Origin of the sequence: Oceanobacillus bengalensis, from assembly GCF_003628445.1 — a bacterium.
Lineage (GTDB): Bacteria > Bacillota > Bacilli > Bacillales > Amphibacillaceae > Oceanobacillus > Oceanobacillus bengalensis.
In genome coordinates this window covers 1-40,445 of the sequence record NZ_RBZO01000035.1, presented here as the reverse complement: position 1 = coordinate 40,445, position 40,445 = coordinate 1, and the positions used below count along the sequence as shown (strand labels likewise).

The window sequence follows — 40,445 nt, the reverse complement described above, 5'->3', positions numbered from 1 at the left end:
TTCTCACTCAATATAATCACTCCTGATGTTTCCCCCTAACATGTCATTAGGGTTATTTTCTATCAAAAGTGGCTCAGTTTTCAATTGCTATGGTGGCTCACTTTTAAGTTACCATATACACGAGCAGGTAATATCCGCAAGTTGTACCTTCTTTCACTTAAAACTTCTAATTATCTTCTTAAGGAGTCTTCGCTTCATAGGAGATTTCAAGCCTTATTGCTCCTGTCCCCTGTTTCTCAGTAAAGTAGCACTAGCCACATTCGAATTCTCTAGAAGGAAGCTCAGCCTAGCTATCTAATTTCCCCTATATAAACTTCCTTTAATCAAAGCATGCAATACTTAATATTACCTTTTAATTTGTGCGAGATAAATCATTATTCTTATTCTATTTCCTATCAAGGCCATGGTCCCGAACAATGCATAGTTCAAAAAGAAGATAATTAATATAATCCCTATAAAAATAACCTTCATCGTAGAAATTAACAGTAGTACTTTTAATACAAGTAGTAACAATATCAGTACTCCCCATAAACTAGCTGCATACCAGAAAGGAAATAATAGTTTTTGTAATGTTCTATTTTCAAGTAAATGATTATAAATATTTCCTGTGGATAGAGCAACAATTATAGCTAATCCAGCAATAATTATGCCTAATAAAGTTGCTGAGACAGAGGGCAAAACATTAGTCATATAATCAGCAAGTTTCCTAATTAAATCATTAGATAGATTCCTACAATAGTAGTAGAAAATAATCGTAAGAATCAAACCTAAATAAAAGCCAAGATTTTTGACTGTTAGAGAGCTAATCTTATTAATCCTAAGCATTCCAAGAAAAGAGGTATTCTGATAATTAACTCTTTCATCTCTTTTCAATAGCCTCACACCCTTCCTAGAGGATGATATTCCTCATGTCATATGCAAATTTTTTCAACAAGGAAAGTAAGTCATCATTTTTATTATAGTGCCTCATATGTACTAAATCTTTCGAATTAAAGCTTGTATGATTTTTTTAGTTCTGTACCTTTTACTTCTACTTGGTACATTATTATATCCATATGCCTTTACATCTCCATAAGCATTAGATACCTTTTCAACACCTTCTTTTATTAGCAAGCCATTTTTGTTTAATCCATCTTGATTTTCAACGGAGGTTTTCATTCTAGTAGCATTGCTTTCTTGGATTATATCATCCAACGATTTAAATGTATCCTTTCCATGAAAGTTAGGTGGAATTAAGTCGAATTCGACTTTTGTTAGAACATCCATTTCAGTAATTCTTTCATAAATCTTATCCTTTATCGGAATTAATTTTATAATAACTTCTCCAATCTCAATATTAGCTTTATAAATGAGTTCTTCAAACCTCACTAAAAATTCGTCTCTATGTATATTTCCTACTTCCTCGAAAATCAAAACTTCACTAATCGGGTCATAAAAAAAACGGCTTACATTAGCTACTGGCTTCGGTATTCTGTATTTTTCAATTTTATCCTCATCAACTACTGTAACTGCTTCATATCAAGATTTTACTAAATGCCCGAAAACAAACTTTGTATCCTTTTCATCAATCTCTGTAGTCTCAGTGACTTTCTAAGACCACGTATTCTTTTTCATGGATGGTTTTTAACAATATTGCATAAGGAATCATACTAACTAACCGTCCTTTATCATGGCTAAATATATTTCTGTTTACATTTATTTTTGCTGCAATAAACCTTGATCTTACATTTCGTGCCATCGTCTTCTCTCCCTAATCTAAAAATAACTACCTTCATTTTATCTAAGTGGAGGAATATTACAATAGACCTAATGTATTTTATAATATCCAACTTCCTACTACCAATTTAATGAATGAAAAAGGACACAAAAGTTTGTAATCTACTTCAAATACATCCTCCAGATTTTTTCTACTTTTCCTTTTAGCACAAGGACTGCCCATAGCCTATATCCTTTTGTACTAAATCATTGTCCAAATACATATTTATAAAGCAGGAGGGGATATTAATGGGAAAATATTTACATGAAATTACACTAAATAGGAACAATATTCCCAAAAAAACTGCATTACTAGAGGAACTCCTGTTATTAATCAAGAAAGATAGGGAATTGGACATTGAAGTCTTGAAAGAATTTCCTCCTAAGAATTTAATGGGTTCTAACGACATCTGGGTTGAAGGTAGTAAACTATTGATTCAATCCTTTTTGGAAATTGATAATGAGAAATTAGATATTGTAGACAAACTAGCTAATATTGAAATAAAGGGAATAAATCCCAAAGGGCAATTTTCCCTAATGCTTTTACAAGATGATATTTATGCAGAAGGCATCTATAGATTTACACATGAATTTTTGGAAATGTTATTTCAAATGGGGAAGTTTTCTAACTATTGTATTGAAAAACAATGGGATAATATACTGCTTGATACAGTACATAAACTATTTAATCAAACTCCCGATAAGAGTCTGCAACTACGATTAATTCAAGATGGAGAAAAATGGTTAATAAGAGGAGTTATCTCAACAAGATATCGTAATTACGATAATCACCTGGCCCTATACTTAACCCTGTATACTTTACATCAAAACGCAAAATTAACTGGACAGTGGTTCATGCTAGAGAAGGCGTATCTTAGTGATTCTGAAATCGTGGTAATATTTGACCAAGTTACACCTGTACATATAGTAGACATTGGTAAACTATACTTTGGGATAGTTTTAATAAATAATGAAATCAAAGAAAAATCTTTTACCTTGGAATGGAGATTCCAATTAGAAGACGATGAGGGAAATAAGTTTGGTGCGATACCACCTGAAGGAAAAGCAACTATCTTCAATATAAGACATAGCAGCAGCATAAATCATGTGAATAAAAGCCTATTAGAACTTCATGAACTTCAGTACTTTAAGGAGAGAATCACTAATTTTATCATGTCATTGTCAGCAGGTCCCTATTTGTCCGAAGATAGGATTTATTCAATATTCAATCGAATTTTAAATACGCGCAACAAATTCTCAAAGGAAACAAAAGATTCATTTAAAAAATTACATAAAACAGAGATTATATCTAATAGTATGCATATTATTAAAGCTTTTCATAGACTAAATGAATTGGTTACAGATGTAGAAGAAAAAATCCATTTAGAGCGGATATTATATGAAGTTTGTTTAGATTTAAGTGGTCGAAAAGCAAAGATATAATTAAAAAGAGGAATCTAACCGAAGCCACTGACAAAGTCCAAACCAGTAACCCCTACCTGTCCCTATTGTCCCACTTATTCACTCAACAACATCCAAAAAAGCAACACTTGCTACCGCTACAATCATAGCAATAGCAAGTGCTGCTAAAGTCATACATACTAACCCCTTCTCAGAAGGAAGCATGAGAACCGTCCCCACGCTTCAACCAATAAATTCCCTTAATAGCTGGTTAAACTTTTCACGTTCTTCCCAGAAAGGACCATGTCCGCTGTAATGAAAAGGGACAAGCTGTGAATTTTTTATTTGTTGATTTAGTTCTTGGGCTTGTGCAAATGGAATCACTTTGTCGTGAACACCATGAACGATTAAGGTAGGAACATGTACTTTTTTCAAATCTGCATAAAGCTGCTCATCTCTTAGCGTAATGATGATCGCTGACGTTGACCAACCTGCTGCCTGTAAGCCCAATTGAAAAAACCACTCAGAGAATGAACTTGTTATATATTGAAAGAAGAAGTTATCTGTCACTTCTTGCATCATTTTAGGACGGTCATTCAACGCTTGATTAAGGAATCTAGCTGCAGTTTCTGCAGAAAAGCCTATAGGAGCTGCAGCGTCTATTAGAACAAGGTTAGAAACACCATAACTATTATGCCGGGACATATAACGAATCGCGATTGCTCCACCTGTAGAGTGACCTACAAGAGTAAAATTATCTAATTGAAGTTCATCAACTACTGCGCGTATATCATCCGCCAATCGGTCAAACGTGTATCCACTCACTGGCTTATCTGACTTTCCAAATCCTCTCCAGTCAATACCGATACAGCGGTAACCCATAAAGGGAAGAACATCAAATTGATATTCAAACTGTTTATGGCTTAACGGCCAACCATGTAAAAACACGATAGTCTTGGTTCCTTCAGGATTTAAATCTTCTACATTTAATTTTACACCCGATTCTACAGTAACAAAATATCCCACACCGATTCCCCCTTAAAATGGCTTTACCAATAAGATATTCATTTAGGAAAATATAGGTGAATACCTATTGCTTATTCGCATACAGAGGCATTGTGATAATTGAAGGTGTATTGTATATGCTCCCATAGCACAATAGGTTCTATTTTATTACTGATTACTTATACTTCTTTGAATAAATAAATTCTGTAATTGGAACCGTAACAAATGTAAGACCTACCACTATAACCAATGGATAATTATCAATCATATTAAAATTGCCTGTTCCTTCAGAAATAAATAATATTAAACCAGATAGAATCATTAGTACATAATAACCTATTTTGGCACTTTGAGTTTCAATATGTCTATCTAACTCATCTTTCTTACCACGGCCTTCATGATGTCCCCAATTAAGTAAATTAAAAAAATAGGCTAAAGCAAGAAAACTAAAAAATATAGAACCTGCATCAATCGTTTCAAATCTTATCCATTTGTATAAGGTAAATCCTGCAATTAATAAGAAAACAATAAAGGCTAAAACTGCGGTAATTTTCTTTGTTTTATCCATTCCTTTTTCCTCCATTCTTTGATATAAATAAATCTTCCATAAAGACTCCTAGAGTTCTAGAGATATCAAATGCTAACTGAAGGCTGGGGTCGTATTTGTTATTCTCAATAGCGTTGATAGTTTGCCTACTCACATTACATATCTCTGCTAATTTCCCTTGGGAAAGACTCTTTTTTTCCCTGTATTCCTTAATTTTATTTTCCATTTACTAAGCCACCTTCAGATTTTGTAAGGTGTAAAAGATATTTTACACCCCGATTATAAAATAAGATAAATGAGGTGTCAAACATATTTTACATATCATTTATTTTATCAGTTCTTGCTATCTATTGTACTAACTAGTGCTTATCTACAGTTTTTACTCCAAAAACTTGATAGAATGTACCTTTTATCCTGGCATATATGTATTCTTAGTGGTAATAAAAAATCACTTCGACCAAAGGAAATCTTATATACTATTTGGCACAATTATTGGATTATCACTACATGAAAAAACTAACATTATAACTTTTTTGTCCCGCATGCCTTCATTATTGTACATTTGTTTAATTCACTTTGAATGACTCACCTTATCAGAGAAACATTTAATATCACTGTCTACTACATGATGTAACTTTACATTATTGGCTAAATGTTTATTTAAAAAATCGTAGGGAAGATATATTAATACAACCTATACTTAGAAAGGGGTATAAGATGAAAAAGAATATTGCAATCTCCGCCTTGGGTATAGCTGGAGTTGTTGGAGTTACCGCTACAAGTTATTTAATAAGTGATAAAAAAGGAAAAGTAAAACAGAAAAAGATAACGAATAAAACATTTGAAAATGCCGGTGTACCCGATCAATCTAGTAATAATGATATGGCGCAGTTAGAAAACGCCCAAATGGTCTCGGAAGGATCCCAATTCGGTATACATTATTACAATGAAAAGAAAGAAGATAATACGCTAGATAATCAGCAAAATTACTAATATAGAGAGGTTTACATTTTTGCAGATGTAAACCTCTCTTTTCATTCAATTTCTTCAGTGATTTGATGGTTCGGCTTTAGGAAATTGATTTCTAAACCCATATAATATAGAATCATCTAGTTAACTCTAAACATTGCTTCAATAGATTCACTAAATTAATTTTATATATCTTATTTACGGTAATGACTCACATGCTAAGCCATCATTATCGTTACCATCTAATCGATGAGGATCAGATGGTCCAGATGCTTCCATAAATGCTTGCGCTTCAGCTTGTGTAGAGAAATCACCACAGTCTCGATCAGCTCCTGAAGTGTCTATTCCACCTGAGTTTGATTTAGATACTGCCTCCGCTTCTCTTTTAGCTTCCTCTTCTGCTTTAGCTTGTTCCTCTGCTTTTCTCTTAGCTTCCTCTTCTGCTTTAGCGTCTATTTCTATATCCTCTTTCTCTTTTAAATCAGGGATTTCCCTCTCATTTAGAATCGGTGCCTGTCACTGTTCGCTTTTCGACATATTTTGACAAGTGCCTGTCACCAATACCAAGGAAAGGAAAGAAAAGGAAAGAAAAATACAGCGGAACTAGGCAATATTGCTTATATCTATTCTTTTATATTATAATAATATAGTATATTCTTTTTAGCTTATTTTAAGATTAATTAAATTATCAGAAGTATATCAACAAAGAAGGCATTTAGTAAAAATACATCATATGAAAAGGCAGGGATATTATGAAAGTAGGGATAGATTTAGGTACCACAAATTCCGCGGTTGCATACATTAACGCAAACGGTAGACCAGAAATCATACCAAATAACGAAGGTGAAAGAACTACTCCTTCTGTTATTTTAATAGAAAATGGTAAAGCTATTGTCGGATCAGTGGCAAAAGAAGCTGCAACTTCACAGATTGAAGATACAATACAGTTTGTCAAAAGACAGATCGGAAATAAAAGCTTTAAATTTCCAATCTCAGGTTCAGACCATTTTATAGACGCAGTAGAAGCATCTGCAATTATTTTAAAAAAAGTTGTTAAAGATGCAGAAGAAGCATTAGGTGAGAAAATAACAGATGTAGTAATAACAGTACCAGCATATTTTGATGATGCTAAACGAAATGCTACAAAAGAAGCAGGGGAAATGATTGGAGTTAATGTCCTCAAGGTTATAAATGAGCCTACAGCCGCAGCGTTAGCTTATTATGATATAGAAAAAGCGAATGTAGAGCAAAACATTGCTATTTATGACCTCGGTGGTGGTACCTTTGATGTGACAATTGTTAATATACATAACGAAGAAATAAAAGTCTTAGCTACAGATGGCGACTCAAATTTAGGTGGTTTTGATTTTGACAACGCTATTTTCAATTATGTAGCAGATAATTTTGAAAAAGAGACTGGGTTAGATATTTATGATGATGAAAATGGTTTACAAGAATTAAGAGAGAATGCGGAAAAATGCAAGAAGTCACTAACAAAGAGAAATAAATATAACGTCCCACTTACCTCGCAAGGACAAACTGTTCACACAGAAATTACTAGAGAGTTATTTAACCAATTAATAGAATCATATATAAAAAGAACCCAACAAATAATGAAAGAAACGATTAATGAAGCAGGTTTGACTTGGAATGATATACATAAAGTTTTATTGGTCGGCGGGTCAACTAGAACACCTATTATTTCAAGTATGATCAATAACTTCACTGGTATCGTACCATCTAAGGAATTAAATCCAGATGAGGTTGTTGCATTAGGGGCAGCTGTCCAAGCAGCATTTATCAAAACGGATAACGATACTAGTAACTCAGAAAATATAATTGTTCGAGATGTTAATTCGCATAGTTTAGGTGTTATTTCAAATCATGGAAGAGATACTATGATGAATTCTATTATATTGAAAAGAAACTCAGAAATTCCATGTGAAATGTCTAGAGAGTTTTACACGATGCATGAAAACCAGAAAGAGATTATGCTCGAAATAACCGAAGGAGAGGATGAAGATCCTAATTATGTAACAATAATTGGTAACACAACGATTTCATTGCCAGAAAAACTACCAATAGATTCGCCTATTGAAATCAAAATTTCCTATGACCAGAATGGGATTGTTCATGTTAAGGCTAAGGATTCATATCATCATGTTGAACTTGGAGAATTTACAATTGAGCGACAATCTAATTTAACAAAACAAGAGTTTCAACAAAAACAACAAGAATTACTATCATTGGAGGTAGAATAATATGGATAATTACTATGACCTGCTCGAATTAAATGTGGATGCTTCTGAATCAGAAATCAAGGAAAAAATTAAAGCAGAATTAAGCAAATGGAGAAAGCGTGTCAATGCACCAGATCCGCAGCGTCAAAGAATAGCTTTAGAAAGAATGGAATTACTTCAAAAAGCAGAGGAGATTTTACTCGATCCAGCTAATAAAGAAGAATATAATCGTGCTTTACAGCAATCTATCAATCAAGCAGATCATGAAGAAAATATTAATCAGCAGCTTAGCTTGGCGGATCAGTTGATTGGGGAGGCACATCAATTAATTGAACAAAATAATATTGCAGATGCCATTGTATTAGCTAAAAAAGCTACTGAAACCGACGGCAACCATCCATATACCTGGTCCAGTCTGGCAAGAGCCCACTTTCTTTGGGGAGAAATACAAGATGCCACTTATGAGATCAAACGTGCTATAAGCCTATTGCCAAATGAACCTCATTTTTACTATGTTTTGTACCGTTGTCATATGGAACGTCAAGATTTACAATTTCATGAGAAATTAAATTTAGCTGAAGAAGCTATAAGTAAAGCTTTAAATATAGCTCCGGACAATCCTGATTATATAATTGAAACTGCTAGCATCGCACGTCAAAGAGGCCAGATTGATCATGGTATTAATCTATTAAAACAGCTAGAAGGCCGACATGGTTTAGCACCGAATGCCCAGAACATTCTTGCAGAGTTATATTATGATAAAGGACTAAGTATGACCCAAAAAGTAAACTATAATAATGGAGAATCACTTTATTACTTTATTGACAAACAAGCTACTTTACAAGGGAAAGACCATTTTATCGAAGCATCAAAATACGTTCATGATAACCATCTTAGACAAGAAATCCAGAAGTGGATTGGTTTAGCAAACTCAGCCTTAAAAACAAAAAACAATTTTAAGGTATTAGCTCTATTCATTATCATCATACCTATTTTCTTATCAGCGTTAGAGGACTTTAATGTCATTATGATGTTATTCATGGCCGGAGCGGGTTATTTGGCATGGAAAAAAGGCCGTGTTCCACAATATGAACTTAATCGAAAATATATTAACACCCTATCATAATGATTAAACTTAAAGATAGTCAAAAAGGATGATACAAATGGACCTTCTATTAGAATATAAAGCGCACGGAATCGATGGATTGAAGAAACAAATTAATACCCAATCGAAGGATCATTTTGAAAAAGAAAGTTTAATAAAAGCTCTTATTGCGTTGTCAAAGGAAAGCAAAGTAAAACACGATATGGATGCCCAAAAGATAATTCTTAACCAATTATATCAATTAGGGGCTTACCAAGATGCATATCAATTGTGTAGGAAAATTTTAATTAGAAAACCAAATGATACAGAGTCTAGGAATCTACTTCCCGAAATTAAGCAACGACTAAATACGCTAAAATCAACATCATCCGAACAAATCGATAGTACAGTTAGCTTACTAGAAAAAAACAAACAGATTTTTCAACAAATTGAACAGGAAGTAAATAAAGAAATAATTGGACAAGAAAAATTAATACAATTTTTATCAAAGTTAGTGCAAAAATCATTATTAAACCCTGGAAATATTCACACATATAAAGATTCCATGATCATTTCCAGTCCAAAAAGCCAAGGTGTTTACACCACTATTAATACCTTTTTTAAATATGTTTATAGCTTTAATCAAATAAGTGGAGAACAAATTCAAACGATTGATCTATCACAATATGATGCACACGATAATGCGGTGGAAATGTTTTATGTAGATATTTACAATGCTTTTATGGGAAGTAGTCGTGTTACGATTTTTAAAAATGTCGATCAATGTCCATTAGATTTAATCAATCTTCTAAATAGTATTGTATGCAACGGTTATATACCACTTGATGGTCGATATACGTATCAAGATGGAATACTAGTAAAAGTGAACCAAATGTTAGTTGAGGGAAGCTTCAATACAATTGAAGCAAGGGATCAATATTTATTATTTCATACAAATGAACAACTGGAAAAAGCACTGAATATATTTACTGCGTCTAGTCAATCCAATTTCACATATAAAGTGTCACTAGACGCTTTGGATAATGAAAATATGCAACTATTATTTAAAAACATGCTAAACAATTATATTGAAAAAGCGAGAACAAATTTAGGTATTAACTTACTTTATCATATTCAAAACTTATCACCCTTAGTTACACATTACTTTAATTATGGAGGTGCAGCAAACCTAAATAATCTAGCTAATAAAATTTATGAAAAGGTTAGCGAGATTCTCCTTGAGAATAATAATGTAGGTTTTACTAACTCCTGGGAAATTGCACAGGAAAATAATGAGATTACATTAAAAGATGCAGAAAATTCGTATCACGTGTTAGATGTTTATCAAACGCATGCAAATCTATCTTCTATCAAGGAAAGAATTGAGCAATTAATTGGATTAGATGAAGTAAAAGATTCTTTAAAGGAATTAAAAATATTCCTAGAGAAAAGAGAGAGAAAATTATCCAAAGGTTATCAATCAGAAAAGCCAGCTTTACACTTTGTTTTCACAGGAAACCCTGGGACTGGTAAAACAACAGTTGCCAGATTAATAGCTGAATATCTAAAGACAATCGGCTACTTAAGTGAAGGTCATTTAATAGAAGTAGACCGCTCTGATTTAGTTGGAAAATACGTAGGACATACTGCAGCTCAAACGATGAATCGAATTAAAGCAGCCATTGGTGGTGTACTTTTTATTGATGAAGCTTATTCATTGGCCAGAGGCGGTGAAAATGACTTTGGTCGTGAAGCAATTGATACAATTGTTAAGGCAATGGAGGACTACAAAAATCAACTTGTTGTCATATTCGCAGGTTACCCCAAAGAAATTGATGATTTGCTTGAGCTAAACCCTGGTTTGCGGTCTAGAATTTCACAAACATTTTTATTCAATGATTATACTACAGAAGAGCTCTTAGAAATATCGCATAAACTTGCTAAAGAACGTGGTTTTCAGATCGAGGAAGCAGCTCAGAAACAACTAATAAAATATTATCAAAAGCATCAAATAAAAGGTAAAACCGATAGTGGAAATGGGCGCTTAGCACGTCAAACGATTGAAAATGCTATTAAAAAGCAAGCTGTTCGTACTGCCACAGAAGATATAAATTCAAAAATAGATATACTCAACTTAGAAGACTTTGGGTTAAAAGAAGAGAAGGTATTTGATTTAGATAGTAATTTAAATGACATCATTGGATTAAATCATATTAAGGAATTAATTAAAACGTTACAAAAACAAGAATTGATTAATAAAAGAAGAAAAGAATTTAATAGTAATTTTATAAGCAACCAGTCATTAAATTTTATATTTACAGGAAATCCAGGAACAGGAAAGACTACCATTTCTAGAACAATTACTGAACTTTTTAAAAGCATCGATATCCTAAAAAAGGGACATTTAGTAGAAGTTGCTCGAACTGAATTAGTTGCATCTTATGTTGGCCAAACAGCTTTAAAGACCGAAAAAGTATTCAAAAGTGCACTTGGTGGAGTATTATTCATCGATGAAGCATACACATTGGCTAATGACCAATTTGGTGAAGAAGCGATTAACACGCTTATTAAATTAATGGAAGACCATAAAGAAGATATTGTTGTCATTTTGGCTGGATACGAAGAGCATATGAACAAATTATTACAAACAAATCCTGGGATAAAATCTCGTTTTTCAAACATATTCCATTTTCCCGATTACTCATGTGACGAACTGTATGCCATAGCGATTCATTTATTCAGTAATAAAGGCTTTATACTTGGTGCAGAAGCTAAAACAGCATTACAAACAGTTATTCAACAAACCTATCAAGATGCAGATGGAAATGGGCGTTATGTCCGTAACATTGTCGAAAGAGTTATCCGACTGCAATCTATACGTTTATTTGAAATAAGTGCTACAAATTACGATATTCTAATGGAGATTTTGCCTGAAGATATTCGTTCTTTGTCATGAGTAAATGAGTAATTATTAGAGGATTTTTATTCTAATAATTGAGTTTCACCTTTGCAAAAATTGTTAGGTTACAGATCGTACGTTCTATATTTTTTGTAAAAAAACAGACTGAGTGTCGCCAACACACTCAGTCTAGCTTTCAAAAGAATGAAGAAGAGGTACCTGTCACCCTTACTGCAACGTAAAGCTATTCATCATTTCAGGTATGTCTTCATTAACCATTTTTAGGAATTCGCCTTCCAAATGGGATAGTTCTCCATCTTCATAAAACGCTAAGGGAAGTTCCATAACGGTATTGTACGTATACAAATAATCATTTCCTTCAGCAACAATCGTTTCCATACCTGGGCTGACATCTGTATCTTTATCATAAATATTTATACTAAAGATATTGGATACCTTTTCTCCTTCATTTACAAATTGAAAATCAATACTAGAAATGGCAGTTGGATGCCAATTTCCCTTTTCGGTAATATATTTTCCTTCCCATGACTCAGGTATTTCTAATAAAAATTTGTACTCTTCGTTTACATATTTGCCTTCTGAATCAAGAGATTGAGAGGACTCATGTGACGTATCCTTTACACTCTCTAACTTATCCCAATCAACTTTTACACCAACAATACCTTCTGAATTTGGAAGGATACTAAAATAGGTTTTAAAAAATGTAATTCCATCCTCATCTAACGTAAATGATTGAAAATTTTCACTTGAGGGTGCTGTTTCTTCTTTTACTAGTTGGATATAATTATCTGATACTGGATCATCTCGAAACTCTCCAAACCTCTCATCGTTTATAATTTCATCTGCAACCTGTTCGGAGATTACTAGCAAATTAGTCTGATGCTCCTTAAGTATTTCTTCTAATGTAATGAGTTCATCTTCATCGAGGTCATAGTTAAATGAGTAATCTACAGGATGACCTGTAGGAGCTCCCATAGAAATTCTCCCGTCAAAATGAATGGATACATAATCTTTGGTTATATTCGGTTCATCAAAACGTAAATTATAAAAATGGAAACTTCCGAATCCATCCTCATCCCCACTCTCGATTAAGTCATCCGCTATACGCTTTTGATTTTCAAAATCAGATTCCATTTCACTTTCTATAAGCCTATCTATGGGTTCATAATTAAAATGTGGGTATTCTATTGTAATTTCTCTTTGGTCCGTTATCTCTTCTAATCGAATCGTTTCATAGTTTGTAAGATTTGGGATAACCGCTTTCTCTTCTTCTACATCCCGGTCCGCTACAACTTGTTTCGTTGGTACTTCCGCTTCCATTTCATTTGCTGCTGTTTCCTTATTTTCATCACAGCCAAACATGAATAAGAAAGGAATTATGATGAATAGGAATGCTGTTGTTTTTCTCATGGTGTTCCTCCATTATTGATTTTATATAGGACTATCATAACACATACAATAGTACGATATAATCATACAAATTGTCAGCGGAATGTCAACTTCTTTGTTGGCGGATGCCTGTTACCCTATTCACTCACACACCACTCAAATAACCCGCCAACCGCGCCTCAGCCTCTTCTCAACAGCTTCACGCGTTGTTGCGACTTTGCTACCCAATTCATCCATCATCGGCGGTTCGGAATTTGCTCCACTCGGTTGTTCCATGCTATATTCCTTTGGTGTATCCGAAAAATCACTATTACCAAATCTTCGTATGGAATAGATTGGAGCTAGGTTATTTGAACGGGATCTTCAAATAATATAGCCCTTATCAGCTAGCTCCTTCCTTGCCCGTTTGAATGTACTATCGGTTAAACCATGCAGCGGTTTTAATGATACGGCTGGAACAGTAAACATGTCATTCCACCTTGCATCATTGTTTATCTGCATTAATACATGCCATAAAGTGATGGCAGAACCTGATAATGGAACTTGCCGTACATACTTGTAAAACTCACTGATTTCTTTCATGTAATTTACCATCATATGTATCCCTTACTATTATTCTGTTGACAGGCACTTCCATAAGATAACTTATGACTTCCTCATAGCTACTCATAAACCTTGTATCAGACAAAGTGCCCGTCATACTATTCAAAATGAAGCAAGAGAACCGTCCCCACGCTTCACCGGAGCTGTTGGTGGTGCTGCTATTGGTGGCGTTGGTGCAGGACCAGGTGCTGGAGTAGGTGCGATTGGTGGTGTCGCAGCCGGTGGAGTTGATTACTTTGCTACTTGCTGGTGGTAATAAAAAAAGGTGGTTTATTAGATGAGTAATACTAAAAAGAATGATAAAAATATCACTATGACTAAAGGTAAATTTTATTTATTTTTTGGCTCAATTATTGGATTAACAATAGTTATTTATGGAATAGTAGATCAAGCAATTGAAAGATTATTTTAAACCAATCTAAAGACTAAAAGGTTATTGAAGAAAACTCCATTTAAGTGCAACATTCACAAAGTCAAATTTGATTATCACTACATAATAAGCAAAATTTATAATATAGAGAGGTTTACATCTTGACAGGTGTAAACCTCTCTTTTCATTCAATTTCTTCAGTGATTCGGTTGTTCGGCTTCAAAATCCTCATTTTCCTATTAAAAATGATATCTTCACCACGGACAATATAAACCTCTAAGCAAATACTGTGTTGAGAGGAAGCAGGAGAACCGTCCCCACACTTCATGTATATTCCAAGAAACTGTGGTGAAACCTATAAGCGAAAGAAACCAAAGTCAAAGAAGGTGGACATTTCATGACTTACCAGGAAGGATTAAATCAAATAGATAAAGCGACACAAAAGATTACTGAAGCAACTCAATTAACGATTGAATCGGTTATGAACGCTTTCTTATTTACTTGGCAATGGTGGATAGCATTAGCTATGATGATAGTTCCTTGGGTTATTTGGCTCATATTACGTGACCGTAAAAATTCAGCTCGTATATTTTCTGCTGGTTTACTGATAATGATTATGTCTGAAATTTTTGATGCGATTGGCGTTAGTTTCGGAAAATGGTCATATCCAGTAAAAGTTATACCCATATCGACTGTAAGCTTTTCATTCAGGCTTTCCGTTATACCTGTATTTGCAATGCTGTTGTTACAATATAAACCTCATTTCAATCCATATATAAAAGCAATTGTTTTCGGTGGTCTTGGTGCATATGTAGGTCTTCCATTGTTGGATTTGATTGATTTACATAAAACAATCGATTGGTCTTTAACATATTCTTTTTTTGTTTTAACTTTAATGTATTTAATTGCTCACTGGTTTAGCCGAAGGAATTCCTTTGAAGAAATAAAAAATAACGAAGATAGGCACTAGTTATGTATTTTGCTACAAACTAGCCAATTGTTGAAGATCATAATTTATGAACTATGTTAGAAATAGTCACCTTACTTTGGCAGGAAAGGGTGGCTATTTTTGTTTGTTTAGATAGACGACAAAAGTTACGACCATCGTCACTAATGCTATCAGCGCTAACTTAAGCCATTGCTGTGCTATGATAAAAATAGTCTGTTCTTTTTCCACAGAACAGGTCATAGCTCCATAATAGCCATTGCTGTGCTATGATAATGAAATTGCGAACCAGTTAAACAGTTTAGTCATAGCTCCATAAAAGCCATTGCTGTGCTATGATTCCTTTGGGAATATGGATTATACGTTCACCGTCATAGCTCCATAAAAGCCATTGCTGTGCTATGATACAGCCCAAATAAAAGATGCCAGTATTACTGTCATAGCTCCATAATAGCCATTGCTGTGCTATGATATCCTTGGCACGGAGGTTTTTAGAAAGAATGTCATAGCTCCATAAAAGCCATTGCTGTGCTATGATCTGGTACTTGTTGCGGTTGCTCACTCAATAGTCATAGCTCCATAATAGCCATTGCTGTGCTATGATAATGCAGCAACCAGTACAACAAACAACAGAGTCATTGCTGTGCTATGATAAATCTAGTAAACATACCTAATTCGATTCTGTCATAGCTCCATAAAAGCCATTGCTGTGCTATGATTTTATTTATCCTTCTAATCTGTCTCTTAAGGTCATAGCTCTATAAAAGCCATTGCTGTGCTATGATGAAATGCGATGAATACGCTTCTCCATCTGAGTCATAGCTCCATAAAAGCCATTGCTGTGCTATGATCTCTTTAACAACAAGTGATGGCTTGCTTATGTCATAGCTCCATAAAAGCCATTGCTGTGCTATGATTACGGATTGATTCTTCTATGGACATCATTGGTCATAGCTCCATAAAAGCCATTGCTGTGCTATGATAGGTAAAACAAATATTCGTAAGGTTGGATTGTCATAGCTCCATAAAAGCCATTGCTGTGCTATGATTCCATTGCAGAACTAGCTTCAACGATAGGAGTCATAGCTCCATAAAAGCCATTGCTGTGCTATGATTATCTGTTCCCATGAGTGAAACATCCATACGTCATAGCTCCATAAAAGCCATTGCTGTGCTATGATTTTTCCTTCTTTTATAACATCTTCCCCGAAGTCATAGCTCCATAAAAGCCATTGCTGTGCTATGATTAATTTTTTCAACATCCCCCAGATAATTAAGTCACAGCTCCATAAAAGCCATTGCTGTGCTATGATCTTGCTCTAATTTGCCTGTAAACACTTTGTGTCATAGCTCCATAAAAGCCATTGCTGTGCTATGATAAAAATATAAAATGTACGCGTGGGTATGGTGTCATAGCTCCATAAAAGCCATTGCTGTGCTATGATATAATTACAGTTATAAAGGGAATCCCTAGAGTCATAGCTCCATAAAAGCCATTGCTGTGCTATGATGCCATCTCTAGCCCAACCTTCTAGCTTTATGTCATAGCTCCATAAAAGCCATTGCTGTGCTATGATTTGTACTAAAAATGGAGGAAAGGGCTGAGCGTCATAGCTCCATAAAAGCCATTGCTGTGCTATGATAAGTCCAGGAGCTGGAAGGACAAGACGAGGGTCATAGCTCCATAAAAGCCATTGCTGTGCTATGATACCCGAAATATCTACGTGAATACCTTGTGAGTCATAGCTCCATAAAAGCCATTGCTGTGCTATGATTAATTAAAGTTGCACCCCTTAAAAATGCCCGTCATAGCTCCATAAAAGCCATTGCTGTGCTATGATTGTGGCGTTCCTAGCCATTTTTGCATAGCCGTCATAGCTCCATAAAAGCCATTGCTGTGCTATGATTCAGTCGAGTGCGTCATACCGATAAGTATCGTCATAGCTCCATAAAAGCCATTGCTGTGCTATGATACGTAACCAAAAAAGCCTGTAGAATCAATATTCCGCAGGCTTTTTTGTGTTTATTTTTTGCATAATTAATCCTTTTAATAACCTGCTACCTAATCATTTTTTAAATATCGCTCGTCATCTTCTAATCATAATATCTCCATTTCAAACAACTTTTATACGTTAAAATTTATCATTTTATCCAATTTCAGCAGCTTTTATTCATGAACTAAAACAATGACAATTGATTAATTGTTACCCTTTCCTCATTAGCAGTTTTCTTACCTAATAAAAGTCGCATACGGTCGTACTGTTTTTCAGTTACTGGTAATGCTCGAATCGATCCTTTTGGTGGTAAATTTTTCTTTACTTTTTCTAGTAGTCTTTCCATCGACTCATGTCCATTGCACAGCCTACAATAAACAGAGAATTGCATCATATCAAAGCCCTCGTCAAGTAAATAATTCCGGAAGCGTGTGTAATCTCTGCGCTGCTTTTTCGTTTTAACCGGTAAATCAAAAAATAGCAATATACGCATATATCCACCCCTATTCATATTTATGCATCCTTACAGGTAGTAAATCTGGTAATTTCAAATAAGAATAATCCTGCTGGCGGCAGCTTGACACAAAGCTTTTTACCATTTCGTCAACCGCAGCAGTAATCGAATGATTTTCACCTGAAATTAAAATCGTTGCGTTTACCAGGTTAACTAAGCCTGCTCGAGTTTCCGCATCCCATTTTTCTATATCTTCTTGTTCAGCAACATGATAATCAACAACAGGACGAAGCACTTCCATAAAATCATCTGCTAGGTTGAAAGCATTTAATTGGTTATCATGATAAAGTCCTAAACACGGTATTAAACCATAATTTGTAAGGGATCTAGCAACCAATCCCCTTATGATAGCATAACCATAGTTTAAAAGACGATTGATCGGATCTATCGAACGGCGAGTAAAAGTCACACCAAATAAACTTCTAAAATACAATTTTGCAGCGACTGCTTCTCTATTAGACATATCACCAGACTCTACTTCCTTTGCTAACCTTCTTAATTCATCTCCTCCATCCTTTCCCATCATATCTAGGCATTTCGCTTGGTTTATTATTTTCTGTTTAATAATCCGTTGCCATAATCGCTTCTTAAACGGCTTTGAAAGTGCAAGTTGCGTTTCTAAAACCGCAAGCTGTCTAGAGTGCTGTTGGAAACCAGTCCAGATACCATTAGGAAGTTTTTGTGCATTACATGTAAACAAACTTACTTTTTTGTCAGCACATTCACTTAATAGACTTGCAGTTAGTGTTACTCCCGGTGCTTCTATTAGAATAGAAGCTATATCCTGTAATGGAACAGTAAAAATATCCTCTTGCTTTATTACCAACTGGGATCGCTTGACTGATAGTTGTGCATTCTTTCTAATCATAATATGACGCCAACTCATCGTTCTTTCCTCCTTTCCTTCTATTACTATTTACCTATAGTTTCTCCAAATCTATAAAGAAAAATACAGTAGGCATAGTAAATTCTGCCTACTGTATTTTTAGATTGTTTGCTTCATATTTTTCTTTTTAAAGGCCTGCCTTGTTTCTCTATTCACTCTAGTAATATCCCCTAAAATACCAACTTTATATTTTTCAAGAATATCAATGCCTTTTAGACCAATTCTGTTTTCAGTATGTTTATGTGGAAAATTTGGTTCCTTAAAATAAATCCGGTTTGAGTCAATGTCAATCGAATTAAAATAAAGAAAGCGATCATCTTCTCCTCTTTTCACACGGACCAAATCGTAAGGATACAAGCTAAATTGGAAAATAAATGAATCATCCATTCTTGTCCACTGTTCGTAGCCCTTTCTAGCTGTGACAACTCTATCAGGCAATTCGGGTAAACTTGTATCCATCACATAAATCGGTACCATGTAGAATTGCTCTTCTTTTAGAAAAATATCTATTCGAACAAGATTGCCATTTTGCGCAATGCCCCGATTCACTTCACGTACATGAGCCCTTTTTTCTATTTCTACTTTTACCCGCCGAATAGGATTTCCTTTTCCTTTTTCACTTGGTTTATAAAGCGTTTCTTTAAATGCTTCCTTAACATTACCGCCAAACGCCAAATAACGTTCTTTAATAGCATGATATGTTGCTAGATCAGATACTTTATTGACCATTGAAAAATCGCCATCTTCATCAAATTTAATCTCCGCTAACGGAACACGTTTTACAACGATTGTCTTACCTGTTTTTTCATCAATACCACCATTGATCATAATTGTTTCTTTATGCGCCGCTCCTGTTACAGAGTATCTCGCCATTCGTGAAACCATCATGTAACGAGGAAGGGAGATCTTAGCTTCCAATGCCTGACTAATTGCCTTTGGATTCGCCGATTCTGCGAGATGCGTAAGTAATTCATCTCTGAAATTATCCCATGGCCTAGGAAACAATGGTTCCTTTACTGCTTTGGAGCTTTCTTTTACTTTATGGTAATTGGTTACGCGCCTAATCATACCATCATCTGTACAAGCAACCACAATAGCATCAAGTGCATGATGAAGATGTGTTTCATCCCGGTGTTTGCTAAGTCCAAAGCGACTACGAAGATGCGCAGTCACCTGACCACTCACAGTTACCACCCATTTTTTAAGATGCGGATCCTTAGGCTCAAGCTTCTTTTCCATGAAGTTCTTAAAAAACCGACTAATAAAACGAGTATCATTTAAATGCCGTTCTTTTACTACATCTTCTTCATGAGCTGTGAACTCTTTCTTCAAAAGATATTGCTTTTTCCCTTTTGAAAACTTGGTATTATAATTCACATAAATCTCGAATCTCTCCCAAGCTTCCGGATTATCTTTTAAGTAATCAAAAGGGATGCGATTTCCTTTTTTCCGATTTTCATCACTATATACGAGCACTTTATTTTGATAATTGTCCATAAAGCTTTTGCTGTATGGTAAAATATGATCTACATCTAGGTTTGGGGTACTATTACGTTCTCTTCTTAATTCTCCAAAAAAGACTTCAGGTGGAATGCTTTTTTGGGAATATGCACACTTATGATCTTGCTCTTCCCATAATTTGTATCTTACAATATCATGACCTTTTGGTTGGAGAATACCATTTTCCGCTAACACTTTAATTGCTCCTGCATTTCGATCAAAGTTCGCCTTTTGATTTTTTTGCAATTTGGACCGTTCTTCATGTGTTTTAGAAAGCTCTCTTGCTAATTCAATATGGACAGACATGGGAGAGCCATATCTCTTGATTATCGCATTAACTATTTTACGTGATTGTGTCAGTGCCCGCTTTACAACCGGATTTGCAATATCATTCGGAATTGGTGGTAAAAATTTTTCACGTTTTACCTTTTGTAAACCTGTCGTGTCATAGCCAAACTGATCTGCCGCTAATTTAAACGGTAATCCTTCTTCCATAAGTGGAAGCAGATTTTGAATTGCCTTGCTTGAAAGATGACCGAACTTCGTATAAGAAAGAGATAAAAGCATTTGAATCAGGTCTTCGCTATAGACACGTTTTGCTATATTATTAGGATTTCTCAAATATTGATGGATATCTTTGTCTGTCTTATAGACTGTCAGTGCATAACCAATTGCATCATAATCCGTTGTATCATATGCTTCCCCTGTATCCATAGCATGCGAATCTGTTACCTTCTTTATTTCATAGTATGCACTCAAATTTACAAAAGGAAGTTTTTCATTCATACTAAGTGTTGCCTCTGGATCATACATAAGGTCATTAAATTTTAATTCATCATCCAGTTTCAACCACTTTCGAATGTCCGAATATTTTACATCAGGAGTGCTTTTGCGTTTAACCAAATCATCTCTGTTAAAAATGCTATGTAGTAGTATTTGCCGTTGTTCCATAGAAATTGCTTCTACATTTTTGCCAATTCTAATGCGATTGATCTTATCAAGCGCCATATAGTATTGAAATGTATACGTTGCCTTTGGAATGCGCCTCTCTTCATCTTCAAGTGAACAGAACCCTACTTTATTTAGGATGGCATTTCCCGAAGCAAACGGCAACTGATGATTCCATATTTTTAAATAAGAAACTTGCAGTTCTTCGGATGCATAGGAAGAACCCAATTTACGCTGCGTTTCGAATAATGTGACAATCTCCAATTCCAAATCGTAGCGACTAACATTAAAAATATACTCATCACGGGAATTATGTCGTTTATCATATTGTGCAAAATGTGGATCCTTTCCCCACATTTCCCCTACTGTACGATATTTATCCAGCCTTTCTTTATTTTGTTGGATACTTGTTAGTACTTTACCTGTTTCCTTGTCTTTTTGCTCGGATTTACGGTTTGATTTAAATCCACGTCTTTGTGCAAGATGAATGAGCAATCTAGCCCACTCATCGTTAGCCAATAACCGATCTAGCCCATCTATACGAATGTCCCATATATCCACAGAACCATCATTTAACGGGTAAAGGTGTTCCATTTCTACTTCGGTAACAATGTTAAACTGTATTAAGAGATTTCGAATCTCTCTTCTTCGTTCACTACGTCTACGTAATCTTCTTCGGGCTGAACGCGCTAAGCGACGAGGTTCTGCTAATGATGCACCTGTCTTAGGTATCTCTGCTTTATCAAACATTCGAACCCCAGAATCAACAATCCCGATTGTCCTATATTTGTTGTCGCTTTCATTCTTTTCAAGCTCAATCACTCCCCAACCAACGGAATTCGTTCCAATATCCAATCCTATTCGGTAATCTAGTTCTCTCATACTACTCCTCCTTCTTTTTACCTAGTTTAGACAATATTATTCTACGTTAATCTATGTATCTATAAAAAAACCTCAGCTATTGTTTATAGCCAAGGTCTGGTGTGTTTATAATAAGTAAAGTGGGGAGACACCCATCATTGATGGGCAGGCGATCCCCAACGCCACGAGCTACAAGTTGTAGCCTTATCATAGAAACATCAAAGCCATTGCTGTACTATGAGATACACTTATTATAACTTTGTACCTAAGCAAAGTCAATATACAGCTATGAAGTTGATGGGACTATGACTTAAATGATTATTCAGTACTTTATGAAAGCTGGGAATGGTTTAATAAAAAATGAAATTTACTGCTGATGTTCACTTGTAACTATTGTGCTATCATCTTTTAGTAAAAGAGTTTATTACAAAATAATAGTTTAGATCTTTTTATTGTAATTAACGAATAAATATACTTATAGACTTAAACTTATAATAACTTTTAGTTTATCTTTTGATATATTTAATTGTAATTTAAGCTGCTTTCTCATACTACCACCTCCAATATTGGTTAATTAATCTACCTCAATATATTTCCATTAACATTCCCAGCTAAGTTAACAATATATTAGTTTATATCATTCAATCAATATTTTTCTGAATTATTTTTCATTTATACTTTTAATTAATTGTAATAGAATATAATCAGTTACCTTATTTTGGTTAATCAAGTCATAGTTCCATTTAAAGCCATTGCTAATTAATTATTGAAATACAGCAATAGAAAGTGTCTCTTATTCTATTGCTTTTTTAACCTTTATAATGCGGTAATGGGATTTTTACTATGATTCATTACAAAGTCCTACCTACCCTACCTTCTTCTCTAGTTAATCTTCTTCCATGTTTATTAAACCTATCTTAGGGAATATATATTAATACAATCGATACTTGGAGAGGGGTATAACATGAAAAAGAAAATTGCAGTTTCTGCCTTAGGTATAGCTGGAGTTGTTGGGGTTACCGCTACAAGTTATTTAATAAGCGATAAAAAAAGAAAAACAAATCAAGATAAAATGACGAAGAAAACATTTGAAAATGCAGGTGTACCGGATCAATCTAGTAATAATGATTTGGCGCAATTAGAAAACGCAAATATGGTCTCAGAAGGCTCCCAATTCGGTATACAATACTACAACGAAAAGAAAGAGAATAACACGCTAGATAATCAGCAAAATTACTAATATAGAGAGGTATACACCTATCCAGGTGTATACCTCTCTTTTCATTCACCGCACAACTTTCGACATTTTCCGCCAAATTCCGACAAGTGACAGGCACCTACAATGGTATTCAGCCCCCACTGATTAACTGCTTCTTTTCCCTTTTTTCTTGATACATTAGCGTATCTGCTTCGCGTAGCAATTGTTCCATTACACCTTTAGAGGATGAGCTGTAAGCATAACCAATTGAAATATTAATCCGTTTTAGTTGTGTATCATCATGATAAAGATTCATTTGAGCTTGAACCTTTTTTAAGAACTGTTCTACCTTTGGAATACTAGCATTTGCTAGGAGAATCGCAAATTCATCTCCACCTATACGAGCAACGATCGTTTCCTCATCAGCATACATCTTCAATCGATTTGCTGCTTCTTGTATGAAACAATCTCCCATGTGATGCCCATAATTATCATTAATAAATTTCAAATCATCTAAGTCTGCAACAATAACTGCAATAGGGATGTCCCAGTCTTGATTAAAATAGTTTAGCTTTGATTGGAAGTATTCCCGATTATGAATATCAGTTAATGCATCATGAGAGATTTTATATTCTAATTGCTGGTGTAAGGAAACCCTTTCATCAATATTTCGAAAAATCCCTTGTACCGCGATGTATTCACCTTTTTCATATACGGGTGTTGCATATTCTTCATACCACATATATTGTCCTTGATCGTTTCGAAACCTTACCTTAATCGGTTCACTAAAATCAAGTTGTCCTAACGTTTTCTTCATTAATGTATCATAGTCTTCTGGATGAACAATTTCAAAGATCTTTTCTGGATTTTGCAAGTGCTCTTCCAATGTTTCTGGCCCGATCAAATCGTTAACGGTTGGACTTAAATAAAGATAATTTAATGTAGGTTTTGTTTCGCAATAATATAAAATATCACGTACATTTTCAACCGTTTCTACCATAGGTTTTAAATAATCCACTTGCCGTTGTAGTTTTATTTTCTCATTATATAGTTTGATAGACACTAGAAGAAGCCCGATTATAATAACTGCAACAACAATCCACATTTAAAAACCCACTTTCATTTAATCCAAATTTCCCCATTTTCATTGAATGTTACACTATATTTACAAAATATCATAGGGATTTACACTAATATTATCACCAAAACACTACAAAAGAACTAGATACTTATTACTATAAAAATCTAATGATAAATAAAAGAAAGGAACTTCACTAACCTTCGACATATTATGACAAAAAACGGGGAGTGACAGGCACCTGAAATGTCCCAACCCGCGGGACAAGGTACCCGTCCCCATTTCTAGTTATAAATAGTTGTAATATAAAATATATAAATGTTTTTCTATGAATACCAAACGAATAGACTGCATAATTATATAATTCATAACGACCTGAATAAAAATACAAAGGGGGATATGAATGAAGCTGAAGAAATGGGCAACAGTTGGAGTTCTTGCTTTCGGTTTGTTTGTAGCAGGCTGTAGCTCGTCTACATCCGAAAGTGCTGAGGATTATCCAACAGAGAACATTAATTTGATTGTACCTTGGAGTGCTGGGGGAGATTCAGATGTCATAGCAAGGATTATTAACAAATATCTTGAAGAAGAACTTGATACGAGTATTGTTGTAAAGAACATGGGTGGTGGCGGTGGATCCATCGGGGCTAATGAAGCATTAAATAGTGATGCTGACGGATATACACTATTAGCCGGTCATGATTCGATTGATTTATCTTATCTATTAGGAAATACGGAATTTTCTCATGAAGAATTCGAGCCTGTTGCACTTATGACTACCGCGAACCAAATTATCGCTACGCATAAGGACAACGAATGGAATAACATGGATGAAGTAATTTCACAATTAAAAGAGGAGCCTGAATCCATTAGCTTTGGAGCTGCACTTGGTTCAACTAGCCATACATTACCATTAGGAATTGAAGATGCAACCGAAACAACATTTAATATCGTAAATTATGAGGGAACGTCGGAACGGACAACCGCATTATTAGGGAATCACGTAAGTCTTGGAGCAACAACCGTACCAGCTGCGAAAGAATACTTAGAATCTGGTGAACTTAAGATGTTAGGGATCTCCTCTGAGGAACGACACGAATCCTTGCCTGATGTACCTACATTAAAGGAACAAGGAATTGATTTCATTAATGCGACAAATCGTGGGTACTTTTTCCCGAAAGATACCCCACAAGAAATCGTGGATAAGGTTAGCGAAGCACTGCAAAAGGTTGCAGAAAATCCTGATTTTATTGCTGAAATGGAAGCGCAGGGTGTAGACGTTAACTTTAAGAATGCAGCGGATTATGGTGAATGGTTAAGTAGTGAATTCGATCAACTAGAATCCATATTACAAAGACAAGGCTTAATAGAATAGGAGGGGCTGAATGAAATCCAAAGACCGCATCGCAAGTATTGCCTTATTAACATTCTGTATCTTTTTCTATTTTCAAAGTAATAACATACGGACACAAAGTGACTTGGCACTTTCATCAGCATTTTACCCAAGGCTATTACTAGCTTTAATCGCTATACTAGCAATCTCTATGCTAATTAAATCTTTTTTACCAGTCAAAAATAAGGACAATCATCCATCAAAAAGTCCAGAACAAAAAGGAAACGGAAAAATAGTTTGGATTATCTTTCTCCTTTTTACCATCTATATCTTTTCTATTTCATTTATCGGGTTTATATTAGCATCCTTTTTATTTATGTCGATTGTGTACTTACTTATTGTAGGGAAAGGTCGCCCAGTAAAAACGCATGTACTGAGTATAAGTGGATTTTTGATCGCAACTATCGCATTAACGTTTATCTTTGATCGCTTTTTAGGTGTTTCTTTACCTGGCATCTTTTAACTAGGGGGGGTATTCATGGAAGAAATCATCATAAGCTTACAAGCAATTTTTCAGCCAGGTATGTTACTAACGATCGCAATAGGTGTATTTTTAGGTATTATATTTGGATCCATTCCTGGTTTTACAATAACAATGGCCGTTGCCTTAACATTGCCTTTTAGTTTCGGTATGGAGCCGCTCCAAGGCATTTCCCTCATGATGGGGGTTTGGCTGGGAGGAGCTTCCGGTGGTTTAATTTCTGCAGCACTACTCGGCATACCAGGGACGCCATCCGCTTTAGCCACTACTTTTGACGGATATCCGATGACGAAAAAGGGTAAACCTGGTAAGGCATTATCAGTAGGATTATGGTCTTCCTTCTTTGGCTCCATTATTGGTGGTCTAATTTTAATCTTTGCTGCACCTTTATTAGCTAACTGGGCACTAGAATTTGGCCCATGGGAATTTTTTAGCTTAATGCTTTTCGGTTTAACTGCAATTATTAGTTTAGGTGATGGCCCATTAAGTAAAGGAGCAATTGCAGGACTATTGGGAATGTTTTTCGGAACATTTGGTCTTGACCCAGTAACAAGTTCCCCACGATTTACATTTGGGCAAATAGAACTTTCTGCTGGTTTTGATTTCTTGCCGATTCTCATCGGGGTATTTGCATTTTCGCAATTACTTTCAGAGTTAAAAAATCACCAAAATAATCAAAGCATCGATTCAATTAATCAAAATATGAGCTTTTCCTATCCAGTTTTTAAAACAATAAAGATAATGTTTACATCTTGGGTGAATGTCCTACGTTCTTCTATTGTCGGTGTAATTGTTGGCGCGCTTCCTGGAGCGGGTTCCTCCATTGCAAACGTACTTAGCTATGATATAGCAAAAAAATCATCTAGGAATCCAAAAAAATTTGGAACAGGAACTGCAGATGGGGTTATTGCAGCGGAGTCAGCAAATAACTCCTCAGAAGGTGGCGCTTTAATTACGACATTGGCACTTGGTATACCAGGAAGTGCTGTTACCGCGATGATGATGGGTGCCTTATTAATTCATGGCATTCAACCAGGTCCTTTCTTTATTTCAACGCAGCCAACACTTGCTTACGGTATATTTATTTCGTTCTTTGTTGCTGCAATTTTCATGTTGATTATTCAATCATTTGGAATTAGGTTGTTTGTAAAAATCAATGATGTTCCTTTTCAATACTTGCTACCGATTGTTATCGTCTTATGTGCATTTGGTAGTTTCGCTATTAATAACCGCATGTTTGACGTATGGGTACTATTAATTTTTGGGTTAATTGGATATGTCATGAAAGAATACGGATTTTCCATTCCATCCTTTGTTCTCGGTGTAATCTTAGGCCCAATGGCAGAAGAAAATCTACGCCGTGCATTAGAAACGAGCGCAGACCTTTCATTATTTGTTACGAGACCTATTTCCGGCGTTTTAATACTCTTAACCGTACTTTCGATTGCCTATGGGTTATATAGTTCTAGAAAAACAACAAACAGTAAATCCAATGACGACTTTTCAAAAACAGCTAATTAATTTATTTAAGATAAACTATCGACAGCTAATCTAATCAAGCAGATTAGCTGTCTTTTTTATTTCAAAACCATCGCTATCAAATACGATATGAATAATACTCCTTCCTTCAAAATATAGTACAAGTATGGGTCATTTTTTATTGGAGGGACGAATCTATTATGTTGTACAAAATTTTCCCTGGATTAAAGCAAATTATAGAATATAGCCGTTTAAATATAACTGGCGACCTTACTGCTGGTATGACTGTTGCTGTATTATTAATCCCACAAAGCATGGCCTATGCAACAATTGCAGGTGTACCCCTGCATGTCGGATTATATGCCGCAATTTTTCCAGTGTTCTTTTATATATTATTTGGAGGCGCATCACGATACCTTTCTGTGGGACCTGTTTCCGTCGTTTCCCTTCTGGCATTCTCTGGTATATCCAGTCTAGACCAATCCCAATCATTAAACTTCCTAGAAAGCATGATTATCCTAAGCTTCATTGTCGGCTTCTTACAGGTTGTATGGGGATTCTTCAAACTTGGCTCCATTTTCCATTATGTTTCCGAAGCAGTATTGAATGGATTTATCGCTGCAGTCGGCATTATTATTATATTAAATCAACTCGATTCTTTTCTTGGTGTTTCCCTACCTGCCTATGAAAATCTTATTACGTTTAGTTCCAGGGTCATTACGCACCTTCACGCTATTCATCCATATACATTTGGTATTGCGTTAGGATGTATTATTGCACTCTATCTCATAAAGAAAAAATTCCCCACTATTCCAGCTGAATTTATTATCATCATTGCGTCCGTTATCATCGTAGAGTCACTCGCTTTATATAATCAGGGGGTAGATATCATCGGGAAGATAACATTTGAATTCCCACAATTACCTACAACCATACCAACAGCAGACTTGATATTTTCCCTTCTACCAATAGCACTTGTAATCGCATTTATATCATTTGTCGAGTCATATGCTGTTGCAATGAAACTAGCAACAAACGACAAGGAACCGCTTGATCCAAACCAGGAGCTAAGAGGATTAGGTGCAGCAAACATAGGAAGCTCGATGGTTGGTTCGATACCAATTGCAGGAGCGATATCAAGAACTGCTGTTAACTATAAAGCCGGTGCCAAAAGTAATCTTTCCTTATTCGTAGCAGCAGTATTTGTTCTCATGGCAATTATCTATCTAACACCATTCTTTTACTATTTACCAAAAGCGACACTAGCCGCAATTATCATTTTTGCTATATCGAATCTTATCAATTTTGGACAACTCCTTCATTATGTAAAAAACAAAATGACCGATGCACTCATTTACCTTAGCACCTTCCTAACAACTTTAATGGTCGATATCTTTCTCGGCCTCGTGGTTGGCATGATTACCTCCTTCTTTTTATATACGAAATTAAAATAAATTTAACCTGAATCTTGCTTACTATATCCTTGTAATGAAACAAACATCATATATTAAATGGTTAGTAATCTTGTTGTAATCACAAAATGATACCCTTGAATGTAGTCTAGAACATCAAAGGAGTTATCATACATATGTACCTAAAGGCTTTCTTTTGTAAAATATTTTTCAAGAAACATAAGTACAACTACTATACTGATAAATGTGTTAGATGCGGGAAAGAAAGGAACATATCTTATGAACAAAACTAGCTGCATTGCTAGACTATTGGGCGCAGCCTCTATCGTGTAATAATCCCTTGTTGCCTTTCCATTGTAGTGGGGATGTGACCCCCTGCTCTGATCTTTTGACTCCTTCACCGATACAGCTTGAAGTCCAACCATACTAACCCTGACCCATTTAAAAACGCCTGGTATTATTATTGTATTTCCATATAGAGGAGATTACATTTTGTAAGGAAAAAGAGATAGAAAATCAATTTTAGTATGTTAAAAATCGGAAATACCACAGAAAAGTATCTCTCCTTGGACGGTCTAACACAGGTTACCCCCACTTGTAATAATGCCAACAAATCATGTATAATATATTCATAATCAACGTAAAATAAAAAAGACTGAGCATAACCAGCGCCCAGTCTATGCAACCTCTACCGTCAGGGTGGTGGTTGTCAAATTTAGTTATTTTCTTTGAGAACCACCCTTTTGCTTGTGACGGCGCGGGGTGGTTTTCTTGTTCTCTAGTATGTTTTTCCGAAAGATAAAAGCACTTAATTCACGTACAATCCCTTTCAGAGCTTCACGAAGAAATTCAGGGAAATGTTTCCATAATTATCACCTCCTTTCCATTAAAGGAAAGAAGAAAGACAACCAACCACCCTCACAATATTCAGTTGCTACTTTATTTTATCATATTAATGATGCGATAGTTCCCTTCAAGAGATAAAGTAAATAAACGTAGACAAACGAAAAAGGAGAATAACAACATATCGTTGAGCCACTAATCATCTTATGATTTTTTAAAACACTACCACTCTATCATTTCAGAAGAACTGGGACGATGTACCACAGGCCCCTTCTTTTCCCTCCACCCTCTTTCGACAAAACAAACTACATTATTGTATAATAGGACATATATATTAATAGGATTAGGACTCACTAGGAGGAAACAAATAATGAAAATAGCAGTAGCTGGGACGGGTTATGTCGGTTTATCGAATGCCGTACTTTTATCACAGCATAATGAAGTTGTTGCACTTGATATCATTCCTGAAAAAGTGGAAATGATTAATCAAAAAAGGTCCCCCATCGTGGATGAGATGATTGAAGATTACCTTAGAACAAGAGATCTAAATCTAACAGCAACAACCGAACCAAAAGAAGCATATAATGATGCAGATTTTGTTGTTATTTCCACACCAACCAATTACGATCCAGATAAAAACTATTTTGATACCAGCTCTGTTGAAGCTGTCATTCAAGAAGTTTTAGCAATTAATCCTGAAGCAGTGATGGTTATTAAATCAACGGTACCTGTTGGATATACGGAAGATGCAAAAGCGAAATTCAACACGGAAAATATCATTTTCTCTCCTGAATTTCTACGAGAAGGCAAGGCATTATACGACAATTTATACCCTTCTCGCGTGATTGTCGGGGAACAATCGGATAGAGCGAAGACATTCGCTGATCTACTGGTTAATGGGGCGAAAAAAGAGGATATAGATGTATTATTCACTGATTCTACAGAGGCGGAAGCAATTAAGTTGTTTGCAAATACGTACCTCGCAATGCGTGTTGCCTTTTTCAATGAATTAGACAGTTATGCTGAAATTCGTGGACTAAATTCGAAGCAAATCATCGAGGGAATTGGGCTAGATCCAAGAATCGGTACACATTATAATAACCCATCATTCGGTTATGGTGGATATTGCCTGCCAAAAGATACAAAACAGCTCTTGGCAAACTATGAAGATGTACCAAACAACATTATTCAAGGAATTGTAGATGCCAACTCCACAAGAAAAGACCATGTTGCCAATATGATTCTAAATCGCAATCCGAAAATTGTTGGTATTTACAGGCTTACAATGAAAATGGACTCTGATAACTTCAGACAGTCTTCTATCCAAGGCGTGATGAAACGTCTAAAAGCGAAAGGTATTGAAGTTGTCGTTTACGAACCAGCATTAGAAGCGGATGATTTCTTTAATTCTAGAGTAATTAAGGACTTTGAAGAATTTAAAAAGGTTAGTGACGTCATTGTTGCAAATCGAATGTCTGAAGAATTATCTGATGTGAGGGAAAAAATCTATACGCGTGATTTGTTTAGCAGAGATTAATAGGATGCAAGGCGGAGAGCGTATGTCAGCTCTCCGTTTTTTATGTCTCATATTGTATAATGCCAAACTCCGCATTCCGCAACAATCAGGCTAATTCAAAAGTTCCCCCGATATTGTCCCTAAAACCTAGAGAGTGCCTGCCACTATTCGGTTTCAGTCATAATCTGACATGTCCCTACCTACTCCCCCATCTCCTGCATCAATTCTTCAAGTGCCAACCTCACATCCTCCGCATTCCCTTTATCGACCTGAACCTTCTTTCTCGGTTCTTGCCTTTCCGTCTTCTTCAACACTTCAAACCATCCTGGAATAATCTCATTCGTATGTACAGTTGTACTTGTTGCTCGTTTTCTCCCACGACTATTCTTAAATGCCACCTCATCTGCCTTCACTTGTTCCACCGTATGTATCCCTTTCTTCGCCCAGGCTTGTAGAATACTTTTCACATACCCCCAACTTGTCTTATTTCGTTCGAGTGCCCGCTTCATTGCCTCAATGACTAACACTTCACCGATATCACCGATCCAATGCATTAATGATTCCACAACAAAAGGACTTGCCACACCAAAGTTCTCCTGGTAGAACACAAACGCATCCGCTGTAATAATATTATTTTCCTTTTCTTTCTTTTCTTTTTTGTTTTGTTTTATTAATGGGCTAGCTTCTAAGTTCTTAGGCTGGTCTTCAAGCTGGTTCACTCCCTGGTTACCTAGGTGGTCCATACTTTGGTCACTCAAATGACTCATATCATCAGCCGCTTCCACCGTCAGCCTCATGATTCGATAAATTGGTGCTTGATTATGACTTCTAGATTCAAAGTCAATATACCCTTTCTCCTTCAGTTCTGTCCGTGCGCGTTTAAAGGAGCTTTCCTTCAAACCAGATTTCAACCTTAATACCGTCGCAGATACTGTAAATGTTTCTTTCCATCTTGTTTTATTATTCATATGCATGAGTGCATACCATAAAGCAACTGCTGAACTTGATAGTGGATTCTGTTCAATCCTGTCGTAAAAGGCATTCATTTCTTTAATATAATTCATCTCGATTCCCTACTTCCTTGGTGCCAGGCACTTATGATTGCCGATTGCCTCGCACCCTATTTATTTTGCTCCATCAGAAGTCTCAACTTCTTCCTTGCTTGTTTTCCTAATCTTAACAACCCCAACACAAGGTGCCTGGCACTGTTCAGTTTTCGACAAATTTCGACAAGTGACAGGCACCTATACTTGCTCTAATTCAATTCTCAATTTTTTCCTTGCTTGTTTTCCCCAATCTTTAACTGCCTCAAGTGACGCTTTCTCTTGCTCAGCTATTTCCTTAAGCGGCATGCCGTGGATGACATGGTAATAGACCCATTTCCATTGTTTCTCGGTTAGCTCGGATTTAACTTGCTTCCAAAATGCATCATCCATCATTTCGAATCCATCTGTTTCAGGTATGGGGAGCTTTGAGTCACCATAGCGATTTCCATTGGTTTGATTTTTAATTTGCTCCTGTGCGGATATGTCGTCCTTTTCGTTATCCCTTGTTTTCTTGCGGATCATGTCGATGAGGCGATTACGGATGGTGTAGTTGAAGTATGTAGCAAGAGGGCCTTTATCTGGTTGGTATTTCTTATACGCATCCCACATGGCATACAATCCTTCGCTGTAGAAATCCTTGTATGGATCGTGGATACCTAATTTTCTAACGTGGAAATGGATTCGGGCTTCATTCTGCTGGAAAATCTCCTCGAATGTAACCTTGTTATCGTTCTTCATACAATTCTCCTCTCTGACTTAATGAAACGTGTAACTAGTAATCATGTGATAGCTCCATCGTAAAAAAAATCCTGAAACTTGGCGAATGCGCTAACTTGGCATTTTTGTTCCAAAATTCAATTTTGGACCCGAAAAAGGCCTCAAAAAGCTTCCAAAATTAAATTTTGGAAGCTTTTGTCGAAGTTAGCGCATATTTAGGAAAAATAAGGGATTTTTTTCATTTGTGAACAAAAATCGAACAAACTTTTGTTTTAAATTAGGAGGCACATCACATACGCAGTACTTTTCCTTCTACGGATCCTAAAAAAAGAATTGAACCTGTCATTAGCCATATTTTTTATAGATTACGATAGTCCCTCCATACAGAAGAGAAAAATCTATCCTTTTATACCTAAAGAAACACTTTTGCATGAATCCACAAAAAAGGAACTTAATATGGTGTACTCCCTCTTCCGTTAAAAGGATAATTGCTAAAAAAGGAAGGGGAAGTTACTGTTTGGAGGAAAAAAATGAATATGCTTACCTCGCCTATATCTTTGGGGATGCTATTTATAAAGCAAGAAAAGCGAACCGATTATCACAACAGGAGCTTGCTGAAAGATTAGGTATTGATGTTAAACATGTTGGGAATCTTGAGAACGGATGGAATCTCCCAAGGCTCTCGACAGCGATTAAAATTAGAGAACATTTAGGTATTAGTATTGATGAAGCAATAGATGAAATACTTAAAGAAAAGGAGAGCAGGAAGGATACCGATTAGTAGCCCTATAATCAGAATACATATGAAGGTAACTTTCTGCCACTCTATCTCAGGTTCTTCATCCATCGATCAGTTAAATCTTAAGTATTATCCCTAACTTAGTTAATAAAGTAAACTGCCACGACAAATTTTTCTCCTCGGAACCCTCTCTTCATTATCAAAGGAGGCAAATTATGTGCAACATCCAATCCCGCTATTCCATCAATCATAAAACGATGATCCTGTTACCTGTTAAACATACCGATTACGATACGATTGTAGTTGAGCAGGACAGGCATCTCTTTGTCCAGCAAACGACGACCCAACTTATTCGTACAGCCTGTTTAGACAACTGCTCCACCTATGAAGGAACAAGGACTGCAGTCATGCATAAAACTGGGTTCAAGCGGAAAGTGCCGATCCCAATAAACAGAAGCAAAAGGATATACACCTTCCCCACCCATTCTACTAATAGGAACTTCCTCAGCTGCTGGGTTTTCTACCAACATGTTGAACATATTAGAAATAATCCATTTGCAAAAACCTCGAATCCATCGGCTATTATTACATTTAATAATATGGCAGAACTAAAATTAGAGGCTATATCCAGTTATGCTTTGAAGCAGCAAATGCGAAGAACGTTCGCGTGTATACGGGAATTTTCTACAGAGGAACTCCAGATGACATAATCCTATTCCGAAAAAAACTGTCAACGACTGTGGATAGATATAGGAACAGGTAACGAAGGCGTAGAGTGGTTTTCTTGTTTTCTAAGACGTTTTTCCGAAAGATAAAAGCACTCGATTCTCGCACAATCCCTCTCAGAACTTCTCGTAGAAATTCAATGTTTCCATGATTATCACCTCCTTTCCAAAAAAAGGAAAGAAGTGCGAAACCAACCACCCTCACAATATTCAGTTGCTACTTTATTTTATCCTATTCTTATTACATTACAATCCACTAATTCTCGACACATTATGACAAAAGCCAAGAATTGTAGGCGCATCCGGAGTTTAAAAATCACAAAAATAATATGGAAGCATTAAAGCATTTAGAAATTGCTTATGAACAGGTTTTGGTAGAAGTGTTAAGGAAATGGCTCTGTTGAAATTATTATATTTTAGCAATAGGGTCTGACCACAAGGTCTACAACAAAATAGTACAGCACACCGCAACTTTTTACAAAGTGCCATACCATCATCTCAGCAAGTACTAGACAAAACGATAGATATACTAACTCTCTATAATTTTAAGTAAATTAAGACAATGGGGTGATCCCAAAATCTATAATCCATCTTGAGCAATAAATAGAATTATAATAAAAAATCATGTATAATATAAATAGAATTATAATAAAATAAAGAGAAGTGCTATCAAACACTTCTCCTTGCAACCTCTACCGTCAGGGTGGTGGTTGTCTAAGTAGATTTATTTTTTCCGAGAACCACCCCTAAGCTTGCGACGGCGTAGGGTGGTTTTCTTGTTTTCTAAGACGTTTTTCCGAAAGAAAAAAGCACTCGATTCTCGCACAATCCCTTTCAGAACTTCTCGTAGAAATTCAAGTAATGTTTCCATGATTATCACCTCCTTTCCAAAAAAGGAAAGAAGTGCGACAACCAACCACCCTCACAATATTCAGTTGCTACTATATTTTATCATATTATTACTGTATTATAATCTACTAATCTTCGACATATTTGACAAAACTCAAGAAGTCGTATGGGAATGGGAAATTCAAAAACTATCAAATGACTTTAACTTGCCATATTCCTAAAGCGTATAACACACTATTTGTTCAAACGTTTGTTTTACATTTTGTTGCTATAACACATAATTATTTCACCATCTCATTGAAGAGCAGGTTCGTTGAACTGGACGAGGTACTGTCCCTATGTACTTTTTCAAATCCACATATTATGGTTAGTATCTATTGAATAATATTGTACAAATCATGTATAATATTATTATATAAAGCATAGAATAAAAAGGACTGAGTGCTAGTAACACTCAGTCTTAGCAACCACATGCCGCATGAAGGACGGCTAACCAAATATATTAAGTACTATAAAAAGTAACTATCCTATCCTTTGGTCGAGGGGTGGACGGTTACTTTTTTCTTATTTCTTTGACGATCTGAACAACAAGTGCTAGCCCGTTAACTAGAACTAAGCTTGATGTTAGTGCAATAATGATTGCTTCATATGTCGTCATTTTTATACCACCTCCCTTCTCTTGGGAGATGGTCAACCGTCCATCCACTTTATGTAATTGCTATACTATAATTTTAACAATATGACAATAATAATTCCTTGAGCCTAAATAACCACATAGACATGGATTCATCGCACCAATCAGGAAAAATTGGGCTCGATATGTCGCCGTAGATGCTGCGCGGCTAATCGTAACTTTCCCTGTATCCATTGGCTTGCCTTAGCATGTCCAGCGTTCGCTTGGGGAATTCAGCCATTTCATCAAGAAAAAGTACCCAATAATGTGCGAGAGATACCTCTCCAGAAAGAAGGAAATGTTTCTGAAAGCAAACTCTTTCCACAACCAGGAGGTCCAGACATAAGAACATTACGACCACCTGCAACTGCAATTTCCAATGCCCATTTTGCTTGTTTATGTCCCAAGATATGTCTATAATCTTTACCAAAAGAGAATGTTTGTTCTGTGGGTTCTTTAGGGGTAATAGTAGGAAGAGAAAACGCAGCTAATTGTCCAGAGAACGATTCGACAACTTCTTGTAGTGTCTCTACATAACGAAATTCTATACCATCAATTGTACTAAGTGGCACGTCATGCATTTTAGGTAAATATAAAGTTTTAAAACCTTCCTTTCTGGCAGCAATTATTGCAGGCAACATCCCTTCTACCGATTTAATGGTCCCATCAAGTGACAACACACCTAAGAAAGCCGCGTCTTCTGGAATCTCATCCTTAATTTCATCCGCTTCCTTCATTACTCCAATTGCCACCCGCCAATCAAAAATGGTGTGACTGCTAAACTGGAGTAGACAGTTTTTGCTAGATAAAATGAAACATTGATTTACTTAACTAAGTGTCAAACAAACCCAACAATGAATATTAGTGAGTTTATTAGCTAGTTCGACGACAAATATAGGGCGTTGTGCCTCTCTCTGTGATCCTCAATGCTAGGGATAATGTAGCAAAATAGAAAAAACCGACCATACATTTGGTTCATTTTTTACTTTTTAGGAGGAGATTGATAGATAGGTGATGAATAGTTCTAAATATTCTATATTATGGAGGCGTTATGATGAAACGAAAAAGAAAAATTGCAATGTTAGGTGGGGCAATTCTATTAAGTACAGGGATTTTAACTCCCCTCATTGATTCACCAGTTGTTTCAGCAGATGCATCAGTAATTAGCAAACCATCTATTTCCGGTTTTATCAGTCATGATGAGTTAACAAGAACACTTAATCAAATTGAGAAAACGAGTAAAGGTAATATTGTAGTAGACGTAGCAGGTTATTCCAATCATGGCCGTGAAATTTATAAGGCAACTGTTGGGTCAGGAGATAAAGTTGTATTAATTCAGAGCGAGATTCATGGAAATGAAAAAGTTGGTACAAAAGCGTTATTAAATATACTTAAAGAAATTGGTAATAAGAACTCCCCAGAAATGAGACAGCTTAGAGAGGAATTGACCATTGTAGCTATGCCGATGGTTAACCCCGATGCAACAGAATTAAATCGCCGCGGGAATGAAATGACTTGGGATGAAGTGGTAGAACAATTCCCACAATTGGATGGCGTAGCACCATCTTGGAATTACTACAAATACACCAATCAATATTGGGATTATGCATCTAATCCTGGTTTTGATGTAAACCGTGATTTTAATCCTGACCTAGACTATGTACCTCAACCAGAGGATTTTCCAAATAGCTCTTCAGATCCAGGATGGTTTATTACACCAGAATCACAAACAATTCGAGATGTTTATAAAGATTTACAGAACGAATTTGACAAAGTTGATGTATTTGTAGATTTACACCACCAAGGTGAATATGTCATTGATGGTACAGATGATCCAGTTACATTCTCACTATCAGGTGTATTCGTACCAGACCCTAGTACTCCAGAGGGGGAGAAATATCGTGAATATGCGGATGATTATGATGTTGATTTTTCGAAGCAATTAAATATTGCTGCATACGATGCATTACAGCAAATGGGTAATTCACCGTTTGGAAATATATCACTTTACCCTCAAGATTTGGATTTACCAGGAACAGCACTTGGAGCATTTGCACTAAATGGCAGTGGTTCTGTTTTATTTGAAATCACTGGGCAAACGCAAAGCTATGGTCAAAAGAAACTTGGGCAATTAACGAAAGCAGTGGAGAGAGGGCTACACGGTATATTAAACAGTGTTGCAACAGATGAGGTCTACGATTTGGATGTTGAAGATTATGATGATATTCCATTAACAGATAGATAGAAAACGAATAAAGGTAAATGAAAGAGACACAAATAAGAAAAGAGAAGAACCGTTAACATTTCTCTGGTTCAGAGGGACAGGTTCACTGGTCCGTTCTTAAGAATGAGCCAAGTACATAGGCTCACAGGAACAGGTACACCGCCCTTCAAAATAGGGGGCCGAGGACCTGTCCCGACGGCTCCTGTCCCTGTGTCTCTTAAAAATTAGACTGCAACAAGAGATGCTGGTGCGGCTCCCGTTCAAGTTGGTGCGCCTGGTTATGCTAAACATCTAGATAGGGAGGCTGTTGGAGATAGGCGTGAATAGATTTGCGGTGTGCATGTATTTGCACACCAAGTTTTCCCCAGTAAAGACTCTATTTAGATATAAAATACAGTGCACTGCAATTTAAACTACAAACGCCTACCACCAAGCTTTTCTTTCTTCGCTGTTAAAGACACGCTGTAGGCACTAATCCCAAATTCCCTTTATATAAAAAAACAGGTGAACGAATTCACCTGTTTTTTTACTGTTATTTATATCAAAACCAGTTAGACTTTGTTCCTACTTATTCTTTTATTTAGAATACAAGGTTTAATTTACTTTCTTAAAATCCATGACTCCTGTTAATTTATTCCTCTTTAATTTATTTTCGATTAAAGTTCCGAATATTAAAATAACTAAAGTGATAGGTAAACCAACAAGAATCGGATCTAGTGCCCAGACAAAAACTACATTCCCCTGATCTGAAGCAGCAGTCTGGTTCCCTAATATAACTCCTAAAATGGTACCTAAAGCTCCTAAAATCATTGCTGAAATTGTGGAATAATACGCTGTTCTTGCTGCCTTCCAAAATACCAAAGCTAATAATACTGGAGCTAACGAGGCTGCCATAATTTTGCCACCAGTTAATAGAAGCTCTAGTATATATGGTAATGAGCGGCCAATTAAGGTTCCCGCAATCGCGACCCCTACTACTGATATTCTACTAACAAGAACAACGCTTTTCTCAGATGCTTGTGGATTAATCCATTGCTTATAGATATCATGAGATATGTTTGAAGCTGTTGTTAATATTGTAGAACTCAAAGTAGAAATACAAGAAGCAACTATAATAACTGCGAAAACTAAGCTTCCAAATGTCCCAAATAAAGTTGTCATACTCATAAATGCTTCTTCTGGGTTCGTATTCGGAAATATAACTAGTGCAATAATTCCGACAAGGAAAGGTACCATATACCAAACTAGGGATATCGCTCCACCATACAAAAAAGATTTTTTGGCAACTTCATCACTTTCTGCTGATAAACCTCTTTGAATTAATGTTTGATAACCTATAAAAGTTAGCGCACTTGCAGCAATCCAAGCGAAAGCTTGTGATCCCCCTACATTTCCTAAATCCCAGTGTGTTTCAGGTATAGCGTTAGTTAATACATCCCATCCCCCAATATATGCGATTGACAATGGGATCATAAGTGTAGTACCAATCAATATTACAACTGCTTGGATGGTATCAGTAATCATAACTGCCCACATTCCGCCAGTTACAGTAAAAAGCAATGTCACAAGTAACGTAATTACTAGTGCAAGGTCTAGAGGAATATCGAATACGGATTGGAATACAACCGCCATACCGAGGGAAGCCCCCGCAGTCACACCCATATCACGACAAGCAACAAGAATGACAGAAACAACTTTGTGTGGCCAGCCAAAGAAGCGATTAAATAGTTCTGGGACTGTGGTTAGATTAGCTCTACGTAATCTCGGTATGAACCAAAATCCCAACCACATCATAACTGCGATTCCTCCGAAACTAGCAAAGTAAGCAGAAACTCCAAGTGAATAACCTGAACCAGCATATCCTAAAAGAGAGGCCGAATTAATTAAGGTAGCAATAACCCCACCCACTACAAGCCAAAGAGGAACTGACCTTCCTGCCAATATATAGTCAGAGGAATCCTTTCTACTCATTTTCCTAGCCGCCAACGGACCTATAATAATTAGGAAGGCGAAATAAATGTAAGCGTCAAATAATCCCCACCTATTTTTAGATGGGGATTTTGTTTATACTTTTTTTAGATTTATTTATTAGGAACACGACATTTCTCTGGAATCGTCGGCGACCAAGGAAGGAATTGAT

The 40,445-nt window shown here is 35.9% G+C and carries 35 protein-coding genes, 3 pseudogenes and 1 CRISPR repeat array; of the genes and pseudogenes, 17 read left to right on the top strand and 21 right to left on the bottom strand.

Annotation, left to right across the window (positions count from 1 at the left end):
• Nucleotides 1-345 precede the first annotated feature (345 nt).
• From D8M05_RS17105 to D8M05_RS20315, 3 genes and pseudogenes are all read right to left on the bottom strand, one after another.
• Complete coding sequence (locus D8M05_RS17105; RefSeq protein ID WP_121133982.1) at nt 346-873, bottom strand: hypothetical protein; 528 nt, start codon at nt 871-873, stop codon at nt 346-348.
• 102 nt (nt 874-975) lie between these two features.
• Nucleotides 976-1,491: pseudogene (locus D8M05_RS17100) on the bottom strand (DUF4747 family protein); the annotation flags it as partial.
• 88 nt (nt 1,492-1,579) lie between these two features.
• Nucleotides 1,580-1,738, bottom strand: a complete 159-nt coding sequence (locus D8M05_RS20315) for a hypothetical protein (protein WP_183072845.1) — start codon at nt 1,736-1,738, stop codon at nt 1,580-1,582.
• A 266-nt stretch (nt 1,739-2,004) separates the two neighbouring features.
• Between D8M05_RS20315 and D8M05_RS17095 the strand changes: the two genes are divergently transcribed.
• Complete coding sequence (locus D8M05_RS17095; RefSeq protein ID WP_121133978.1) at nt 2,005-3,198, top strand: hypothetical protein; 1,194 nt, start codon at nt 2,005-2,007, stop codon at nt 3,196-3,198.
• 201 nt (nt 3,199-3,399) lie between these two features.
• Here D8M05_RS17095 and D8M05_RS17090 read toward each other — a convergent pair whose 3' ends face one another.
• From D8M05_RS17090 to D8M05_RS17080, 3 genes are all read right to left on the bottom strand, one after another.
• The gene (locus D8M05_RS17090) at nt 3,400-4,182 is read right to left on the bottom strand and encodes an alpha/beta fold hydrolase (RefSeq protein ID WP_121133976.1); all 783 of its coding nucleotides are present in this window, start codon (nt 4,180-4,182) and stop codon (nt 3,400-3,402) included.
• Nucleotides 4,183-4,336: 154 nt separating this feature from the next.
• Entirely contained in the window at nt 4,337-4,729 is a 393-nt protein-coding gene (locus D8M05_RS17085; RefSeq protein ID WP_121133974.1) for a DUF2178 domain-containing protein, read from the bottom strand.
• Nucleotides 4,722-4,934, bottom strand: coding sequence for a helix-turn-helix transcriptional regulator (locus D8M05_RS17080; protein ID WP_121133966.1), 213 nt, complete (start codon nt 4,932-4,934; stop codon nt 4,722-4,724). The genes D8M05_RS17085 and D8M05_RS17080 overlap by 8 nt, the downstream gene beginning before the upstream one ends.
• Nucleotides 4,935-5,425: 491 nt before the next feature.
• On the opposite strand from D8M05_RS17080, the gene D8M05_RS17075 reads away from it, so the two are divergent.
• On the top strand, nt 5,426-5,701 hold the full coding sequence (locus D8M05_RS17075) for a hypothetical protein (protein WP_121133964.1): 276 nt from the start codon (nt 5,426-5,428) through the stop codon (nt 5,699-5,701).
• A gap of 174 nt (nt 5,702-5,875) precedes the next feature.
• On the opposite strand, the gene D8M05_RS20955 is transcribed toward D8M05_RS17075, so the two are convergent.
• The gene (locus D8M05_RS20955) at nt 5,876-6,022 is read right to left on the bottom strand and encodes an excalibur calcium-binding domain-containing protein (RefSeq protein ID WP_220667599.1); all 147 of its coding nucleotides are present in this window, start codon (nt 6,020-6,022) and stop codon (nt 5,876-5,878) included.
• A 407-nt stretch (nt 6,023-6,429) separates the two neighbouring features.
• Here D8M05_RS20955 and D8M05_RS17065 point away from each other — a divergent pair, with 407 nt between their 5' ends.
• From D8M05_RS17065 to D8M05_RS17055, 3 genes are read left to right on the top strand one after another with little or no spacing between them, the layout of a single operon-like run.
• On the top strand, nt 6,430-7,938 hold the full coding sequence (locus tag D8M05_RS17065) for an Hsp70 family protein (RefSeq protein WP_121133960.1): 1,509 nt from the start codon (nt 6,430-6,432) through the stop codon (nt 7,936-7,938).
• A 1-nt stretch (nt 7,939) separates the two neighbouring features.
• Nucleotides 7,940-9,043: a hypothetical protein gene (locus D8M05_RS17060; RefSeq protein ID WP_121133958.1), complete on the top strand. Its 1,104-nt coding sequence runs from the start codon at nt 7,940-7,942 to the stop codon at nt 9,041-9,043.
• A 37-nt stretch (nt 9,044-9,080) separates the two neighbouring features.
• Nucleotides 9,081-11,957 carry an AAA family ATPase gene (locus tag D8M05_RS17055; RefSeq protein ID WP_183072844.1) on the top strand — a complete coding sequence of 959 codons (2,877 nt, stop codon included), beginning with the start codon at nt 9,081-9,083 and terminating at the stop codon, nt 11,955-11,957.
• A gap of 171 nt (nt 11,958-12,128) precedes the next feature.
• Here the strand turns inward: D8M05_RS17055 and D8M05_RS17050 are convergent, their stop codons facing one another.
• Together D8M05_RS17050 and D8M05_RS17045 are read right to left on the bottom strand one after the other, a co-directional pair.
• Nucleotides 12,129-13,331 carry an RsiV family protein gene (locus D8M05_RS17050; RefSeq protein ID WP_121133954.1) on the bottom strand — a complete coding sequence of 401 codons (1,203 nt, stop codon included), beginning with the start codon at nt 13,329-13,331 and terminating at the stop codon, nt 12,129-12,131.
• Between the two features lie 342 nt (nt 13,332-13,673).
• Nucleotides 13,674-13,892: a hypothetical protein gene (locus D8M05_RS17045; protein ID WP_147405197.1), complete on the bottom strand. Its 219-nt coding sequence runs from the start codon at nt 13,890-13,892 to the stop codon at nt 13,674-13,676.
• Between the two features lie 298 nt (nt 13,893-14,190).
• Between D8M05_RS17045 and D8M05_RS20790 the strand changes: the two genes are divergently transcribed.
• Complete coding sequence (locus tag D8M05_RS20790; RefSeq protein WP_281271933.1) at nt 14,191-14,325, top strand: hypothetical protein; 135 nt, start codon at nt 14,191-14,193, stop codon at nt 14,323-14,325.
• A 355-nt stretch (nt 14,326-14,680) separates the two neighbouring features.
• On the top strand, nt 14,681-15,253 hold the full coding sequence (locus D8M05_RS17040) for a CBO0543 family protein (RefSeq protein ID WP_245985496.1): 573 nt from the start codon (nt 14,681-14,683) through the stop codon (nt 15,251-15,253).
• Between the two features lie 214 nt (nt 15,254-15,467).
• A CRISPR array of direct repeats spans nt 15,468-17,202; the repeat unit is 36 nt; unit sequence GTCATAGCTCCATAAAAGCCATTGCTGTGCTATGAT.
• A gap of 205 nt (nt 17,203-17,407) precedes the next feature.
• Here D8M05_RS17040 and cas2 read toward each other — a convergent pair.
• From cas2 to cas9, 3 genes are all read right to left on the bottom strand, one after another.
• Nucleotides 17,408-17,716 (bottom strand): CRISPR-associated endonuclease Cas2, encoded by a 309-nt coding sequence (gene cas2, locus D8M05_RS17030; protein ID WP_121133985.1) that lies wholly within the window; start codon nt 17,714-17,716, stop codon nt 17,408-17,410.
• Nucleotides 17,717-17,726: 10 nt separating this feature from the next.
• Nucleotides 17,727-18,623 (bottom strand): type II CRISPR-associated endonuclease Cas1, encoded by an 897-nt coding sequence (cas1, locus tag D8M05_RS17025; protein WP_245985495.1) that lies wholly within the window; start codon nt 18,621-18,623, stop codon nt 17,727-17,729.
• Nucleotides 18,624-18,722: 99 nt separating this feature from the next.
• Nucleotides 18,723-21,953 (bottom strand): type II CRISPR RNA-guided endonuclease Cas9, encoded by a 3,231-nt coding sequence (cas9, locus tag D8M05_RS17020; protein WP_121133948.1) that lies wholly within the window; start codon nt 21,951-21,953, stop codon nt 18,723-18,725.
• A 943-nt stretch (nt 21,954-22,896) separates the two neighbouring features.
• Here cas9 and D8M05_RS17015 point away from each other — a divergent pair.
• Nucleotides 22,897-23,172 (top strand): hypothetical protein, encoded by a 276-nt coding sequence (locus D8M05_RS17015; RefSeq protein ID WP_121133946.1) that lies wholly within the window; start codon nt 22,897-22,899, stop codon nt 23,170-23,172.
• Between the two features lie 109 nt (nt 23,173-23,281).
• On the opposite strand, the gene D8M05_RS17010 is transcribed toward D8M05_RS17015, so the two are convergent.
• Entirely contained in the window at nt 23,282-24,235 is a 954-nt protein-coding gene (locus D8M05_RS17010; protein ID WP_121133944.1) for a sensor domain-containing diguanylate cyclase, read from the bottom strand.
• Nucleotides 24,236-24,611: 376 nt separating this feature from the next.
• Here D8M05_RS17010 and D8M05_RS17005 point away from each other — a divergent pair, with 376 nt between their 5' ends.
• From D8M05_RS17005 to D8M05_RS16980, 5 genes are all read left to right on the top strand, one after another.
• Nucleotides 24,612-25,583 carry a tripartite tricarboxylate transporter substrate binding protein gene (locus D8M05_RS17005; protein ID WP_121133942.1) on the top strand — a complete coding sequence of 324 codons (972 nt, stop codon included), beginning with the start codon at nt 24,612-24,614 and terminating at the stop codon, nt 25,581-25,583.
• A 10-nt stretch (nt 25,584-25,593) separates the two neighbouring features.
• Complete coding sequence (locus tag D8M05_RS17000; protein ID WP_121133940.1) at nt 25,594-26,064, top strand: tripartite tricarboxylate transporter TctB family protein; 471 nt, start codon at nt 25,594-25,596, stop codon at nt 26,062-26,064.
• A 15-nt stretch (nt 26,065-26,079) separates the two neighbouring features.
• Nucleotides 26,080-27,603 (top strand): tripartite tricarboxylate transporter permease, encoded by a 1,524-nt coding sequence (locus D8M05_RS16995; RefSeq protein ID WP_121133938.1) that lies wholly within the window; start codon nt 26,080-26,082, stop codon nt 27,601-27,603.
• 158 nt (nt 27,604-27,761) lie between these two features.
• A complete protein-coding gene (locus tag D8M05_RS16990) occupies nt 27,762-29,015 on the top strand; it encodes a SulP family inorganic anion transporter (RefSeq protein ID WP_121133936.1) in 1,254 nt (417 codons plus the stop codon).
• A 1,171-nt stretch (nt 29,016-30,186) separates the two neighbouring features.
• A complete protein-coding gene (locus D8M05_RS16980; protein ID WP_121133932.1) occupies nt 30,187-31,353 on the top strand; it encodes a nucleotide sugar dehydrogenase in 1,167 nt (388 codons plus the stop codon).
• Nucleotides 31,354-31,532: 179 nt separating this feature from the next.
• Here the strand turns inward: D8M05_RS16980 and D8M05_RS16975 are convergent, their stop codons facing one another.
• Together D8M05_RS16975 and D8M05_RS16970 are read right to left on the bottom strand one after the other, a co-directional pair.
• On the bottom strand, nt 31,533-32,396 hold the full coding sequence (locus D8M05_RS16975; protein WP_121133930.1) for a DnaD domain-containing protein: 864 nt from the start codon (nt 32,394-32,396) through the stop codon (nt 31,533-31,535).
• A 180-nt stretch (nt 32,397-32,576) separates the two neighbouring features.
• A complete protein-coding gene (locus D8M05_RS16970) occupies nt 32,577-33,116 on the bottom strand; it encodes a sigma-70 family RNA polymerase sigma factor (protein WP_121133928.1) in 540 nt (179 codons plus the stop codon).
• A 496-nt stretch (nt 33,117-33,612) separates the two neighbouring features.
• Between D8M05_RS16970 and D8M05_RS16965 the strand changes: the two genes are divergently transcribed.
• Both D8M05_RS16965 and D8M05_RS16960 read left to right on the top strand, forming a co-directional pair.
• On the top strand, nt 33,613-33,876 hold the full coding sequence (locus tag D8M05_RS16965) for a helix-turn-helix domain-containing protein (RefSeq protein ID WP_183072843.1): 264 nt from the start codon (nt 33,613-33,615) through the stop codon (nt 33,874-33,876).
• 173 nt (nt 33,877-34,049) lie between these two features.
• The gene (locus D8M05_RS16960; RefSeq protein WP_121133924.1) at nt 34,050-34,544 is read left to right on the top strand and encodes a competence protein ComK; all 495 of its coding nucleotides are present in this window, start codon (nt 34,050-34,052) and stop codon (nt 34,542-34,544) included.
• 739 nt (nt 34,545-35,283) lie between these two features.
• Here D8M05_RS16960 and D8M05_RS20310 read toward each other — a convergent pair.
• The 5 genes and pseudogenes from D8M05_RS20310 to D8M05_RS16940 all read right to left on the bottom strand — a co-directional run.
• Nucleotides 35,284-35,430: a hypothetical protein gene (locus D8M05_RS20310; RefSeq protein ID WP_183072842.1), complete on the bottom strand. Its 147-nt coding sequence runs from the start codon at nt 35,428-35,430 to the stop codon at nt 35,284-35,286.
• A 531-nt stretch (nt 35,431-35,961) separates the two neighbouring features.
• Entirely contained in the window at nt 35,962-36,066 is a 105-nt protein-coding gene (locus D8M05_RS20430) for a putative holin-like toxin (protein ID WP_220667598.1), read from the bottom strand.
• 60 nt (nt 36,067-36,126) lie between these two features.
• Complete coding sequence (locus D8M05_RS20655) at nt 36,127-36,276, bottom strand: ATP-binding protein (protein ID WP_121133920.1); 150 nt, start codon at nt 36,274-36,276, stop codon at nt 36,127-36,129.
• Nucleotides 36,251-36,433 carry an ATP-binding protein gene (locus D8M05_RS20785; RefSeq protein ID WP_121133918.1) on the bottom strand — a complete coding sequence of 61 codons (183 nt, stop codon included), beginning with the start codon at nt 36,431-36,433 and terminating at the stop codon, nt 36,251-36,253. The genes D8M05_RS20655 and D8M05_RS20785 overlap by 26 nt, the downstream gene beginning before the upstream one ends.
• A pseudogene (locus D8M05_RS16940) lies at nt 36,434-36,818 on the bottom strand (magnesium chelatase domain-containing protein); the annotation flags it as partial.
• 317 nt (nt 36,819-37,135) lie between these two features.
• Between D8M05_RS16940 and D8M05_RS16935 the strand changes: the two are divergent.
• Complete coding sequence (locus D8M05_RS16935) at nt 37,136-38,326, top strand: M14 family zinc carboxypeptidase (protein ID WP_121133914.1); 1,191 nt, start codon at nt 37,136-37,138, stop codon at nt 38,324-38,326.
• A 216-nt stretch (nt 38,327-38,542) separates the two neighbouring features.
• Nucleotides 38,543-38,632, top strand: a pseudogene (locus tag D8M05_RS20950) (excalibur calcium-binding domain-containing protein); the annotation flags it as partial.
• A 267-nt stretch (nt 38,633-38,899) separates the two neighbouring features.
• Here D8M05_RS20950 and D8M05_RS16930 read toward each other — a convergent pair.
• Nucleotides 38,900-40,276 (bottom strand): sodium:solute symporter family protein, encoded by a 1,377-nt coding sequence (locus tag D8M05_RS16930; protein WP_121133912.1) that lies wholly within the window; start codon nt 40,274-40,276, stop codon nt 38,900-38,902.
• Between the last annotated feature and the right edge of the window lie 169 nt (nt 40,277-40,445).

What these genes read in the sequence shown, in the direction of transcription:
- D8M05_RS20655 (WP_121133920.1), bottom strand. Translation starts at nt 36,276, where the DNA reads ATGGATACAGGGAAAGTTACGATTAGCCGCGCAGCATCTACGGCGACA.
- D8M05_RS17000 (WP_121133940.1), top strand. Translation starts at nt 25,594, where the DNA reads ATGAAATCCAAAGACCGCATCGCAAGTATTGCCTTATTAACATTCTGT.
- D8M05_RS16980 (WP_121133932.1), top strand. Translation starts at nt 30,187, where the DNA reads ATGAAAATAGCAGTAGCTGGGACGGGTTATGTCGGTTTATCGAATGCC.
- D8M05_RS17055 (WP_183072844.1), top strand. Translation starts at nt 9,081, where the DNA reads ATGGACCTTCTATTAGAATATAAAGCGCACGGAATCGATGGATTGAAG.
- D8M05_RS16990 (WP_121133936.1), top strand. Translation starts at nt 27,762, where the DNA reads ATGTTGTACAAAATTTTCCCTGGATTAAAGCAAATTATAGAATATAGC.
- cas1 (WP_245985495.1), bottom strand. Translation starts at nt 18,623, where the DNA reads ATGAGTTGGCGTCATATTATGATTAGAAAGAATGCACAACTATCAGTC.
- D8M05_RS17005 (WP_121133942.1), top strand. Translation starts at nt 24,612, where the DNA reads ATGAAGCTGAAGAAATGGGCAACAGTTGGAGTTCTTGCTTTCGGTTTG.
- D8M05_RS20785 (WP_121133918.1), bottom strand. Translation starts at nt 36,433, where the DNA reads ATGTTCTTATGTCTGGACCTCCTGGTTGTGGAAAGAGTTTGCTTTCAG.
- D8M05_RS17080 (WP_121133966.1), bottom strand. Translation starts at nt 4,934, where the DNA reads ATGGAAAATAAAATTAAGGAATACAGGGAAAAAAAGAGTCTTTCCCAA.
- D8M05_RS17095 (WP_121133978.1), top strand. Translation starts at nt 2,005, where the DNA reads ATGGGAAAATATTTACATGAAATTACACTAAATAGGAACAATATTCCC.
- D8M05_RS16935 (WP_121133914.1), top strand. Translation starts at nt 37,136, where the DNA reads ATGAAACGAAAAAGAAAAATTGCAATGTTAGGTGGGGCAATTCTATTA.
- D8M05_RS20315 (WP_183072845.1), bottom strand. Translation starts at nt 1,738, where the DNA reads ATGGCACGAAATGTAAGATCAAGGTTTATTGCAGCAAAAATAAATGTA.
- cas2 (WP_121133985.1), bottom strand. Translation starts at nt 17,716, where the DNA reads ATGCGTATATTGCTATTTTTTGATTTACCGGTTAAAACGAAAAAGCAG.
- D8M05_RS20790 (WP_281271933.1), top strand. Translation starts at nt 14,191, where the DNA reads ATGAGTAATACTAAAAAGAATGATAAAAATATCACTATGACTAAAGGT.
- D8M05_RS17060 (WP_121133958.1), top strand. Translation starts at nt 7,940, where the DNA reads ATGGATAATTACTATGACCTGCTCGAATTAAATGTGGATGCTTCTGAA.
- cas9 (WP_121133948.1), bottom strand. Translation starts at nt 21,953, where the DNA reads ATGAGAGAACTAGATTACCGAATAGGATTGGATATTGGAACGAATTCC.
- D8M05_RS17085 (WP_121133974.1), bottom strand. Translation starts at nt 4,729, where the DNA reads ATGGATAAAACAAAGAAAATTACCGCAGTTTTAGCCTTTATTGTTTTC.
- D8M05_RS20310 (WP_183072842.1), bottom strand. Translation starts at nt 35,430, where the DNA reads ATGGAAACATTACTTGAATTTCTACGAGAAGTTCTGAAAGGGATTGTG.
- D8M05_RS20430 (WP_220667598.1), bottom strand. Translation starts at nt 36,066, where the DNA reads ATGACGACATATGAAGCAATCATTATTGCACTAACATCAAGCTTAGTT.
- D8M05_RS17015 (WP_121133946.1), top strand. Translation starts at nt 22,897, where the DNA reads ATGAAAAAGAAAATTGCAGTTTCTGCCTTAGGTATAGCTGGAGTTGTT.
- D8M05_RS16970 (WP_121133928.1), bottom strand. Translation starts at nt 33,116, where the DNA reads ATGAAGAACGATAACAAGGTTACATTCGAGGAGATTTTCCAGCAGAAT.
- D8M05_RS16930 (WP_121133912.1), bottom strand. Translation starts at nt 40,276, where the DNA reads ATGAGTAGAAAGGATTCCTCTGACTATATATTGGCAGGAAGGTCAGTT.
- D8M05_RS16995 (WP_121133938.1), top strand. Translation starts at nt 26,080, where the DNA reads ATGGAAGAAATCATCATAAGCTTACAAGCAATTTTTCAGCCAGGTATG.
- D8M05_RS17040 (WP_245985496.1), top strand. Translation starts at nt 14,681, where the DNA reads ATGACTTACCAGGAAGGATTAAATCAAATAGATAAAGCGACACAAAAG.
- D8M05_RS17075 (WP_121133964.1), top strand. Translation starts at nt 5,426, where the DNA reads ATGAAAAAGAATATTGCAATCTCCGCCTTGGGTATAGCTGGAGTTGTT.
- D8M05_RS16960 (WP_121133924.1), top strand. Translation starts at nt 34,050, where the DNA reads ATGTGCAACATCCAATCCCGCTATTCCATCAATCATAAAACGATGATC.
- D8M05_RS17010 (WP_121133944.1), bottom strand. Translation starts at nt 24,235, where the DNA reads ATGTGGATTGTTGTTGCAGTTATTATAATCGGGCTTCTTCTAGTGTCT.
- D8M05_RS17045 (WP_147405197.1), bottom strand. Translation starts at nt 13,892, where the DNA reads ATGAAAGAAATCAGTGAGTTTTACAAGTATGTACGGCAAGTTCCATTA.
- D8M05_RS17065 (WP_121133960.1), top strand. Translation starts at nt 6,430, where the DNA reads ATGAAAGTAGGGATAGATTTAGGTACCACAAATTCCGCGGTTGCATAC.
- D8M05_RS16975 (WP_121133930.1), bottom strand. Translation starts at nt 32,396, where the DNA reads ATGAATTATATTAAAGAAATGAATGCCTTTTACGACAGGATTGAACAG.
- D8M05_RS17050 (WP_121133954.1), bottom strand. Translation starts at nt 13,331, where the DNA reads ATGAGAAAAACAACAGCATTCCTATTCATCATAATTCCTTTCTTATTC.